Origin of the sequence: Streptomyces sp. WMMB303 (assembly GCF_029351045.1) — a bacterium.
In the GTDB taxonomy this organism is placed as follows: Bacteria; Actinomycetota; Actinomycetes; order Streptomycetales; family Streptomycetaceae; genus Streptomyces.
Genome location: NZ_JARKIN010000001.1, coordinates 3,442,293 through 3,499,963 on the forward strand (window position 1 = coordinate 3,442,293; position 57,671 = coordinate 3,499,963).

Annotated in this window: 42 protein-coding genes and 2 tRNA genes (2 of these 44 cut by a window edge); 18 read left to right on the plus strand and 26 right to left on the minus strand. The window is 72.5% G+C overall.

What is annotated here, in order from left to right; translation table 11 throughout:
* From sigM to trxA, 4 genes are all read left to right on the plus strand, one after another.
* On the plus strand, positions 1-727 hold the 3' portion of the coding sequence (sigM, locus tag P2424_RS15325) for an RNA polymerase sigma factor SigM (protein ID WP_276476290.1). It extends 92 nt beyond the left edge of the window; only the last 727 of its 819 coding nucleotides appear in the window; its start codon lies beyond the left edge, outside the window; it ends in the stop codon at positions 725-727.
* Positions 724-1,908, plus strand: coding sequence for a hypothetical protein (locus tag P2424_RS15330; RefSeq protein WP_276476291.1), 1,185 nt, complete (start codon positions 724-726; stop codon positions 1,906-1,908). Before sigM ends, P2424_RS15330 begins: the two co-directional genes overlap by 4 nt.
* A 105-nt stretch (positions 1,909-2,013) precedes the next feature.
* Positions 2,014-3,000 carry a thioredoxin-disulfide reductase gene (trxB, locus tag P2424_RS15335; protein ID WP_276476292.1) on the plus strand — a complete coding sequence of 329 codons (987 nt, stop codon included), beginning with the start codon at positions 2,014-2,016 and terminating at the stop codon, positions 2,998-3,000.
* An 81-nt stretch (positions 3,001-3,081) separates the two neighbouring features.
* Positions 3,082-3,411, plus strand: coding sequence for a thioredoxin (trxA, locus tag P2424_RS15340; RefSeq protein ID WP_074999065.1), 330 nt, complete (start codon positions 3,082-3,084; stop codon positions 3,409-3,411).
* A gap of 158 nt (positions 3,412-3,569) precedes the next feature.
* Here the strand turns inward: trxA and P2424_RS15345 are convergent, their stop codons facing one another.
* The 9 genes from P2424_RS15345 to rpmH all read right to left on the minus strand — a co-directional run bounded on the left by P2424_RS15345 (position 3,570) and on the right by rpmH (position 10,325).
* Positions 3,570-4,190: a GNAT family N-acetyltransferase gene (locus P2424_RS15345; protein WP_276476293.1), complete on the minus strand. Its 621-nt coding sequence runs from the start codon at positions 4,188-4,190 to the stop codon at positions 3,570-3,572.
* Positions 4,191-4,404: 214 nt separating this feature from the next.
* Complete coding sequence (locus P2424_RS15350) at positions 4,405-5,565, minus strand: ParB/RepB/Spo0J family partition protein (RefSeq protein ID WP_276476294.1); 1,161 nt, start codon at positions 5,563-5,565, stop codon at positions 4,405-4,407.
* The gene (locus tag P2424_RS15355; RefSeq protein WP_276476295.1) at positions 5,562-6,671 is read right to left on the minus strand and encodes a ParA family protein; all 1,110 of its coding nucleotides are present in this window, start codon (positions 6,669-6,671) and stop codon (positions 5,562-5,564) included. The genes P2424_RS15350 and P2424_RS15355 overlap by 4 nt, the downstream gene beginning before the upstream one ends.
* Before the next feature lie 306 nt (positions 6,672-6,977).
* Positions 6,978-7,742, minus strand: coding sequence for a 16S rRNA (guanine(527)-N(7))-methyltransferase RsmG (rsmG, locus tag P2424_RS15360; protein WP_276476296.1), 765 nt, complete (start codon positions 7,740-7,742; stop codon positions 6,978-6,980).
* Positions 7,739-8,251 carry a R3H domain-containing nucleic acid-binding protein gene (locus P2424_RS15365; protein WP_074999061.1) on the minus strand — a complete coding sequence of 171 codons (513 nt, stop codon included), beginning with the start codon at positions 8,249-8,251 and terminating at the stop codon, positions 7,739-7,741. The genes rsmG and P2424_RS15365 overlap by 4 nt, the downstream gene beginning before the upstream one ends.
* A 20-nt stretch (positions 8,252-8,271) precedes the next feature.
* On the minus strand, positions 8,272-9,441 hold the full coding sequence (gene yidC, locus P2424_RS15370; protein WP_276476297.1) for a membrane protein insertase YidC: 1,170 nt from the start codon (positions 9,439-9,441) through the stop codon (positions 8,272-8,274).
* A 3-nt stretch (positions 9,442-9,444) separates the two neighbouring features.
* Positions 9,445-9,735, minus strand: a complete 291-nt coding sequence (yidD, locus tag P2424_RS15375) for a membrane protein insertion efficiency factor YidD (protein ID WP_019356751.1) — start codon at positions 9,733-9,735, stop codon at positions 9,445-9,447.
* Positions 9,732-10,163, minus strand: coding sequence for a ribonuclease P protein component (gene rnpA / locus P2424_RS15380; RefSeq protein WP_276476298.1), 432 nt, complete (start codon positions 10,161-10,163; stop codon positions 9,732-9,734). The genes yidD and rnpA overlap by 4 nt, the downstream gene beginning before the upstream one ends.
* Before the next feature lie 24 nt (positions 10,164-10,187).
* Positions 10,188-10,325, minus strand: coding sequence for a 50S ribosomal protein L34 (gene rpmH / locus P2424_RS15385; protein WP_016906158.1), 138 nt, complete (start codon positions 10,323-10,325; stop codon positions 10,188-10,190).
* Between the two features lie 464 nt (positions 10,326-10,789).
* Here rpmH and dnaA point away from each other — a divergent pair, with 464 nt between their 5' ends.
* From dnaA to P2424_RS15450, 13 genes are all read left to right on the plus strand, one after another.
* Complete coding sequence (gene dnaA / locus P2424_RS15390) at positions 10,790-12,838, plus strand: chromosomal replication initiator protein DnaA (RefSeq protein WP_276476299.1); 2,049 nt, start codon at positions 10,790-10,792, stop codon at positions 12,836-12,838.
* A gap of 1,093 nt (positions 12,839-13,931) precedes the next feature.
* Entirely contained in the window at positions 13,932-15,062 is a 1,131-nt protein-coding gene (gene dnaN / locus P2424_RS15395) for a DNA polymerase III subunit beta (RefSeq protein WP_019356754.1), read from the plus strand.
* A gap of 167 nt (positions 15,063-15,229) precedes the next feature.
* Positions 15,230-16,168: a phosphogluconate dehydrogenase (NAD(+)-dependent, decarboxylating) gene (gene gnd, locus P2424_RS15400; protein WP_276476300.1), complete on the plus strand. Its 939-nt coding sequence runs from the start codon at positions 15,230-15,232 to the stop codon at positions 16,166-16,168.
* Between the two features lie 9 nt (positions 16,169-16,177).
* Positions 16,178-17,293, plus strand: coding sequence for a DNA replication/repair protein RecF (gene recF / locus P2424_RS15405; RefSeq protein WP_276476301.1), 1,116 nt, complete (start codon positions 16,178-16,180; stop codon positions 17,291-17,293).
* Positions 17,294-17,415: 122 nt separating this feature from the next.
* Positions 17,416-17,904, plus strand: coding sequence for a DciA family protein (locus P2424_RS15410; RefSeq protein WP_276478991.1), 489 nt, complete (start codon positions 17,416-17,418; stop codon positions 17,902-17,904).
* Positions 17,905-18,166: 262 nt separating this feature from the next.
* Positions 18,167-20,275, plus strand: a complete 2,109-nt coding sequence (gene gyrB, locus P2424_RS15415) for a DNA topoisomerase (ATP-hydrolyzing) subunit B (RefSeq protein WP_276476302.1) — start codon at positions 18,167-18,169, stop codon at positions 20,273-20,275.
* Positions 20,276-20,342: 67 nt separating this feature from the next.
* A complete protein-coding gene (gyrA, locus tag P2424_RS15420; protein WP_276476303.1) occupies positions 20,343-22,955 on the plus strand; it encodes a DNA gyrase subunit A in 2,613 nt (870 codons plus the stop codon).
* 18 nt (positions 22,956-22,973) lie between these two features.
* The gene (locus tag P2424_RS15425; RefSeq protein WP_276476304.1) at positions 22,974-23,561 is read left to right on the plus strand and encodes a DUF3566 domain-containing protein; all 588 of its coding nucleotides are present in this window, start codon (positions 22,974-22,976) and stop codon (positions 23,559-23,561) included.
* Positions 23,562-23,642: 81 nt separating this feature from the next.
* Positions 23,643-23,716: transfer RNA gene (locus P2424_RS15430), tRNA-Ile, on the plus strand.
* Positions 23,717-23,970: 254 nt separating this feature from the next.
* Complete coding sequence (locus P2424_RS15435; RefSeq protein ID WP_276476305.1) at positions 23,971-25,005, plus strand: YihY/virulence factor BrkB family protein; 1,035 nt, start codon at positions 23,971-23,973, stop codon at positions 25,003-25,005.
* Positions 25,006-25,109: 104 nt separating this feature from the next.
* The gene (locus tag P2424_RS15440; protein WP_019356762.1) at positions 25,110-25,244 is read left to right on the plus strand and encodes a DLW-39 family protein; all 135 of its coding nucleotides are present in this window, start codon (positions 25,110-25,112) and stop codon (positions 25,242-25,244) included.
* 278 nt (positions 25,245-25,522) lie between these two features.
* On the plus strand, positions 25,523-27,496 hold the full coding sequence (locus P2424_RS15445; RefSeq protein ID WP_276476306.1) for a VWA domain-containing protein: 1,974 nt from the start codon (positions 25,523-25,525) through the stop codon (positions 27,494-27,496).
* A 167-nt stretch (positions 27,497-27,663) separates the two neighbouring features.
* Entirely contained in the window at positions 27,664-29,043 is a 1,380-nt protein-coding gene (locus P2424_RS15450) for a hypothetical protein (RefSeq protein ID WP_276476307.1), read from the plus strand.
* A 61-nt stretch (positions 29,044-29,104) separates the two neighbouring features.
* Here the strand turns inward: P2424_RS15450 and P2424_RS15455 are convergent, their stop codons facing one another.
* On the minus strand, positions 29,105-30,508 hold the full coding sequence (locus P2424_RS15455; RefSeq protein ID WP_276476308.1) for a serine/threonine-protein kinase: 1,404 nt from the start codon (positions 30,506-30,508) through the stop codon (positions 29,105-29,107).
* 79 nt (positions 30,509-30,587) lie between these two features.
* Positions 30,588-31,139 carry a helix-turn-helix transcriptional regulator gene (locus P2424_RS15460; protein WP_276476309.1) on the minus strand — a complete coding sequence of 184 codons (552 nt, stop codon included), beginning with the start codon at positions 31,137-31,139 and terminating at the stop codon, positions 30,588-30,590.
* Positions 31,140-31,269: 130 nt separating this feature from the next.
* Here P2424_RS15460 and P2424_RS15465 point away from each other — a divergent pair.
* A tRNA-Ala gene (locus P2424_RS15465) sits at positions 31,270-31,342 on the plus strand.
* 222 nt (positions 31,343-31,564) lie between these two features.
* Here the strand turns inward: P2424_RS15465 and P2424_RS15470 are convergent.
* The 15 genes from P2424_RS15470 to P2424_RS15540 all read right to left on the minus strand — a co-directional run.
* Positions 31,565-39,163, minus strand: coding sequence for a MupA/Atu3671 family FMN-dependent luciferase-like monooxygenase (locus P2424_RS15470; protein WP_276476310.1), 7,599 nt, complete (start codon positions 39,161-39,163; stop codon positions 31,565-31,567).
* Positions 39,160-42,129, minus strand: a complete 2,970-nt coding sequence (locus P2424_RS15475; RefSeq protein WP_276476311.1) for a beta-ketoacyl synthase N-terminal-like domain-containing protein — start codon at positions 42,127-42,129, stop codon at positions 39,160-39,162. Before P2424_RS15475 ends, P2424_RS15470 begins: the two co-directional genes overlap by 4 nt.
* Complete coding sequence (locus P2424_RS15480; RefSeq protein WP_276476312.1) at positions 42,095-43,723, minus strand: MFS transporter; 1,629 nt, start codon at positions 43,721-43,723, stop codon at positions 42,095-42,097. The genes P2424_RS15475 and P2424_RS15480 overlap by 35 nt, the downstream gene beginning before the upstream one ends.
* Positions 43,720-45,048, minus strand: a complete 1,329-nt coding sequence (locus tag P2424_RS15485; protein WP_276476313.1) for a hypothetical protein — start codon at positions 45,046-45,048, stop codon at positions 43,720-43,722. Before P2424_RS15485 ends, P2424_RS15480 begins: the two co-directional genes overlap by 4 nt.
* Before the next feature lie 211 nt (positions 45,049-45,259).
* Positions 45,260-46,645 carry an MFS transporter gene (locus tag P2424_RS15490; protein ID WP_276476314.1) on the minus strand — a complete coding sequence of 462 codons (1,386 nt, stop codon included), beginning with the start codon at positions 46,643-46,645 and terminating at the stop codon, positions 45,260-45,262.
* Entirely contained in the window at positions 46,642-47,958 is a 1,317-nt protein-coding gene (locus P2424_RS15495; RefSeq protein ID WP_276476315.1) for a hypothetical protein, read from the minus strand. The genes P2424_RS15490 and P2424_RS15495 overlap by 4 nt, the downstream gene beginning before the upstream one ends.
* A complete protein-coding gene (locus P2424_RS15500) occupies positions 47,955-49,235 on the minus strand; it encodes an ATP-grasp domain-containing protein (RefSeq protein ID WP_276476316.1) in 1,281 nt (426 codons plus the stop codon). Before P2424_RS15500 ends, P2424_RS15495 begins: the two co-directional genes overlap by 4 nt.
* Before the next feature lie 102 nt (positions 49,236-49,337).
* Positions 49,338-50,192: an aldo/keto reductase gene (locus P2424_RS15505; RefSeq protein ID WP_276476317.1), complete on the minus strand. Its 855-nt coding sequence runs from the start codon at positions 50,190-50,192 to the stop codon at positions 49,338-49,340.
* A 57-nt stretch (positions 50,193-50,249) separates the two neighbouring features.
* Positions 50,250-51,272 carry a quinone oxidoreductase gene (locus P2424_RS15510; protein ID WP_276476318.1) on the minus strand — a complete coding sequence of 341 codons (1,023 nt, stop codon included), beginning with the start codon at positions 51,270-51,272 and terminating at the stop codon, positions 50,250-50,252.
* The gene (locus tag P2424_RS15515) at positions 51,269-52,309 is read right to left on the minus strand and encodes an aminotransferase class IV (RefSeq protein WP_276476319.1); all 1,041 of its coding nucleotides are present in this window, start codon (positions 52,307-52,309) and stop codon (positions 51,269-51,271) included. The genes P2424_RS15510 and P2424_RS15515 overlap by 4 nt, the downstream gene beginning before the upstream one ends.
* Positions 52,306-53,073: an HAD-IA family hydrolase gene (locus tag P2424_RS15520; protein ID WP_276476320.1), complete on the minus strand. Its 768-nt coding sequence runs from the start codon at positions 53,071-53,073 to the stop codon at positions 52,306-52,308. Before P2424_RS15520 ends, P2424_RS15515 begins: the two co-directional genes overlap by 4 nt.
* Entirely contained in the window at positions 53,070-54,467 is a 1,398-nt protein-coding gene (locus P2424_RS15525; protein WP_276478992.1) for a D-arabinono-1,4-lactone oxidase, read from the minus strand. The genes P2424_RS15520 and P2424_RS15525 overlap by 4 nt, the downstream gene beginning before the upstream one ends.
* A gap of 2 nt (positions 54,468-54,469) precedes the next feature.
* On the minus strand, positions 54,470-55,399 hold the full coding sequence (gene rfbD, locus P2424_RS15530) for a dTDP-4-dehydrorhamnose reductase (RefSeq protein WP_276476321.1): 930 nt from the start codon (positions 55,397-55,399) through the stop codon (positions 54,470-54,472).
* Positions 55,399-56,073 carry an RraA family protein gene (locus P2424_RS15535; RefSeq protein WP_276476322.1) on the minus strand — a complete coding sequence of 225 codons (675 nt, stop codon included), beginning with the start codon at positions 56,071-56,073 and terminating at the stop codon, positions 55,399-55,401. Before P2424_RS15535 ends, rfbD begins: the two co-directional genes overlap by 1 nt.
* A 61-nt stretch (positions 56,074-56,134) precedes the next feature.
* Positions 56,135-57,671 carry the 3' portion of a transketolase C-terminal domain-containing protein gene (locus tag P2424_RS15540; RefSeq protein ID WP_276476323.1) on the minus strand. It continues 380 nt past the right edge of the window, so 1,537 of the gene's 1,917 nt are visible here — the last part of the coding sequence; its start codon lies off the right edge, out of view; it ends in the stop codon at positions 56,135-56,137.

Sequence of the window (57,671 nt, forward strand, 5' to 3'; positions counted from 1 at the left end):
CGAGCTCGTCCGGCGGCACCGGGACCGCCTGTGGGCCGTGGCGCTGCGCACGCTCGGAGACCGCGAGGAGGCAGCCGACGCCGTGCAGGACGCGCTCATCTCCGCCTATCGCGCCGCGCACAACTTCCGGGGACAGTCCGCCGTGACCACCTGGCTGCACCGCATCACGGTCAACGCCTGCCTGGACCGCGTCCGGAAGGCAGCCTCCCGCCGGGCCACGCTCACCGACGACACGGAACGGATGGATCAGCTCCTGGAGCCCCAGGAGTCCGCCGCCGCGCCGGTGGAACGCCGCGAGACGCATCGCCAGATCGTCTCCGCGCTGTCCGAGCTTCCGGTGGACCAGCGGGCGGCACTGGTACTGGTGGACATGCAGGGATACCCCGTCGCCGAAGCCGCAGAGGTGCTGGATGTGGCGGTGGGCACCGTCAAGAGCCGGTGCGCCCGCGGCCGGGCCCGGCTGCTCCCCCTCGTCTCGCATCTGCGCAGGGACGGCAGCGACGGAGACAGGGGCGGCGGCAGCAACGGAGACAGTGACGGCGGTTCCCAGGACGAAGCCGGTACCGGACGGAACCCCCCGCCGGGAGCATCCGTCCCAGCACCGAGAGCGGCGCCGCGCAAGGCCCCGCGGAAGGCGACTCAGCAGCCGCCACCGCGGAAGGCTCCGCACACCACCCAGCAGGACACCACAGGCTCCGGGGCCGGGAAAGGAGGGGGACAGGCATGACATCCACTCCTTCTCCGCGCGACGAGCACCCGGAGATCGACGAGATCTCCGCGCTCAGCGAGGACATCGTGCCGGAGGCACGCCGGGCGGAACTCCGCGCGCACCTGATCACCTGCGAGCTCTGCAGGGAGGTGTCCGCCTCGCTGGAGGAGATCCGGGAAACGCTCGGCACTCTGCCGGGCCCCGAGCGGATGCCCGAGGATGTGGCAAGCCGGATCGACCGGGCACTGGCGGCGGAGGCCGCCCCGGCGGCCTCCGCCCGGGCCTCGGGGGCGGCGATCTTCCTCACGGAAACGGATGCCACCGACAGCGACAGCGACAGCGACAGCGGTGACGATGACGGTGCGGCGCATGAGCGCTCGGTTTCACGTGAAACGGCTGCGGAGTCTCACGGGTCCGCTTCAGGAGCGGATGAGCGCTCGGTTTCACGTGAAACTCAGTCCGGCCGTCGCTCCGGGTGTGCGGCGGCAGGTCGGCCGCCAGGGCGTGCCACGGCTTCCACCGGCCCCGGAGGAGCGGACCGCGGGGCCAGCACCCCCGGACCGGGCAGGCGGAACGGCGTCCGAAGCACCCGGCATCGGCGGCGCACGATCGTGCTGGTCGCGGTGGCGTCCATGGTCGTGCTCACATTGGGCGGCATCACCCTCCGCGCGCTCTCCGACTCGGCTCCCACCGAGGTGGCCTCGAATACGGCGAAGTCGACCACGGGTAAACGGGCACCCCAGGCTCCGTCCAGCCCGACGGCCTCCGTCGACACCGATGCCGGAGGCAGCAGTGACGATCAGCAGCTGCGCAAGCGCGTCCAGGGGCTGCTCTCCGACAAGAGCTCGCCTCCGCCGTCCCGAGGGGTGCCGGACAGCCCCAGCACGCCCAGCGACACGCCAACGGTCGACGTCGAGCGGAGCCCCAGCAGCGAGGGGAACACACTCCGCGACGACGCGCTCGGCGACGGGCCGACGGTGCCCTCCTGCATCCGCGACGGTCTCCACCGCGCGGAGAGCCCGCTGGCCGTCGATTCCGCGGCCACCTTCCAGCACCATTCCGGGTATCTGGTCGTCCTGCCCCACCAGGGCGGCGATCCGAAGCTGGTCGATGCCTACGTCGTCGACCCTTCCTGTGTGAACGCCGACCCGTCCCGTCCGGGCAAGATCCTGTTCAAGGGCACCTACCCGCGCGGGTGACACGCGGACGAGAGCAGGGGAATGTCTGCCCCGTAGGATCCGTTGGACGGGGTGCAAGCCTCGGCAGAAGTACCCGGAAGCAGTCGGCAGACAAGGAAGACTCCCGTGAGCGACGTCCGCAACGTCATCATCATCGGCTCGGGCCCGGCCGGATACACGGCAGCGCTCTACACCGCCCGCGCGTCGCTGAAGCCGTTGGTGTTCGAGGGTTCCGTCACCGCAGGCGGAGCGCTGATGAACACCACCGATGTCGAGAACTTCCCCGGGTTCCAGGAAGGCATCATGGGCCCGGAACTGATGGACAACATGCGCGCCCAGGCCGAGCGCTTCGGGGCAGAACTGGTGCCGGACGATATCTCCGCGGTCGACCTCTCCGGCCCGGTGAAGAGCGTCACAGACTCCAACGGCACCGTGCACCGCGGCCGGACCGTGATCGTGGCCACCGGCTCGCAGCACCGCACGCTGGGCCTGCCGCTGGAGGAAGAGCTCTCCGGCCGCGGCGTCTCCTACTGCGCCACCTGCGACGGCTTCTTCTTCCGCGAGCAGCACATCGCCGTGGTGGGCGGCGGGGACACCGCCATGGAGGAGGCCACGTTCCTCTCCCGTTTCGCGGCCTCGGTCACCGTGGTGCACCGTCGGGACACACTGCGCGCCTCCAAGGCCATGCAGGAGCGGGCCTTCGCCGACCCGAAGATCTCCTTCGCCTGGGACAGCGAGGTCGCCGAGATCCACAGCAAGGACGGCAAGCTGTCCGGCCTCACCCTGCGCGACACCCAGAACGGCGAGACCCGCGAGCTGGACGCGACCGGGCTGTTCGTCGCCATCGGCCACGACCCGCGGGTGGAGCTGTTCAAGGACAGCCTCACCCTGGACGAGGACGGCTACCTTCAGGTGGACGCTCCCTCGACCCGCACCAATGTCCCCGGGGTCTTTGCAGCCGGCGACGTGGTGGACCACACCTACCGCCAGGCGATCACCGCGGCGGGCACCGGCTGCTCAGCGGCGCTGGACGCCGAGCGCTACCTGGCGGCGCTCACGGACGTGGACGCCGAGGAAACCCCCGAGCCGGAGAAGACCGCGGCAACCGTCTGACCCAGCCAGCCCGCAGGGGACCGCTACCGGTCCCCGCTCAGCTCCCCACCCCCGCAGTCAATGAGAAAGAGGAGAAGCACCATGGCCGGTGCCACCGTGACCGCGACCGACGCCGACTTCGAGGACGTCGTCCTGAAGAGCGACAAGCCTGTGCTGGTCGACTTCTGGGCGGCGTGGTGCGGGCCGTGCCGTCAGATCGCTCCTTCGCTGGAGGCCATCGCCTCCGAGAACGCCGACAAGCTGACGGTCGTGAAGCTCAACATCGATGAGAACCCGGGCGTCGCCGCCAAGTACGGCATCATGTCGATCCCGACCATGAACGTCTACCAGGGCGGCGAGGTCGTGAAGACGATCGTCGGCGCCAAGCCGAAGGGCGCCATCGAGAAGGACCTCGCCGAGTTCATCGGCTGAGCATCCGTACCTAGCTGAGGGCGCCGTTTCACGTGAAACGGCGCCCTCAGCGCTGTCAGGCCCAGTTGTCCCGTGCCGCACCTCTGTGTCGCATCCCGTTGGCACGATCTCGACATGCCCCACAGCGTCGCCGGGACAGCGACCTCCGTCTCGGCGTCTCAGAGCGGCCGCAGGGCCGGCTCCTTGCTGTGCACCTTCCCCAGCAGCTGGTCCAGAGCCCGCTCCATGTCGTGTCGCCAGGAGACGGTGGAGCGCAGCTCCAGCCGCAGTCGGGGATAGCGGGGATGTGGGCGGACAGTCTTGAAGCCGACCGAGAGCAGATGCTCTGCCGGAAACATGCAGGCCGGTTCCCTCCACTGCGCGTCTCCGAACGCCTCTATCGCCTTGAAGCCCCGCCGCAGCAGATCCTTCGCCACCGTCTGCACGATCACCCGTCCGATGCCCTGCCCCCGGAACTCCGGCAGCAGGGAGGCGGTCATCAACTGCACCGCGTCCGGGGCGACGGGGCTGGTGGGGAAGGCAAAGGAGCGCGGTACGTACGCGGGCGGCGCATAGAGCACATAGCCCACAGCGGCCTCGTCCACATAGACAACCCGACCGCAGGAGCCCCATTCCAGCAGGACCGAGGAGATCCAGGCTTCCTTCTCCAGATCGGGCCGCCCCGACCTCTGTGCCTCCTCGCCGCTGACCGGATCCAACTCCCAGAAGACGCAGCCGCGGCAGCGGTTGGGGAGATCCGGGAGGTTGTCCAGCGTGAGGGGAACGAGCTGTCGTCCCATGGCACCCATCGTATCCGGAGGGCAGCGAGACGGCTGCCGGATTCCGCCCCCTCCCCGCCGCACCGCTGAGCCAGCACCACAACGGCGCTACGACGGTGCTCCTACGCCGCTGGGGTTCGATACACGACGACGGTATGACGGCAGTGGGAAGGCCCGAGCGACAGCGCCCGGGCCTTCCCACTGCGAGGTAGGTGAGTGCGAGGTAGGTGAATGCCTACGAAGAGACTGCGTCCTCGTCGCTGTCGTCCTCGGCGAGCTTCTGTTCCAGCACCCGGCCCTCGCCCGGAGCGAGCTGGCCCAGAATCCGCTCCAGGTCGTCCATGGAGGCGAACTCGACGACGATCTTGCCCTTCTTCTGCCCCAGGTCGACCTTCACCCGGGTCTCGAAGCGGTCCGAGAGCCGCCCGGCCAGATGGTCAAGCGCGGGGGAGACCCGGGCGCCGGCCCGGGGCCCCTTGGGCTTGGCGCTCTTGGGCTTGCCACCCATCAGCGTGACGATCTCCTCCACCGCACGCACCGAGAGCCCCTCGGCCACGATCCGGTGAGCGAGCTTGTCCTGCTCTTCTCCGTCCTCCACCGACAGCAGCGCCCGTGCATGCCCGGCGGACAGCACCCCGGCTGCCACCCGGCGCTGTACTCCGGGAGAGAGCCGCAGCAGCCGCAGTGTGTTGGACACCTGCGGTCGGGAACGGCCGATCCGGTCGGCCAGTTCGTCATGCGTGCAGTTGAAGTCCCGCAGAAGCTGGTCGTAGGCGGCTGCCTCTTCCAGCGGATTGAGCTGTGCCCGGTGCAGGTTCTCCAGCAGCGCGTCGAGGAGGAGCTTCTCGTCCTCGGTGGCGCGGACGATGGCCGGGATCCGCTCCAGCCCCGCCTCGCGGCAGGCCCGCCAGCGGCGCTCACCCATGATGAGCTCGAAGCTGCCAGGTGTGATCTCCCGGACGACGACCGGCTGGAGGAGCCCGACTTCCTTGATGGAGGTGACGAGTTCGGACAGTGCGTCCTCGTCGAAGACCTCACGAGGCTGGCGCGGGTTCGGGGTGATGGCGTCGAGCGGCACCTCCGCGAAGAACGCGCCTCCCGCCTCCTCGGAGCCGGCGCCCTGAGCGGGGACGGCCGAGGCCGTTTCACGTGAAACGGCGTCTTCCGCCCCCGCTTCCTCCTGGTCCCGCTGCGAGAGTTCCGCGACCTTGGCCGCCGCCACGCCCCGCACCCCCTGCTCCGGAGCCAGCACGGGAACGGCGGTGGGGGAGGTGGAACCTCCACTCACATTCGGCCGCTGCTGCTCACCTTCTGCGTCAGCAGCGTCCGGACCGGTCGGAGCCGCCGGGATCAGTGCACCGAGCCCCCGCCCCAGACCCCTACGTCGCTCGCTCACTGAGTCCCCTCCGCCATGCTGCCGTGCTGCTGCGCCTGTAGTTGCTGTGCTTGAAGCTGCTGTGCCTGCTGTGCCTGCTCAACATGCGGGTCCCGCAGCGCGATTTCCCGCGCCGCCTCCAGGTAGGAGAGCGACCCGCTGGAACCCGGATCGTATGTCAGAACCGTCTGCCCATAGCTGGGGGCCTCCGAAATGCGCACCGACCGCGGGATGTTGGTCCGCAGGACCTCCTTGCCGAAGTGACCGCGCACCTCCTCCGCCACCTGGGACGCCAGCCGGGTCCGGCCGTCGTACATGGTGAGGATGATGGTCGACACGTGGAGCTTCGGGTTCAGATGACCCTTCACCAGTTCGACATTGCGCAGCAGCTGGCCGAGACCCTCCAGCGCGTAGTACTCGCACTGAATGGGGATCAGCACCTCGGCACCGGCCACGAGCGCGTTCACCGTCAGCAGTCCGAGGGAGGGCGGGCAGTCGATGAGGACGTAGTCCAACGGCTGCTCGTACGCCTCGATGGCGCGCTGAAGGCGACTCTCCCGCGCCACCAGCGACACGAGCTCGATCTCCGCACCGGCGAGATCGATGGTCGCTGGCGCGCAGAAGAGTCCCTCCACGTCCGGCACCGGCTGGACGACTTCCGAGAGTGGCTTGCTCTCCACCAGTACGTCGTAGATCGACGGCACCTCGGCATGGTGGTCGACCCCCAGCGCCGTCGAGGCGTTGCCCTGCGGGTCGAGGTCGACCACGAGGACGCGGCCCCCGTGCAGGGCCAGCGAGGCTGCAAGGTTCACGGTCGTGGTGGTTTTGCCGACGCCGCCCTTCTGGTTGGCGACGACCATGATCCGGGTCTGAGCGGGGCGGGGCAGGCCCTCTCCGGCGCGGTTCATCGCCTCGACTGCCTGCTGTGCCGCGCGGCCGATCGGGGTGTCGTCCATGGGCGGTGGCGTCTCGCGTGCCGCATCACCGCGGGGTGCGACCGCGCTGGTATCCCCTGGCTCTGTACGGGGACCGGGGACCGGATCGGCCATCGGTCCCGCGATGTTGGCGTCGGACCGCAACGGTTCACTCTCCTCAACATCAGGCTCGCTATGAGCAGAGCCTCCCATGCTTTCGGGCCCGTGAACCAGCGAGCCCCACTCAGTTGTGGATGAATCCACTTCCGAGCGGGGCTCAGGGGCGGTCTGGCCACGCCCGCCGGCGGCGGCGCGGCCTCGGTTGATGATTCCGTGCAACAGAGAGCGGCGTTTCACGTGAAACACGATGCACAGGCACCGCGCGGTGTCCGCCGCGACACTCCGCTCCGCGGGGTCTTAAGCGTTTTTATGGAGTAACCGAATCAGCGTTTCAGCACCGACCGGACGACCAGCCGGCCCGACCAACAGATCAGCGGGACCGGCCTGCCCCCGCCCGGATCAGCGTCGCCGCCGGCCGCCTCGGGCGGAGCGGCCGTTCGCCCGGGCCGCCTTCTCGGCCTTGACCCGCCGTGCGGCGAAGCGCACCCCGCCGGGGCTCTCCCCGACTCTGGCGCGTACCACCGTCGAGGGCGGATCGATCAGCCCTTCGCCGATGTGCTCCACGGTCGTCTCCACGACACCCAGCTTGTGCAGCGCGTCCCGGGCGGTCCGCACCTCGTCCTCGGCGGTGTCGCCCTTGAGCGCCACCATCTCGCCGTACGGCCGCAGCAGCGGAACGCCCCATCCGGCCAGCCGGTCCAGCGGTGCCACCGCGCGGGCCGTCACCACATGCACCGGCGTCAGCGTGCCCAGCATCTCCTCGGCCCGCCCGCGCAGCACCGTCACATGATCGAGTCCGAGCAGCTCGACGACCTCCTGGAGGAACGTCGTGCGGCGCAGCAGCGGCTCCAGCAGCGTGATCTCCAGATCCGGCCGCACCAACGCCAGCGGAATGCCGGGCAGCCCGGCACCCGAGCCGACATCGCACACCGTGACGCCCTCGGGCACCACCTCGGAGAGCACCACGCAGTTCAGCAGGTGCCGCTCCCACAGCCGGGGCACCTCGCGCGGGCCGAGCAGCCCGCGCCTCACTCCGGCATCCGCCAGCAGTTCCGCGTACCGCTCCACCGTGCGGAGGCTGTCGCCGAACGCCCTGCGCGCCGCCTCGGGAGCGGGTGGCAGGCCCGGCTCCTCCTCCGGGGACTCCCCCGACCGTTGTGTCACGGGAGTACGACCACGCAGCGCTGCGGCTCCTCGCCCTCGGACTCGCTGCGCAGTCCGGCCGCCTTCACCGCGTCGTGCACGACCTTGCGCTCGAACGGCGTCATCGGGCGGAGCTTCACGGCCTCACCGCTGCTCTGTGCCTCCTGCGCCGCCTTCGCGCCCAGCTCCGCGAGCTCCTCGCGCTTCTGGGCCCGGAATCCGGCGATGTCCAGCATGAGCCGGCTGCGGTCGCCGGTCTCCCGGTGCACGGCGAGCCGGGTCAGCTCCTGGAGGGCCTCCAGGACCTCACCGTCCCGGCCCACCAGCTTCTGCAGGTCGCGGGCCGAGCCCTCACTGATCACCGACACCGCGGCACGGTCGGCCTCGACGTCCATGTCGATGTCGCCGTCCAGGTCGGCGATGTCGAGCAGCCCCTCGAGGTAGTCGGCTGCGATCTCACCCTCCTGTTCCAGCCGGGTCAGGGTGTCGCTGTCGGCCTCGGTGCCTTCTGGCGCAGTCGTATCCGTCACGGCGGGGACTCCTTCGGTGCTCACTTCTTGGAGGGGTGCTTGGGACGCTGCGGGCCCTTGCGCTGGCCGGACTTCTTCTGGCCCGACTTCTGCTGGCCTGCCGCCTTCGACCCGCCGCCCTGCTTCTGGCCGGACTTCTGCTGCTGACCGGACTGCTTCTGGCCGGACTGGCCGGACTGCTTCTCGTTCGTCTTCGGTCCGGTCTTCTGCATGGACGTGGCGGCCGGGGTGGGCTCGTCCTTCGTGGTGCTCGTGGCGCCCCCGCCCTGACGCTGCGACTTGCTCTGCCGCCTGGGCTGCTGCCGCCGGACCCGGGCGGCCTCGGCGGCCTCGCGCGCCTCGACCTCCTTGGGGTCCTCCTTGAGCTTGCCCTGGGCGCGCAGCTTCTCCTGGCGCTCGTTGAAGGCGCGGGAGCCGGGGGTCGGGTTGCGCTTGATCACGAACATCTGCTGGCCCATCGTCCACACGTTGGTGGTCAGCCAGTAGATGAGGACACCGACGGGGAAGTTGATACCGAAGACGGCGAACATGATGGGGAAGACGTACATCAGCATCTTCTGCTGCTGCATGAACGGCGTCTTCACCGTCAGGTCGACGTTCTTGGTCATCAGCTGGCGCTGCGTGTAGAACTGCGACGCCGACATCAGGACGATCATGATGACCGTGACCACGCGGACGTCGGTGAGGCTGGCGCCGAGCTGGCCCACCTTCTCGGCGCTGTCCATGAACTTGGCCGCGATCGGCGCGCCGAAGATCTGCGCGTCCTTGGCGCTGTCCACCTGGGCGGCGTTGAGGACGCCCACCGGCTTGTTGTCCGCGATGTGCTGGAGCACCCGGAAGAGGGCGATGAAGAACGGCGACTGCGCGAGGATCGGCAGGCAGCTGGAGAGCGGGTTGGTGCCCGTCTCCTTGTAGAGCTTCATCATCTCTTCGCTCTGGCGCTGCTTGTCGCTCTTGTAGCGCTCCTGGATCGCCTTCATCTTCGGCTGGAGCGCCTGCATGTTCCGCGTCGACTTGATCTGCTTGACGAAGAGCGGGATCAGGCAGATCCGGATCAGCACCACCAGGAAGAAGATGGACAGACCCCAGGCCCAGCCGCCGTCCGGGTCGAAGACCAGGCTGAACAGCGAATGGAACTGGACGATGATCCAGGAGACGGCTTTGTAGAGAGGACTCAGGATCGTGTCCACGAATCAGGCTCCTTGGGCATTGGACTGGGTCCGGTGCTGCTGCCAGCGGGAGCGGATCCGCTGGTGCCATACCGGGTGCTTCCGGGCGGGGACATGGTCGACGCCACCGGGCGACCACGGATTGCAGCGCAGGATGCGCCAAGCCGTCAGGCCCGTTCCCTTCACGGCGCCATGACGGGCGATGGCCGTGTACCCGTAGTGGGAGCACGACGGGTAGTACCGGCACACCGGACCGAGCATCGGACTGATGGTCCACTGGTACAGCTTGATCAACCACAGCAGCGGGTACTTCACTGAGCTCTCCCTCCCGGTTCGCTTCCGGGATTCCGGGGGCTGTCCCCCGAGGCGGCAGAGCGGTGAGGGGGCCCGTTGAGCAGCTTCCGCAGCGCGGCATCCAGATCGCGGGCCAGTTCCACGTGGTCCGCGTCCGCCGCACCGGGTTGCGCCCGTACGACAACCAGGCTACCGGGGGGCAGCAGGGAGAGCCGGTCCCGCAGCAGATGCCGCAGCCGCCGCTTCACACGGTTACGGACCACCGCGTTGCCGACGGCCTTGCTCACGACGAAACCCGCACGCGGCGGGGGGACCTCTCCCCCCGGCACGTGCGGGTCCGTTCGACTGCGTAGATGGACGACGAGAAGCGGGCGACCGGTCCGGCGTCCTCGGCGTACCGCGGCCGCGAAGTCCTCGCGCCGCCTCAGCCGGTTCTCGGTAGGCAGCACGTCATGGACCTGTGGTCAGGCTGCTCAGGCCGACAGGCGGGCGCGACCCTTGCTGCGGCGGTTCGCGACGATCGCGCGGCCGGCGCGGGTCCGCATGCGCAGCCGGAAGCCGTGGGTCTTCGCGCGGCGACGGTTGTTCGGCTGGAAGGTGCGCTTGCTCACTCGGGGGCTCCAGAGATGCTTGGTGTCCCGCGCTCGCCGCAGGACTGGGTGCGGGGAGTCGACCGGCTGTCACCGTGCGCCCACGAGTAGCTCGCAACGCCCGAGTGTGCACCGCTTCATGATCGACCGGGAATCCCGTTTGATCTTGCCCATCGGAGGCAGGCGGCAGCAGCCGTCGACACTCGACCTGGTTACGGTACGCGTGCCCGCACCACCCGGTCAAACCGGGCCCGACGGGGCCCGGCCACCCACCGACGACCACCCCGGTGGCGACTCGACTACTGCACTCGTGCACAGCCTGTGGACAACGACTTGAACGGGGCAGGTCCGCGTGACTACCGTGGCCGAACTTCCTTTCCTTCCCGACCGTCCCGAGAAACATGCATTCGTGGGACCGGGTCGGTCACCGGACGACCGTCACCCTCCGAGTGGCCCGTCACCCAGCGAGTGAGAGAGCGTGCCCCGTGGCTGACCTACCTGCCGATCTTGCCGCAGTGTGGCCACAGGTGCTGGAGCAGCTCCTGCGCGAGGGGCAGGGCGTCGAGGCGAAGGACCAGCGCTGGCTGCAGGACTGCCAGCCGCTCGTCCTGGTCTCCGGGACGGCACTGCTCGGCGTGCCGAACGAATATGCGAAAGGGGTGCTGGAGGGCCGGCTCGCCCCGCTGATCACCGAGGCTCTCGGCCGAGAGTGCCGGCAGCCCATCCGGCTGGCGATCACCGTGACGGGCCCGGCGCCCGAGGCCGCCCCGCCCGCTCCCGCCATCCCTTCGCCGACACCGCCCCCGGAGCAGCAGAACCCGCCGCAGGGGCAGCCCCCGCAGCACCAGCAGCAGGCGTCCCAGCAGCAGGGACCAACACAGCCGCAGGGACAGGGACAGCCCCACGCCCAGCAGGAGCGGTACGGCCAGGAGCGCTATCCCGACGAGCGGTACCCCGACGACCAGTACGACCAGTACGACGGCCGGGAAGTCCCCGGCACCCGCTCCGCATACCCCTCGGACTACGCGCGCAGTGCTCTCCCCTCCAGCGGCCCGGGCTCGCCCGCCGCCGCACCCGCGTCCTGGCAGCAGCCGCGCGAGCCGTACCCGCCGCAGCAGCACCGGCCCTACGACCCGCAGCAGGGTTATGAACACCAGCAGCACTCCTACGACCAGCAGTCGTACGAGCAGCAGGGCGCCGGCTACGACTCCGCGCAGGCCTACGAGCGAGGCGGCGGCCAGGGCTACGAGCGCGGCGGCCAGGGCTACGACAGCGGCCCTGGCTACCAGGGCGGCCGGGCCGGGCAACGGAACCAGGGCTACGACCAGCAGTCGTTCGAGGCGTACGAGCCGCAGCACCAGCAGCGCCCCCGTCCCCAGGTGCCGCCTCAGGGCCGGCCGCCCGCGCCGCACTACGACAGCCCCGCTCAGCTGCCGGCGCCCAGCGGAGCGCCCGGGCCGCTGGCCGCGCAGCCCGCGCCCGCCACCGGGCCGGGGGAGCCGACGGCGCGGCTGAACCCGAAGTACCTCTTCGACACCTTCGTGATCGGCGCCTCGAACCGGTTCGCGCACGCGGCGGCCGTGGCCGTGGCCGAGGCACCGGCCAAGGCGTACAACCCGCTGTTCATCTACGGCGAGTCCGGGCTCGGCAAGACGCACCTGCTGCACGCGATCGGCCACTACGCGCGCAGCCTCTACCCGGGTACGCGGGTGCGCTACGTCAGCTCGGAGGAGTTCACCAACGAGTTCATCAACTCCATCCGGGACGGCAAGGCGGACGCCTTCCGCAAGCGCTACCGCGACATGGACATCCTGCTCGTCGACGACGTCCAGTTTCTGGCGGACAAGGAGTCGACGCAGGAGGAGTTCTTCCACACCTTCAACACCCTGCACAACGCCAACAAGCAGATCGTGCTCTCCAGCGACCGGCCGCCCAAGGCGCTGGAGACGCTCGAGGACCGGCTGCGCAACCGCTTCGAGTGGGGCCTGATCACCGACGTCCAGCCCCCCGAGCTGGAGACGCGGATCGCGATCCTGCGCAAGAAGGCGGTACAGGAGCAGCTGAACGCGCCGCCCGAGGTGCTGGAGTTCATCGCGTCACGCATCTCGCGCAACATCCGGGAACTGGAGGGCGCCCTGATCCGGGTGACGGCCTTCGCCAGCCTCAACCGGCAGCCGGTCGACCTCGGGCTGACCGAGATCGTGCTGAAGGACCTGATCCCCGGTGGCGAGGACGCGACCCCCGAGATCACCGCGCCCGCCATCATGGCCGCGACGGCGGACTACTTCGGGCTGACGGTGGACGACCTGTGCGGCTCTTCGCGCAGCCGGGTACTGGTCACGGCACGGCAGATCGCGATGTACCTGTGCCGGGAGCTGACCGATCTGTCGCTGCCGAAGATCGGCGGGCAGTTCGGCGGCCGCGACCACACCACGGTGATGCACGCCGATCGCAAGATCCGCGCGCTGATGGCCGAGCGGCGCTCCATCTACAACCAGGTCACGGAGCTGACCAACCGCATCAAGAACGGCTGACAGGGGACTGACAGGGCCGCACCGCCGGGCGGTGCGGCTTTGCCCGCTGCCCGCCCGGCGTGCCGACAGCGGCACTCCTGGGGGGCGCCCCGCGCTCTCCGGCGCCAGAACTCGCCCGGGTGTGCCGCGCGCCCCGCAGAGGGTGCCGACGGCCCGCCACGACCGCCACCAGCCGCCTCGCCCGGCCCCGGCCCCGGCCCCGGCCGGCTCGCCCCTGCTCCCCGCGCGCGCCCCGAAGCCGGGCACCGTACGGCTCACGCCCCATGGACGGCTGATGGTCCCCCGCGGACGGCTCCGGAATCGGCTCCGCGGCCCCTTCCAGGGCCGGCCCACCGCTGGGGACAACTCTCCGAAGGCTGCGTGCTGTTCGAATCGTGGCGTGCGAGGTACTGGAATCCACAGCAAGGAGCGGTTTACCGCTTCCACACCCTGGGGACTCTCCTCGTTGTCCCAAGGGCGTCCACAACCACCCTGTCGTGGAGCTGGTTTGCCGAGGTCACTCGGCTGTGGACTTGTGGGCGCGCGTTGTCCACATGGTGTGGAGGGGGCGGCGGCCAGGAGCGGGGCCCGCGGGTTGTCCACCGGCTGCCCACAGGATGCGGCCTCTTATCCCCAGTGATCGGCCTCTTCTCCACAGAACTGTCCACTGTTCGGCAACTCAACGCGCCCGCTCACCGGTCCGAGTGAAAGCCGTCACATCCGGGGCGAGGTTTGGGCTGTGGGAAAGCCGGGGAAAGCTGTGGGCGGAGCTGTGGGGAAACCGCCCCTCCCTGTGGGCGGGATGTGCAGAACTTTTCGTCGTCCACAGCGAGCCCCGCTTCCTCCACCGGTCCGCCCACAGGCGCGGTGGACAAAATTTCCCGGCTGAGCTGCGGAAACGTGCTTTTCCACCGTTTCCACAAGCCCTACTACTACGACCACACAGAGAGAGCCCGGGATTCGCTTCGAAGTGGGGGCTGTGCACAACTCGGCGCCGCGCGCTCCGGACCGCACCGCACCGACTTGACCCGCACCCGCGCCCGCTGTCAGTCGGGTGCGTCAGACTGGTGCCCGGCAAAGCACGAGCAGAGGCAGCAGCAGGAGGCGGCTGAACGTGAAGATCCGGGTTGAACGCGATGTGCTCGCGGAGGCGGTGGCCTGGACGGCCAAGAGCCTCCCCGCCCGCCCGCCGGTGCCCGTGCTCGCGGGCCTGCTGTTGAAGGCGGACGACGGCACGCTGAGCCTCTCCGGCTTCGACTACGAGGTCTCGGCGCGGGTCTCGGTCGAGGCGGAGGTCGAGGAGGACGGCACGGTGCTGGTCTCCGGCCGGCTGCTGGCCGACATCTGCCGGGCCCTCCCCAACCGACCGGTGGAGATCTCCACAGACGGTGTACGGGCGACCGTCGTCTGCGGCTCGTCGCGGTTCACGCTGCACACACTCCCTGTGGAGGAGTACCCGGCGCTGCCCGAGATGCCGTCCGCGACCGGCACCGTCCCCGGCGAGGTCTTCGCCGCGGCGGCCCAGCAGGTCGCCATCGCGGCCGGGCGGGACGACACCCTGCCGGTGCTGACCGGTGTGCGCATCGAGATCGAGGGCGACACCGTCACGCTGGCCTCCACCGACCGGTACCGCTTCGCGGTGCGCGAGTTCCTGTGGAAGCCCGAGACACCGGACGCCTCGGCAGTGGCCCTGGTGCCCGCAAAGACGCTGCTGGACACGGCGAAGTCGCTGAACGGGGGCGACAGCGTCACGCTGGCGCTCTCCGGATCCGGCTCCGGTGAGGGTCTGATCGGTTTCGAGGGCGCCGGGCGGCGGACGACGACCCGGTTGCTGGAGGGGGACCTGCCCAAGTACCGCACGCTCTTCCCGACGGAGTTCAACTCCGTCGCCGTGATCGAGACGGCACCGTTCGTGGAGGCCGTCAAGCGTGTGGCGCTCGTCGCCGAGCGGAACACCCCGGTGCGGCTGAGCTTCGAGCAGGGCGTGCTCACCCTGGAGGCCGGTTCCAGCGACGATGCACAGGCTGTGGAGAGGGTCGACGCGGACCTGGACGGCGACGACATCTCGATCGCCTTCAACCCCGGCTTCCTGCTGGAGGGGCTGAGCGCCATCGACTCGCCGGTGGCGCAGCTGTCGTTCACCACCTCGACCAAGCCCGCGCTGCTGAGCGGCCGACCGGCCAAGGACGCCGAGGCGGACGAGGCGTACAAGTATCTGATCATGCCGGTCCGCCTCTCCGGCTGAGCAGACACCGCCCGAGGCCGCGCCCCGGCGGCCGGAAGCGGCCCGGGGCCGGGTTGGCCCGGGCTCGGCCGGGCGCCCGAGCGCCGTACCGCGGCGCCGAACAGGGGTGCGGCAAGGCGTAGGGTCGAATGCGTACGAAACTGCGGAAACTCAGCTAAGGGGCAGTGATGGAGCTCGGTCTGGTCGGTCTCGGGAAGATGGGCGGGAACATGCGCGAGCGCATCCGCCGCGGGGGCCACACGGTCATCGGGTACGACCGGAATCCGGACATCTCCGATGTGGACAGCATCGAGGAGCTGGTGGGCTCGCTCAGCGCACCCCGGGTCGTGTGGGTGATGGTGCCGGCGGGCGCGGCGACCCAGTCGACCGTCGACCGGCTCGGCGAGCTGCTCTCGCCCGGTGACCTGGTGGTGGACGGCGGCAACTCGCGCTGGACCGACGACGAGAAGCACGCCGAGGAACTGCGGGCCCGGCAGATCGGGTTCGTCGACTGCGGCGTCTCCGGTGGCGTGTGGGGCCTGGAGAACGGCTACGCGCTGATGTACGGCGGCTCCGAGGAGGACGTGGCGAAGGTGCAGCCGGTCTTCGACGCGCTCAAGCCCGCGGGTGAGTTCGGCTCGGTGCACGCGGGGAAGGTCGGCGCCGGCCACTTCGCGAAGATGGTCCACAACGGCATCGAGTACGCGATGATGCAGTCCTTCGCGGAGGGCTGGGAGCTGCTGGAGGCCGCGGACTCGGTCACCGACGTGCGCGAGGTCTTCCGCTCCTGGCAGGAGGGCACCGTCATCCGCTCCTGGCTGCTGGACCTGGCCGTCAAGGCGCTGGACAGCGACGAGCACCTGGAGGCGCTGCGTGGCTACGCGGCGGACTCCGGCGAGGGCCGCTGGACGGTGGAGGCCGCGATCGACAAGGCGGTGCCGCTGCCCGCGATCACCGCGTCGCTGTTCGCGCGGTTCTCCTCCCGGCAGGAGGACTCCCCGCAGATGAAGATGATCGCCGCGCTGCGCAACCAGTTCGGCGGACACGCGGTCACGGCCGCGGACAAGGCCGGTGAGAAGGGCGCGGACGCACCGGGTGCCGACGTCACGCCGCCCGCGGGAGGCTGACGCCGGCCGATGCACGTCACGCATCTCTCGCTCGCCGACTTCCGCTCCTACACCCGGGCCGAGGTGCCGCTGGCACCGGGTGTGACGGCGTTCCTCGGGCCGAACGGCCAGGGGAAGACGAACCTGGTGGAGGCCGTCGGCTATCTCGCCACGCTGGGCAGCCACCGGGTCTCGGCGGACGCGCCGTTGGTGCGGCAGGGTGCCGAGCGCGCCGTGATCCGTGCCGTGGTGCGGCAGGACGAACGCGAGCAGCGGATCGAACTGGAGCTGAATCCGGGCCGGGCCAACCGGGCGCGGATCAACCGCTCGTCGCAGGTGCGGCCCCGGGATGTGCTGGGCATCCTGCGCACGGTGCTGTTCGCGCCGGAGGACCTGACGCTGGTCAAGGGCGATCCGGGCGAGCGCCGCCGCTTCGTGGACGAGTTGGTGACGGCCCGGGCGCCCCGGATGGCAGGGGTGCGGTCGGACTACGAGCGGGTGCTCAAGCAGCGCAACAGCCTGCTGAAGTCGGCTGCCATGGCCCGGCGGCACGGTGGACGCGGGGTGGATCTGTCCACGCTGGAGGTGTGGGACCAGCATCTGGCGCGGGTCGGTGCGGAGTTGCTGGCGCAGCGGCTGGATCTGCTGGCGGTGCTGGGGCCGCTGGCCGACAAGGCGTACGAGCGGCTGGCGCCGGGCGGCGGCCCGGTGGCGCTGGCCTACCGGGGGCCGGTGACGGGCGCGTCCCGGGAGGAGCTGTACGCGGGGCTGGTGGCGGCGCTGGGCGAGGCGCGCAAGCAGGAGATCGAGCGCGGGGTGACGCTGGTCGGCCCGCACCGTGACGATGTGCTGCTGCGGCTGGGCGAGTTGCCCGCGAAGGGGTACGCCAGTCACGGGGAGTCCTGGTCGTATGCGCTGGCGCTGCGGCTGGCCGCCTACGAGCTGCTCAAGAGCGAGGGGCATGAGCCGGTGCTGGTGCTGGACGACGTCTTCGCCGAGCTGGACAGCAGGCGTCGGGCCCGGCTGGCGGAGCTGGTGGCCCCGGCCGAGCAGGTGCTGGTGACCGCTGCCGTGCCGGAGGATGTGCCTCAGGTGCTGTCGGGTACCCGGTTCGCGGTGGCCGACGGGGAGGTGGAGCCGCTGTGAGCGAGCAGCCGGATGCGGCGGGCCGGTCTCCCGAGGCGGGCGGTACGGATGCGCCGGGCGGCTCGGGCGGTACGGATGAACGGGGTGAGCCGGGGGGTGGCACGCCGCCCGCGGCGAGTGGGGTGGATCTGGCGCGGGTCGCGCTGCGTGCGGCCAAGGAGCAGGCGCGGGCGCGGGGTGCCGAGGCGCAGCAGCGCCGGCAGGCCCGCCGCGGCGGCGGGCTGCGTTCGGGGGCGGGGCGCGACGGGCGCGATCCGCTGCCGCTGGGTGCCGCCGTCAGCAGGCTGCTCGCGGAGCGCGGTTGGGAGACCCCGGCGGCGGTCGGCGGGGTGATGGGGCGCTGGCCGCAACTGGTGGGGCAGGAGGTGGCGCAGCACTGCGAGCCGCAGCGGTACGACGAGGAGGAGCGCGCGCTGCTGGTGCGCTGCGACTCGACGGCCTGGGCGACGCAGCTGCGGCTGCTGGCGCCGCGGCTGGTGGCCCGGCTGAACGAGGACCTCGGCCAGGGCACCGTGCGGATGCTCAAGGTGCGGGGTCCGGAGGCTCCGCGCAAGGGGTACGGACCGCTGCGGGCGCCCGGCAGCAGGGGTCCGGGCGACACGTACGGGTGAGGTCGTGAGCGGCCCGGTCGCGGTGTGTGTACGGACTGGAACAGCCGGATACGGATCGAAGCGCTCAGTGCCACTGTGAGGCCTCTGGCCCCCCGGTCCGAATATGGGGAGTCGATGGACGCCAGTTCAGGGCGCCACATGTGGACTCAGGCACCGGCAAACCCCCATTCACGTTGCGGCCACCGGTACACTGGGGGACTACCGCACCGTTGCGGAACATGTCGAACGACGCAGCCGCTCCGCCTTGCCTTGGAGACGGCCTGTGCTGTGCCAGAAAGGGCGCTTCGTGGCCGATTCCGGCGATCTCAACGAGAACGACAACACGACTCCGCCGCAGTCCGCGGAGGAACCCCCGAACCACGGCGAGGGCGCCGGTCCGGACCCCGCGGGCGGCGGCGCTGCTGCGGCGGCGACGTCCGGCACCGAGGGGTCGTCGTACGACGCGAGCGCGATCACCGTCCTGGAGGGGCTGGACGCGGTCCGCAAGCGCCCCGGTATGTACATCGGGTCGACCGGTGAGCGTGGCCTTCATCACCTGGTGTACGAGGTGGTCGACAACTCGGTCGACGAGGCCCTCGCCGGGCACGCGGACACCATCGACGTGGCGCTGCTCGCCGACGGCGGGGTGCGGGTGACCGACAACGGGCGCGGTATCCCGGTGGGCATCATCCCCTCCGAGGGGAAGCCGGCCGTCGAGGTCGTGCTGACGGTGCTGCACGCGGGCGGCAAGTTCGGCGGCGGCGGCTACGCGGTCTCCGGCGGTCTGCACGGCGTGGGCGTCTCCGTGGTGAACGCGCTCTCCAGCAGGGTCGCCGTGGAGGTCAGGACCGACGGCCACCGCTGGACGCAGGACTACAAGCTGGGCGCGCCGACGGCTCCGCTGTCGCAGAACGAGGCCACGGACGAGACCGGCACCGTGGTCACCTTCTGGGCCGACGGGGACATCTTCGAGACGACGGACTACTCCTTCGAGACGCTCTCGCGGCGGTTCCAGGAGATGGCGTTCCTCAACAAGGGGCTGACCATCTCGCTGATCGACGAGCGCGAGGGCCACGTCGACGAGGAGGGCCGGCCCAACGCGGTCCGGTACCACTACGAGGGCGGGATCGCGGACTTCGTCCGCTACCTCAACTCGCGCAAGGGCGAACTGGTCCACGACACGGTGATCGACTTCGAGGCCGAGGACACCGAGCGGATGCTCTCGGTCGAGATCGCGATGCAGTGGAACAGCCAGTACAGCGAGGGCGTGTACTCCTTCGCGAACACCATCCACACCCACGAGGGCGGCACCCACGAGGAGGGCTTCCGGGCCGCGCTGACCGGGTTGATCAACCGCTATGCGCGGGACCGCAGGCTGCTGCGCGAGAAGGACGACAACCTCACCGGCGAGGACATCCGCGAGGGCCTGACCGCGATCATCTCGGTCAAGCTGGGCGAGCCGCAGTTCGAGGGCCAGACGAAGACGAAGCTGGGCAACACCGAGGCGAAGACCTTCGTCCAGAAGATCGTCCACGAGTATCTGACCGACTGGCTGGACCGGAACCCGAACGAGGCCGCAGACATCATCCGCAAGGGCATCCAGGCGGCCACGGCGCGGGTCGCCGCGCGCAAGGCGCGGGACCTGACCCGGCGCAAGGGGCTGCTGGAGACGGCGTCGCTGCCCGGTAAGCTCTCGGACTGCCAGTCCAACGACCCGGTCAAGTGCGAGATCTTCATCGTGGAGGGCGACTCGGCGGGCGGTTCGGCCAAATCGGGCCGCGACCCGGAGTACCAGGCCATCCTGCCGATCCGCGGCAAGATCCTGAACGTGGAGAAGGCGCGGATCGACAAGGTCCTGCAGAACGCCGAGGTGCAGGCGCTGATCTCGGCGTTCGGCACGGGTGTGCACGAGGACTTCGACATCGAGAAGCTCCGCTATCACAAGATCATCTTGATGGCGGACGCCGACGTCGACGGCCAGCACATCAACACGCTGCTGCTGACCCTGCTCTTCCGCTTCATGCGGCCGCTGGTGGAGGCAGGACACGTCTTCCTGTCCCAGCCGCCGCTCTACAAGATCAAGTGGAGCCGGGACGAGTACCAGTACGCGTACTCCGACCCGGAGCGCGACAGCCTCATCCAGCTCGGCCGCGAGCAGGGCAAGCGCATCAAGGACGACTCGGTGCAGCGCTTCAAGGGCCTGGGTGAGATGAACGCGGACGAGCTGCGCACCACCACGATGGACATCGAGCACCGCGTCCTGCGCCAGGTGACGCTGGACGACGCGGCCGCGGCCGACGACCTGTTCTCCATCCTCATGGGGGAGGACGTCGAGGCCCGCCGCTCGTTCATCCAGCGCAACGCCAAGGACGTCCGCTTCCTCGACATCTGACGTCGGCCCCTGGCCACCGCGCCGGGACCCGAAGCGCCGCACACAGACAAGGACTTGATCTTTCACCATGGCCGACGAGACCCCCACCACACCCGAGCCGACGCCCGAGAACGCCCCCGCGCCCGACAGCGCGCTGGTGGACACCGAGGCGGGTGCCCGCGTCGAGCCCGTCAGCCTCGAGACGGAGATGCAGCGCTCCTACCTCGACTACGCGATGAGCGTGATCGTGAGCCGCGCGCTGCCCGACATCCGGGACGGCCTCAAGCCGGTGCACCGGCGGGTGCTGTACGCGATGTACGACGGCGGGTACCGCCCCGAGAAGGGCTACTACAAGTGCGCCCGTGTCGTCGGCGACGTCATGGGCACCTACCACCCGCACGGTGACACCTCGATCTACGACGCGCTGGTGCGGCTGGCGCAGCCCTGGTCGATGCGGATGCCGCTGGTCGACTCCAACGGCAACTTCGGCTCTCCGGGCAACGACCCGGCCGCCGCCATGCGGTACACCGAGTGCAAGATGGCCCCGCTGGCCATGGAGATGCTCCGGGACATCGACGAGGAGACCGTCGACTTCCAGGACAACTACGACGGCCGCAACCAGGAGCCGACGGTCCTGCCGGCGCGCTTCCCCAACCTGTTGATCAACGGCTCCGCCGGGATCGCCGTCGGGATGGCGACCAACATCCCGCCGCACAACCTGCGGGAGGTGGCCGCGGGCGCCCAGTGGTACCTCGACCACCCCGAGGCGTCCAACGAGGAGCTGCTGGAAGCCCTCATCGAGCGGATCAAGGGCCCGGACTTCCCCAGCGGCGCCCTGGTGGTGGGCCGCAAGGGGATCGAGGAGGCGTACCGCACCGGGCGCGGCTCGATCACCATGCGGGCCGTGGTGGAGGTCGAGGAGATCCAGGGCCGCCAGTGCCTGGTCGTCACGGAGCTGCCCTACCAGGTCAACCCGGACAACCTGGCGCTGAAGATCGCCGACCTGGTCAAGGACGGCCGGATCGGCGGGATCGCCGACGTCCGCGACGAGACCTCGTCGCGGACCGGGCAGCGCCTGGTCATCGTCCTGAAGCGGGACGCGGTCGCCAAGGTCGTCCTCAACAACCTCTACAAGCACACCGATCTGCAGACCAACTTCGGCGCGAACATGCTCGCGCTGGTCGAGGGCGTGCCGCGCACCCTGTCGCTGGACGCCTTCATCCGGCACTGGGTCGCGCACCAGATCGACGTCATCGTGCGGCGCACCCGCTTCCGGCTGCGCAAGGCCGAGGAGCGCGCCCACATCCTGCGCGGTCTGCTCAAGGCACTGGACGCGATCGACGAGGTCATCGCCCTGATCCGGCGCAGCCAGACCGTCGAGGAGGCCCGCGGGGGCCTGATGGGCCTGCTGACCATTGACGAGATCCAGGCCAACGCGATCCTGGAGATGCAGCTCCGCCGGCTGGCCGCGCTGGAGCGGCAGAAGATCACCGCCGAGCACGACGAACTCCAGCTCAAGATCGACGAATACAACGCGATCCTCGCCTCGCCCGAGCGGCAGCGGCAGATCATCGGCCAGGAGATGGGCCAGATCGTCGAGAAGTACGGCGACGACCGGCGCACCAAGTTGATCCCCTTCGAGGGCGACATGTCCATCGAGGACCTGATCGCCGAGGAGGACATCGTCGTCACGATCACCCGTGGCGGCTACGTCAAGCGCACCAAGACCGACGACTACCGGGCCCAGAAGCGCGGCGGGAAGGGGGTGCGCGGGACGAAGCTGAAGGAGGACGACATCGTCGACCACTTCTTCGTCTCGACCACCCACCACTGGGTGCTGTTCTTCACCAACAAGGGCCGCGTCTACCGGGCCAAGGCCTACGAGCTGCCGGACGCCGGCCGGGAGGCGCGCGGCCAGCACGTGGCCAATCTGCTGGCCTTCCAGCCCGACGAGCAGATCGCCGAGATCCTCGCCATCCGGGACTACGAGGCCACTCCCTATCTGGTGCTCGCCACCAAATCGGGTCTGGTCAAGAAGACGCCGCTCAAGGACTACGACTCGCCCCGCTCCGGCGGCGTCATCGCGATCAACCTCCGCGAGATGGAGGACGGCCGCGACGACGAGCTGATCGGCGCCGAACTGGTCTCGTCCGACGACGACCTGCTGCTGGTGAGCAGGAAGGCGCAGTCGATCCGCTTCACCGCGACCGACGAGGCGCTGCGCCCGATGGGCCGGGCCACCTCCGGTGTCAAGGGGATGAGTTTCCGCGAGGACGACGAACTCCTCTCGATGAATGTCGTGCGGGCGGGTACGTTCGTCTTCACGGCGACCGACGGCGGGTACGCGAAGCGGACGAATGTGGACGACTACCGGGTCCAGGGCCGCGGCGGGCTCGGCATCAAGGCCGCCAAGATCGTGGAGGACCGGGGATCGCTGGTCGGCGCGCTGGTGGTCGAGGAGACGGACGAGATCCTCGCCATCACGCTCGGTGGCGGGGTGATCCGCACGCGGGTCAACGAGGTGAGGGAGACCGGCCGTGACACCATGGGCGTTCAACTGATCAACCTGGGCAAGAAGGACGCGGTGGTCGGCGTCGCACGCAACGCCGAGGCCGGTCGCGAGGCCGAGGAAGTGGAGGCCGCGGCGGGTACCCCCGACGAGGGGGAGCAGCAGGACGCGCCCGACCCGGATGACGACTAGGACAACTAGGAGCAGGGCGTGAGTGGTGCTCAGCCGCAGCCGAAGGCGCAGCCGCAGGCAAAGCCCCCGTCCCCGGCCCAGCCGCAGACCGAGCAGCAGCCGCACCGGCCGCCGCAGGCGTATCCGTCTCCGGACCCGGGCCGGGCCGGACCGTCGGACCGGCCGGAGCACTCCGGCCGGTCCGGGGGCTCCGACACGGTGCGCAAGCCCCGCACCGGGGCGCGCACGGTGCCGCGGACGCGCAAGGCCCGGCTGCGGGTGGCCAAGGCCGACCCGTGGTCGGTGATGAAGGTGAGCTTCCTGCTGGCGGTGGCGCTGGGGGTCTGCACGATCGTGGCGATCGCGGTGCTGTGGATGGTGATGGACGCGATGGGCGTCTTCTCCAGCATCGGCGGCACCGTCAGCGAGGCCACCAGCGCCGAGGGCAGCAGCGGCTTCGACCTGGAGACGTTCCTCTCGCTGCCCCGCGTCCTGCTCTTCACCTCCCTGATCGCCGTGATCAACGTCGTGCTGGCCACCGCGCTGGCCACGCTGGCGGCGTTCGTCTACAACCTCTCGGCCGGCTTCGTCGGCGGTGTCGAGCTGACCCTGGCGGAGGACGAGTAGGCCCCGCCGTGGTCCCGCTCCGGTTGCCCCGGAACCGATTTGGGACCACGGCTGAAGTGCGCTAACCTTTCTGTGCAGCGCGCGGCTATAGCTCAGACGGTTAGAGCGCTTCCCTGATAAGGAAGAGGCCCCAGGTTCAAGTCCTGGTAGCCGCACAGCGACGGAAAGCCCGGTCCCTCGGAGGAGGGGCCGGGCCTTCCGCATTTCCGGTGCGTTCTCCGCACCTCGACCCCCGGCCCGGCACGCCCCGGTCCCACTCCCCCGTTCGCCGGCTCCCGCCGGGATCGCGTGGACGGCGCGTGAGCAGGAGCGCACGCTGCGGACGTTTGGTGCCGTTCCCGTTCTGGTACCGGTAGCCCCGTCCTGCTGTCGGCGCCCCCGGGCGCCTCCCGGCGAGCGGAGCGCTGCGATGACCGGATCCGACCCGGAACCCGACCCGGAACCCGACCCGGAGACCGAAGGCCCCGAGCCCGAGGTGGAGGCCGCGGCCGGGAGGCTGCCCACCGGGCCGCCGCACCCGCGCAGCGGGACGCTCGGCCAGACGCTCAAGCGCACTGCGGCCGAGTTCAAGGAGGACGGCCTCGCCGATGTGGCCGCCGCGCTGACCTACTACGCGGTGCTGTCGGTCTTCCCCGCGCTCATCGCGCTGGTCTCGCTGGTCAGTCTGGTGCTGAGCCGCGAGAAGATCGTCGAAACCCTGAACGACCTGGTCGACACGGTCGGCCCGGCGTCCGCCGCCGAGACGTTCGAGGAGCCGATCGCATCCATGGCGTCCGGCTCGGGCGCCCCGTCGGTACTGCTGGTCGTCGGCGTCCTGGGTGCGCTGTGGACCGCGTCGGGGTACGTCGGCGCCTTCGTCCGGGCCTCGAACGTCATCTACGAGGTGGAGGAGGGCCGTCCCTTCCGCACGCTGCGCCCGGTGCAGCTCCTGGTGACCGCTGCCGCCGTGCTGCTCCTGGCGGTGGTGCTGGTCGGGTTGGTGGTCAGCGGCCCGGTGGCGGAGTCGGCCGGGGAGGCGCTGGGCGTCGGGCACACGGCGGTGACCGCCTGGGAGTGGGCCAAGTGGCCGGTGCTGGTGCCGGCCGTCGTGGCGATCATCGCCGGGCTGTACTACGCCGCGCCGAACGTGCGGCTGCCCGGCCTGTCCTCGGTGCTGCCGGGGGCCGTGCTGGCGCTGGGGGTCTGGATGGTCGCCTCCGCCGGTTTCGCCTTCTACGTGGCGAACTTCGGGTCGTACAACGAGACGTACGGGACGCTCGGCGGGGTCGTGGTCTTCCTGGTGTGGCTGTGTCTGACCAATCTCGCTGTCGTGCTGGGCGCCGAGTTCAACGCCGAGCGGGAGCGCGGCCGGCAACTGGCGGCCGGGGTGCCGGGTGCCGAGCGGCGGATCCGGTTGGCGGAGCGCTCCGCCGCCTCGCGGAGGAAGCGCGCGCGGACTGCCTGAGGGCGCGTCCGGGCGGGGCGGGCCGACCCGGCTGTCGGAAGAGGTGGTTGGGTATCATCGGCCGCCTAAGAGGTCCCAATGTCTAAGAAGGACGAGGTAGCGCGGTGAAGAAGCTTTTCCTGGTCGCACTGGCCGCCATCGGCGGTCTCCTCGTGTACCGCCAGATCCAGGCGGATCGCGCCGAGCAGGATCTGTGGACGGAGGCGACCGACTCCGTGCCCGCAGGTTCCGGCGTGTAGCCCAAGCGAACAGCAACGAGAGGCCCTGGCCGCCGATTGCGGCCGGGGCCTCCGTCATGTGCGGACGCTCCGCGGGGTCGGCTGCCGGCCGGTTGCCTCGGCGATGAGTGCCTGTGGCATGTGTCTTGGGGGCGAGCCGGGCCGAGGTGCGCGGGGCAGGACGGAGCCTCCGCTGTTGCTGTACCGTGACAGCCTTTCTCTTGTCGCTTGCTTGTGCAAAGCAATAACGTGCTTGAGCAAAGCTACCGGGTCCGTACGGGCCGAGGGGGGAGACGAACATGCGTACTGCGCGGGGGCGCCGGGCCGGAGGACTGCCGCGAGGCGTGTCGGGAGGGGTGCTGCTCGCCCTGCTCGCCGGGCCGGCGGTGGCACCCGCCGCCGCCGTCCCGGCCGCTCCGGACGCCCGGGACGCCACGGAGAGCGGCACCCACGCGCTGGAGATCGTGCTGGACTCCTCGGGCTCCATGGCCCGGGCGACCGGTTCCGGCGGGACCCGGATGGAGTCGGCCCGGGACGCGGTGGGCACCCTCGTCGACAGCCTCCCCGACGGCTACCCCACCGGACTGCGGGTCTACGGCGCCGACCGGGCCGCGAGCTGCACCGACACCCGGCTCGTCGAACCGGTCGGGGCGCTGGACCGGGCGGGAATCAAGAAGGCCGTCTCCGCGGTGCGGCCCAAGGGGGAGACCCCGATCGGCCCGGCGCTCCGGAAGGCCGCCGACGACCTGCCCGACCCGCCGCGGAACACGCTGGGTCGCCGCACGATCGTGCTGGTCTCCGACGGCGAGGACACCTGCGGGGACCCGGAGCCGTGCGAGGTCGCCGAGGAGCTCTCCCGGGACGGCCTGGACCTGCGGATCGACACCATCGGCTTCCAGGTGCGCGGCGAGGCGCGCAAACAGCTGGAGTGCATCGCCGAGGCCGGGCACGGGGAGTACTACGACGCGCCGGAAGCCGAGGACCTGGCCCGCGAACTGGAGCGCGCCGGGCGCCAGTCGGCAGCCGGCTACCGGTTCGAGGGCAGGCGGGTCGCCGGAGCGCGCTCCTCGGCCGACGCCCCCGCGCTGCGTGCCCCCGGCCAGTACCTGGACACCATCGGGCCCGGGGAGACCCGCTGGTACAGCACCGAACTCGGCGCCGGCTCCACCGCGCGGGCCGTGGACCTCGCCGCCACCGGAGTGCCCCGGCCCGGCGCCCGGGTCGGCAGCACGGACGGTCTGGAGCTGACGATGCGCAGCCCCGACGGCAGCCGGTGCGGCAACGACCGGTCCTGGTTCGCACAGGACGAGGGCGGTGTCCCGCTCACCGCGGCCGTCAGTCGGATCCCCGACGGGGACGGCGCCCGCTCCTGCGACCGGCCCGGACGCTTCACCTTCGAGCTGACCCGCGCCACCGCCGACGGCTCGGACCGGGCGCGCTGGCCCGTGGAGCTGCGGCTCGGCACCGAGCGGGCGCTGCCCGGCGGGGTGGCCCCGGCCCGCGCCGAGACCGGCTACGGGCCGGGAGGCGAGGACGCGGCCCTGCCGACCGGCGCGCCCCGGGACATCGAGGGCGGCACCGGATTCAACGACGCGAAGAAGCTGCGCGCCGGCGTGTGGCGGGACACCCTGGTTCCGGCGCAGACCCGCTGGTACCGGGTTCCGGTGGGCTGGAACCAGCAACTGCGCTACGACGTCGAGTTCGCCAACGAGCCCGCGCGTCCGCGGAGCGGCGGCGTCCCCTCCTCGTCCGTGTGGACGGAGCTGTACGCGCCCGGTCGGCTCCCGGTCCCCGGCGGTGCGGAGTTCACCACCCGCCGCCCCTACCGGGGCGAGCCGGTGAAGGTGTCGCACGGTACCGTGCCGGTCTCGTGGCGGAACCGCACGGAGCCCGCCGGTTCGGTGCGCCCGGTGCGGCGTGACGGCGACTACTACGTCGCGGTCACACTGGGCGCCGGGGCCGACCGCATCGCCGCGCACGCCGCGGTCCGGGTGGTGCTGCGCGTCGACGTCAAGGGCCGCCGGAAGCGGGGCCCCGAGCACGACGCCCCGTATGCCGGTGCCGGTGGAGCGGCGGACGGGCGCAGCGGCGGCAGGTCCGCCGGGAGTGGGACGTCGGGCAGCGTGCAGCGCGCGGCGGGAGGAGTGCATCCGGCGGTGGCGGCCGCGGGCGGCGCCGCGGCCGTGCTGCTGGCGGCGGGCGGAGCGGGGTACGCGCTGCGGCGCCGTGCCAGGGTTCGGAGCGCTACGGCGACGAGGGGTGGAACGTGGTGACGGGGCACGACGGGAGTGACGGGCGCGGCCGGGTCGGGTACGCCGCGGGAGCCGGTGACGGCCGCCGGCGCGGAAGAGGACCCACCGACCGGCGCCGAAGCGGGCTCGGGTTCGGGCCCGGGAGCGAACGCGGACACGGGCGCCGGCGTGCGGCCCGCGCCGCCGCCGTGTCGACCGCGGTACTGTGCCTGGCCGCCGGGGTCCTGGGCGGCCAGGCAGCCCCGCGCGCGTGGGCGGCGGCCACCCCGCGCGGCTATCAACCGGCCGCCGAAGCACGGCAGATCACCGGCGCCGCGAGCAGCGCGGACGCGCCCGAGGTGGCGACCGGCCTGTTCACCGACCGGATCCGGCTGGGCCAGGAGAAGTACTACGCGCTCGACCTGGACGCGAAGGCGGACGTCCATGTGACCGCGACCGCCGTACCGGAGCCGGGGTCCAGAGTCACCTTCCAGGACGGCCTCAAGGTGACGCTGCAGAACACCGAAGGGGACTCCTGCTCCGAGGGCTCGGCCGACGGGAACGGCGACACCGCCTTTCCGCTGGCCGCCACCGCTTCCCGGCTGATGGGCGACCCCGCGGACGAGAACTGCCGCAGCGCGGGCCCCTATCTGGTCCATGTCGTCCGCGAGGAGGGCGACAACTCCGACCCGAGCTCCTGGCCGCTGGAGCTGTCGGTCATGGTGGAGCCCGGTCTCAAGGGCGGTATCCCCGCGCCCCGGCCGGGCGCCGAGGAGGAGACCGACGCCCACAACACCCGCCCCGCACCGCCCTCGGGTCCGGCGGAGACCCGCACCGGCGGTACCGGCTTCAACGACGCCCGCGCGCTCGGGGACGGGGTGTGGAAGGACCGTGTCCGCGCCGGGGAGACCCGCTGGTACCGGGTGCCCGTGGACTGGGGGCAGCGGCTGTACGTACGTACGGAGCTGCCCAACTCCGCGCGGCAGTCCGGGACCGGGAGCCGGTATGTGCCGCACGGCTTCCGGATGAACGTCTACAACCCGGCCCGTACCCCGCTCTACGACGAGGACTTCCAGGGCTACGACGGCGACGGAGCCGATTTCGACCGTTACAGCAACCCGGTCCGCTACGAGAACCGCTTCCTCGACGCCGCCTCCGGGACCCGCTTCGCGGGCTGGTACTACGTGGCCGTCACCGTCGGCCCGGACATGGCCACGCCCTTCCCGGACGGCACCCCGGTCACCCTGCGGATCGACGTCAGAGGCCGGGCGCAGCAGGGCCCGGAGTACGACGGGGACGCCGCCGCGGCCGGGTTCGGGGTCTCCGGGCGGGACCGGGAGATGGCCGAGAAGGGGCTGACCGAGGCCCAGGCCGAGCGCAGCGCGACGCTGCGCACGGTGGGCTGGGCCGGTGTCGGTGCGGGCGGGGCGCTCCTTCTCGTCCTCGCCCTCTGGCTGCTGCTGGCCCGCCGCCGGGCCCGCACGGCCGGGCACCCGGCGCCGGACCCTTACGCTCCGGTCCCGCCGGACGGCCTGCTCCCGCACCACCCTCTCCACGGTCCCCCGTACGGAGGCCCTCCGCAGAGCTAGTGCCCGCCCCGCGGACCCGGTGGGCCGCGGGGCGGGGGCGGCGGTACCGACAGGCCGCGGGCTACGCCGCCGTGGAGAGCGCCCAGACGCCGGTGGCCAGGCAGAGGAGCGCGACGAGCAGCATCGGCACCGCCACCTTGAGCGGCGGGCCGGGCCTCCGTGCGGGGGCCGGCACGTGCGCGGGCGGCGGCGTCGCGGTCGGCGCCGCTCCGACGGGCGGTCCCGCCGGGTATCCGTATCCGTGCGCCGGGTAGACCCGGGTGCCCTGGTCCGCCGCGGTGGGGTACCGACCCGGCCCCGGTGGCGGCGCCGGTGGCGTACTCGGCTGCTGCGGTACCGGCTGCGCGGCGGTGGCCGCTGCGGCGGGTACCGCCGCGGGCGGCTGCAGCGGGAAGCTCCCGGTGTCGGACGGCCGCGGAGCGGGCGCGGCCCCCGGCGCCGGGGCGACGGCTGCGGCCTCATCGGCGGCCGCCCCGGCGGCAGTCTCCTCGGTGGCCGCCCCGACGGTGCCGCTCCCGGCCGGCGTCCCGCTGCCGTTCCCGGCGGCACTACCGGCGGCGGTGTCCGGGCTCGGGGAGGCCGCGCGCAGCGGCCCCTCGGCGCCGAACCCGTCCGGCAGCGGGCCGATGTGGTCGAAGACCTCGACGGCCTCCTGCTCCACCGTCGCGTCCCGGTCCAGCAGCTCGGCGGCTGCGGCCAGGGCCTTGCGGGCACCTGTCGCGGTGCGGAAGCGCACGGCCGGATCGGGCTGCAGCAACTGGCCCAATACCTGCCACAGCGGCTCGGCCACCCCTTCGGGCGCCGCGGGCATCCCGTCTTCGTACTCCTCGAACAGCGCCTGGGCGTCGGGCTTCCGGCCGGTGAGCAGGTAGAGCCCCACCAGTCCCACCGCGTACAGGTCCGAGGCGAAGTCCGCCTCCGCCTCCAGCAACTGCTCGGGTGCGAAGTAGCCCGGCGTACCGACGACGTAGTTGGTCTCGGTCAGGCGGGGCTCGCCCTTGCGCATGGAGATGCCGAAGTCGGACAGCCGCAGGTGCGGACGTCCCGTGCCGGTGCAGTCCAGCAGGATGTTCGCCGGTTTGATGTCCCGGTGCACCACGTCCTCGGCGTGCACGGCGGCCAGGCCGGAGAGGAGCTGATCGAGCAGGGTGCACACGAACGTGGGAGGCAGTGCGCCGAAGTCGCCGACGAGATGGGCCAGCGATCCGCCTCTGACCAGATCCATCGTGAACAGGACCTGCTCGTCGTCGGCCGCCCAGCTCGCCGGGGCCAGCACGTGCGGGTGGTCGATGCGCAGGGACTGTTCGCGGACGAAGCGCAGCAGGGTGTGGGCGTCGGACTGCTGCAGCACCTTGGCGGCCACATACCGCCTGCGCCGATGGTCCCAGGCGCGCCAGACCATCCCGGCGCCGCCGCGTCCGATCGGATCGACCAGCTCGTACCTGCCGGCGAAGATCTCACCCATGGTGCTCGCGCCCGCCCCTTGCTTCCGCGCTCTCCCGCCGTACCGCGGTGCCGCGGTGCCGCGGTACGGCTCGTGGTGATCAGCTCTGGTGCGCCTCGTAGTGCTTGACCGCGTCGGAGGTGCGGCCCGCGCCGTAGACCCGGAGGAACTCTGCCAGTTCCGGGTGGGAGGGGGCGAGCGCGTTGGACGCCTCGATGATGTCGGCGGCGTCCGACACCGAGCGCAGCAGGGCCTGGATCTCCCGTACGACTCGCTTGACCGGGGTCTGCGAGGCGCCGGAGGAGGAGGTCTGCGTGGTGTTGTTGAGCACACTGCCGCCCGCGGTCCGGCGGATCTCGTCCATCCGATTGGTCGCGTCGGCGGCGCTGATGTCGCCGCGCGCCACCTCGGCGGCCAGCTCCTGGAGGGCCTGGACGCGCTGCACGACGGCCGGGTTGCCGATCTTTGCCCGCTGCCCGCTCATGAGCTGCGAAAGCATAGGTGCGGACAGTCCGAGCACCGTCGCGAGGCGGGCCTGGTTGAGTCCCAGGTCCTCGATCAGCCGGCGGAAGAGGGTTCCCAACGGCTCGCCGTACCACTGACTCTGGAGCTCGCGCGCCTTCGCCGTCGGGTCCTGTGCTGCTGCGTCCATGGCGTCTCCCCTGGCCTGCCCTGTGGTGCTTCGCTCGCGCGAACTTGCCGTGCATCCTACGGACGGCGGCGGGGGCGGGGCGATACCCGGTCGGAATTCGTCCCCCGGAGCCGGTACCCTGGTGCGCGACGGGGCCATAGCTCAGTTGGTAGAGCGCTGTCTTTGCATGGCAGATGTCAGGGGTTCGACTCCCCTTGGCTCCACCGTGAAGACCTCTCTGACCTGCGGAAGCGCAGATCAGAGGGGTCTTTTTCGGGTCGGCTTCCGGGCCCGGAGGGAACGGCGGTCCTCCTCGCGGAGCCGCCACCTCAGGGCGTGAAGGGCGGCCCGCCGCCGCACGCTCCCGGCTCCCTGGCCCCCCCCGACGCCCGGCCGCCCCCTGGGGGTTCGCCGGGGGCCCGGCAGGGGCGTGGCCGTCGGGTACGTCATGGCCTGCTCCCGGCGTCCGCCGTTCCCTCTGCGGCGGTACCTCCCGGCCCGGTGGGCCGGGCGCGGAGGAGCGAGTCCAGGGGAGCGGTGGGGCGGGCGCAGGCTTCCTCCAGGGCGTCGGCGTAGGAGGCCAGCAGCGCGCGGGCGGTGTCCGGGTCCCACCGGTCGGTGGCGTACTCGAGGAAGGCCCAGTAGCCGGACCCGCCGGGCTGCTCGTCCGGGGGTGCCGGGGCCGGGGTCAGCCCGAAGGTGAGGTCGCAGCGGGCGGCCGGCGCGGCCACGTCGTCGACCTGGGTCTCCAGACCGGGCAGCGACACACCGGTGTCCAGGGAGTTGTTGAAGGCGAAACCGATCGGGAGGCGTTCGGGTACGTCGGGGACGCCTGACGCGCGGATGTGGTCCAGCACCTCGAACATCGGGCGCAGCATGCCGATGGCCTCGTGGGTGCGGGCGCTGCTGTGGCGTACCAGGTCCTCGAACGTGGCCGCCTCGTCGAGCCGGATCCGTACCGAGGCCGCCATCGCCGTACAGGTGACCATCGACTCGTGTGCGGCGCACTCCCGGTGTGCGTAGGGGATGTTGAGCAGGATGTCCCGTTCGCCGGACAGCCGGGCCAGCAGTACCGCCAGCGCGGCCGACGCCACGGGGAAGGCGGTGGTGCGCAGGGAGCGGCCCAGGCGTTCGGCGGCCGACCGGGTGTGCTCCGGTATCCGCAGGCGGACTGTGCCGCCGCGGCCGCTCGGCTGTTCCGGGCGGGGCCGGTCGGCGGGCAGTTCCAGCCGGAAGGGGGCGCCGGAGAGGTAGTGGCTCCAGCGTTCCCTCCGGTCGGCCTCCTCGTGGGGGTCGCGGAGCCGGTGCTGGAGGTCGCCGTAGTCGGTGGACTGGGAGCCCGGTGCGGGCAGGCCGGCCGGCACTCCGTGGACGGCCGCGGTGTACAGGGTGGCCAGTTCGTCCAGCAGCAGCGACAGGGACCACGCGTCGACACTGCTGTGGTGCAGCACCAGCATCAGCATCCAGCGGTCGGATCCCAGGCGGAGCAGCCGGGTCACGGGCCGCACCGAGCGGCTGGGGTCGAAGGGCGTCGCGGCCAGTTGCCGGCACAGCTCCTCGGCCCGTGTCTCGCGTTCCGGCCCGGGGAGGCCGCCGAGGTCGCGGACGGGCAGCGCCACCGGGGCGTGCGCCGGTGCCTCGTGCACCTCCTGCCACCAGCGCCCGCCGTCGTCCCGGACGAACCGGCAGCGCAGGGCGTGGTGCCGGGCCAGGAGCCGGCCGACGGCCTGCTCCAGCGCGCCGACGTCCAGCCGGCCGGTCATCGTCAGCCGCGTCGGTACGTTCCACACCTCCGGCCGCGGCGCCGCCGTGTGCGCCCGGAGGATCGACATCTGCTCCATGGTGGCGGGGGCCCGGCGGCGCGGGCGGCGGGTGGCGAGCCGGCCGGCCAGGGCGGCCGGCGTCGGCTCGGCGAAGAACTCGGCCATGGTGCAGGCGGCGCCGAACCGCTCCCGGACGCGGTTGAGCAGCCGGATCGCGCTGATGGAATGGCCGCCCACGGCGAAGAAGCTGTCGTCGTCCGAGAGCTGCTCCGCGGTCTCGTCGTCGACTCCGAGCACCTGCTGCCAGCAGGCACGGAGTGCCGCGAGGGTCTCCGCGTGGTCCTCGGGGGCGTCCTGGTGGCCGCTGTCGGCCGCCGGTCGTGCTCCTGCCGCCTCGCTCGTCCGGCCGCGGTCCCACTTGCCGTTCGGGGTGAGGGGCAGTTCGGCCACGACCGTCCAGCGCTCGGGGACCATCGGGCCCGGCAGCAGCTCGCCGAGGGCGCGGCGCCAGCCGCGGACGGCGCCGGGGGCGGCGGCTTCTGCCGTCTCGGGCACCACATGGCAGTGCAGGAGCTGCCTGCCTCCGTCCGGGGCGTCGGACGGAGCGGCGGTGCCGGGGACGCCGGGAAACTCCGGGAGGACTCTGGCGTCCCGGACGCCGTCCAGGGTGCGGACCGCCGCCTCCACTTCGGCCGGTTCGACCCGGACGCCGTTGATCTGCGTCTGATCGTCCGCCCGCCCCACGTAGTGCGCGCGCCCGTCGGGGCGGCGGCGGGCCAGGTCCCCGGTGCGGTACCAGCGTCTGCCCGTCGGATCGGTGCGGAAGCGCTCCTCGGTCGCCGGAGCGTCCCGCGGATAGCCGCGTGCCACCTGGGGGCCGCCGATGTGCAGCTCACCGACCGCGCCGGCCGGAACCGGGCGCCCGGCCGGGTCGCGCAGCTCCAGCCGCATGCCAGGGGACGGGCGGCCGAGCGAGGGCAGCCCGAAGCGGGTCCGGCCCTCGCAGGTGACCTCGCCCCAGGAGCAGAAGACGGCGGCCTCGGTCGGGCCGTAGATGTTGACTAGGGAGAACGGCAGTCCGGGGCGCGGCCGGCGGCGGAGTTGCTCGCCGCCGGTCACCAGGGAGCGCAACGCGGTGTGCGCCGGCCAGTCCTGTGCCAGCAGTTCCTCGGCGATCGGGGTGGGCACGAACGTGACGGTGATGCGCCGCTCCACCAGCCAGCGGGTCAGTTCGGGCGGGTCGAGGCGGAGCCGTTCCGGTACGACGTGCAGCTGCGCGCCCGTCGCCAGCGCGGGCCACAGTTCGAGGGCGGTGGCGTCGAAGCCGGTTCCGCTGTACCAGGACAGCCGGTCTTCCGGGCCGATGGCGAGTCCGTCGCGGTAGGTGGCCAGGGTCGCGGCCAGATTCCGGTGCTCCAGGACGACTCCCTTGGGGCGGCCGGTGGAGCCGGAGGTGTACAGCAGGAACGCCGGATCGGAGCCCACCGTCGCGGAGCGTTCGGCCCGGGTGCCGACCTCTCCGGCCTCGTCGCGCTTCCCGCCCTCCTCGGCGGCCATCCGCAGCAGTGCCGGATGTCCGTGTACCGCCGGGTGGAGCGGGTCGTCTTCGCGGGTGACGACGGCGGCCGGGGCAGCGTCGTCCAGGACGGCCGTCAGCCGCGCCGCCGGCTGGGAGAGGTCGAGCGGCAGGCAGCAGGCGCCGGCGTCCAGCACACCGAGCGCCGCGGCGGCGAACTGCGGGCCGCGCGGCAGCGCGAGCGCCACCGTGGCGCCGCGGCGCACTCCGGCGTCGCGGAGCCGGCCGGTGAGTGCCGCGGCCGCGGCACTCACCCGGTTCCCGCTCCACGCCCGGTCGTCGGGGCCGTGCCCGCCGCCCGGGTCGGCGGTGCCGTCGGCGGCGTACACGAGCGGCGCGTCGGTCGCGGGCGGGCGCGGCGCGGTCAGGGCCGGCTCATGCGGCAGCGCCGGGCCGCCGTCGCACCAGCCGTCCTCCTCCGCCTCGTCCTCGGGCGCCGCGACGGGAAGTTCGGCGACGCACGCCGCCGGCCCCCGCAGGGCCCGCAGCACCGCGCGCAGCCGGCGCAGCATCCGCCGCACGGTGTCGGCCTCGTACAGGTCCGCGTCGTAGCGCACCCGTAACCGCAGCCCGGTAGGGGTCCGTACGGCCATCAGGGCCAGTTCCAGCGGGGCGGACAGCGTGCCCTCGGCGAGCGGCTCGGTCTCCAGCCCGGGCAGGTCGAGGCCGGCGAGGTGGTCGGTGTCCAGGTCGGCGGAGACGGTGGCCAGGGGGCGGGCGGCCGCGGCGGTCGCGGCGCGGGCCGTGCGGAGGGCGGGAAGGTCGTCCAGGTCGGTGAACTGGTGCCGGGCCGCGGCCAGCAGGGTGTCTCGGGTGGCCCGGACGGCGTCGGCCGGGCGCTGGTCGTCCGTCAGCCGGCCGCGCAGCGGCAGCAGCCCGGCATGGAAGCCGACCGTGTCCAGGTCCGCCGGGCGGCGCCGGCCGAAGGTGCAGCCGAGGACGAAGTCGTCCTGCCCGCACAGGCCGCGCAGCACGATCCGCCAGCCCGTCAGCAGCGTCGCGAACAGGGTGACACCCTGTTGCCCGCTCCACTCCTGGAGTCCGGCCAGCTCGTCCGCGTCGACGTGGACGCTCACCGCGTCGCCTCGGCCCACCGTCTGCTGGCGCGGCCGGTCCGTGGGCACCTGCGGGGGCCGCGGATCCTCGCCCAGGTGGGTTCGCCACCACTCCACGTCCCGCGGGGCGCGTGCCGTGCCGGTGTGCTCCAGCGGCGAGCCGGCCGGGCGGCGGAAGAGGGGGGCGCGGCCCTCGTGTGCGGCCCGGTACAGCTCCTGGAGGTCCGCACCGATCAGCCGGGCCGAGTGCCCGTCGGTGACCAGGTGGTGCATGGCCAGTACCAGGACGTGGTCCCGCGCGCCCAGCCGCAGCAGCCGGGGGGTGAACAGCGGGCCGCGCGCGGTGTCGTAGGGCCGCTCGCTCTCCTCGCGCAGCACCCGGCGGATCGCGGCCCCGGCGTCCTCGGCTGCGGCGTCCGAGACGTGGAGCGCGACGGGAACGGCGGTGTCGGCCGGCAGGACTGTCTGCCACAGGGTGCCGGTGCCGCCGGTGCCCGCACCGCCGTCCGGGTCGCTCGGGTCCGGGCCGGGCGGTTCGCCGGTGCGCGCGTCAGCGGCGGACTCGTCCGGGCAGCCGGGCCCTTCCGGGACGCCGGGCTCTTCCGAGAAGACGGTGCGCAGTGCGGGATGCCGTGCGACCAGGCCGTCCAGCGCCGTACGCAGCGCGCGCTCGTCCAGCGGGCCGCGCAGCCGCACGGCCTGGATCTCGTTGTAGGTGCCGGGCGGAGCCAGGTGAGCCGCTGTCCACAGCCGCCGCTGTTCCGGAGTGGCGGGCCCGCTGACCGGGGCCCCGGCGGGGCGGGCCGCCGGACCGGCGGCGGGTTCGTCGTGGAACCGGGCCCGCAGGCTGTCGAGGACCTCCAGTCCGGCTCGCATCCGGTCGGCGGGCATGCCGAAGTCCACCAGCGAGGCGATCTCGTCCACCCCGGCCCTGCGCAGCTCGTCGACCAGCGGTGCGGTGCTCTCCGGCGAGCCGATCAGGGCCCGTCCGTCGCAGTAGCGGTCGTAGGCTCGGCGGAAGAGCAGATCCAGGTCCTTCTCGTCGGCGTCCGCCACGTCCTGCGGCCGGTGGCCCGCTGCGGTGGCCGCGGCCCGCATGGTCAGCGACGCGCGCAGATAGCGGCACATCGGCTCCAGCGCCTCCGCCCGTGCCGTGGCGTGGTCGTCCGCGAGATAGGTGTGCAGCAGTACGGTGACCCGGCCGGTGTCCGGGTCGAGCCCGCAGGCGGCGCGTGTGGTGCGGTAGTGCCGGATGTTCTCGGCGAGTTGGCCGACGTCCTGGTGCATCAGGTTGGTGAGGAGGCCCAGGCCGTGCCGGGCGGCCTGCTCGTAGCTCTCGCGGCGTCCGGTGGTGGCCAGCGAGAGCGGCGGCAGCTTCTGCACGGGGCGTGGCTGGACGCGCACCTCGACGGGTGCGCCCTCGCCGGTGGGGCGCCGCACGGTGCCGCCCTGCCACAGGCGCCGGAGGTCCGCCAGGTGCTCGAAGGTGACATCGCGGCGGCCCGGGAACCGGTCCGGGGCCAGGACGAAGTCCTGGGCGTGCCAGCCGACGGCGCAGCCGAGTCCGACCCGTCCGCCGGAGAGGTTGTCCACCACGGACCACTCCTCGGCCACCCGCAGCGGATCGTGCAGCGGCAGGACGACCGATCCGGCGTTCAGCCGGATTCGGCTGGTCTCCCGGCTCAGCGCGGCCGCGAGTACGGACGGGTTGGGGAAGATGCCGCCGAAGGTGTGGAAGTGGCGCTCGGGCAGCCACACGCCGTGGAAGCCGTGCCGGTCGGCGAAGCGGGCGGTGTCGAGGACGAGGGCGTACGGTCCGTCCCCGGTGCCGGGCGCGCCCCCGGTCGCCTCGTCGCCCGTGCCCGTGCCCGCGGACCCGGACCCTTTCGACGGGGATGTGCGGGGCTGTTCCGGATAGTCGCCGAAGAAGGAGATGCTGAAGTCCGGCGCCGGCCGTTCCCCGGGAGGCATCGGCGCCTGCGCCGGAGACTCGGGTGCGGAGCGAGGCCGAGCCCGGGCAGGGGTACGGGTACGCGGATACCAGCCGGCGTCCCGCAGTTCGCGCAGCGCGTCGCTCACCGCCTCCTGCGCCTGGTGCAGGTCCTCCTCGGTGTGCGCGGTGGACAGGTAGCAGCTGCGCCACTCCCAGATGTAGATGCCGCGCAGCAGCAGATGCGGGTACAGCAGATCCATGTCGGCGCGCTGCCGGAAGCGGAACATCGACCCGAAGTTGACCGCCTGGAGGGGGAACTCGTCACGTTCGAGCGTGGCGTTGAGGCCCAGCGTGAACCGGTCGGTGCGCTGGTTCAGCTCCTCCTGCAGCCCGGGGCCGGCTTCCTTGAGATGGCCGAGCACGGCGTGGGCGGCCACCATCGACAGCGGGTGCTGCATGTACGTTCCGCCGAAGAAGGTGGTCTCGCGCTGCGGCCGGCTGTCGTCCCCGTACTGCCAGAAACCGCCGTCGACCCCGTCCATGATGTCGGCCCGGCCGGCTATCGCGCCGATCGGGAAGCCGGAGCCGAGAGCCTTTCCGTAGGTGGCCAGATCGGGTTCGACACCGAAGTGGTGCTGCGCGCCGCGCGGGTGCGGGCGCAGCCCGGTGAGCATCTCGTCGAACAGGAGCACGATCCCGTGTCTGCGGGTGATCTCGCGCAGCGTGCGCAGGAACGCCGTCGGACGCAACCCGGGGTTGCGGCACTGCACGGGCTCGACGAGCACGGCCGCGAGGCTGTCGCCGAGCTGGTCGATGGTCTCCAGCGCCTGCCGGCTGCCGTACTCCAGCACCGTCAGCTCCTGGACGGCGCTGTCCGGAATCCCCTTGGAGACGGGAACGGCGGCGCCCTCGGGGCCTCCCGGACGGCCGAGCACGCTGTCGACGTGGCCGTGGTACGAGCCTCGGAACATGACAACGCGGCTGCGTCCCGTCGCGGCACGTGCGAGCCGGACCGCTGCCGAATTGGCCTCGGTGCCGGTGGTGGCGAACGCCACCCGCTCCGCCCCCGTCAGCTCGGCGAGCAGCTCGGCGACCTCGCCGGTGAGGGCCTCCCGCGGGCCCAGCCGCAGCCCGTGCGCGAGGTGCCGCCGTACGGCCTCCCGAACCGGCTCCGGTTCGTGGCCGAGCAACAGGGCACCGAAACCCATGGTCAGATCGATGTACGGGTTGCCGTCGACATCCACCATCCGGGAGCCACGCGCCTCGCGGGCGGCCAGCGGATACAGCAGGTCCTTCGTGGCGCTGCGGAATCCGACGACCGCACGGCTGTCGGCCAGCACCCGGCGGTGCCGCTGGGCCAACGCCCTGGAGCCGGGCGTGCGCGCGTTCAGCCTGCGCACCAGGTCACGGGTGTGCGCGCGCTGTCGCTCGTCCGCCGCCGCGCCACTCATTCCGGAGCCGGCGTCGATGCGGACGTGCGGACCGTGCTGCGCGGCGCCCGGGGCCGGGCTGCGGGCGCCGGCGGGTTCGCCGCGGTCCTCAGCGGGCACATCGGCGCGGCGGGCGCGGTGCGCGGCGGCCAGCCGCTCGCTCAGCTCGGCCGAGAGCTTCGCCACCCGGTCCACCGCGCCGGCCGGCTCTCCGGTCTCCCCGGCTCCCCCGGACTTCCCGGCCTCCCCGGTCTCCTCCCGGCCTGCCCGGGTGCCGATGGCGCTCATCGGGTGACCGCCCCGCGCCCGTCGGTGAGCAGCGCCACCGCGTCGGCGAGCTGGGTCAGCATCCGCTGCTGCGTCTCGGCCAGCACTCCGACCTGCCGGGCGAGTTCGTCCAGCTCCGCGCGGGTGACCGGTTCCTGCCGGTCCGGGCCCGGACCCGGGCGCGGTTCCTGGCGCGGTTCCTGGCACGGTTCCTGGTGGGGTTCCTGGTGGGGCGTGCCGCCGGACTCCCGGCGGGGCTCCCGGGCGAGTTCCGGCCCGGGTCTCGCGAGCGAGCGCTCTGCGATCATCTCCGCGGCGAGGCGCGGGGTCCCCGCGTCGTCCAGCAGCTCCGTCAGGTCGAGCTCGACGCCGAACTCCCCCTCCAACTGCCGCACCAGACCGATCAGCTGGAGCGAGTCGGCGCCCAGCGCCACGAAGCCGCGGTCCGGGTCGAGTTGTTCCGGAGAGTGGTCCAGGTGGTCCGCGGTCAGCTTGGTGACGCGGTCGAGTATGGCGTGGTCCGTCAACGTATCCTCCGTGCGGTTGTGGGGACGTGCTGCTGACGTGCCGGTGCGGGGTCTCGCTTCCGTACGGGGCAGGGGCGGCGGCCCCTTCCAGTGGCGGGTGCGCTGGAAGGGGTAGCCGGGCAGCGGAACGCGGCCGCCCTGGTGGCCGTCCAGCAGCGCGTCCCAGTCGAGTTCCGCCCCCGCCAGGTAGAGCGTGCCGACGGCATGCCAGAAGCCCGCCGGCGCCTCGCCCGGCCCCGGAGCGCGATCGGCGGGCCCGGCCGCGCGGCAGGGGTCGGCAGGCTCGGCGGACGGTGCCGGGCCCAGCACGACGACAGCGTCGGCCCCCGGGACGCTCCGGGGAGCCGGCGCCGCCATGCCGGACTCCGGCAGCGGCATCGCGGGACGGTCCCGGCCCTCCATGAGCATCCGCAGCGCTTCCCGGGGCGCCCGCGCGCCCGACGTACAGGACGCCGCCCAGCGTCCGGCGCCGTGCCCGGTCACCCGGCACGGCCGGATGCCGACCCGCTCCCAGAGGGCGTGCTGCGCGGTCTGCAGGACGAACAGGGCGGGTTCGGCGAGGGCGCGGCGGCGGTCCGCGGGCGCTTCGGCGGCCAGCAGCAGGGCGGCGAGGCCCGGGTACGGGCGGGTGAGCGCGTCCACGGTCTCCCGCACCACGGGGAAGCGTTCATACAGGCCGCGGGCCACGCCGGCCGGGAGCCCGGCGTGCTCGTCGGCGCGCGCACCGGCGCGTCCTCGGTCGAACACGAACGCGGTGCGGAATCCGGGCCCTTCGGTCGGCCGCGCGCGGGCCCGCCGGTCCTCGCGGTGCCCGTGGTGCTCGTGGGCGAGCCAGTCGTCGAGCTGCGCCACCAGCGCCGCCGGGGACGGCGGTGCTCCGGGCCCGGCGGTGAGGATGAGGCGGTGTGCGAAGTGCCGGCGGCCCAGCGCGAGCGTGGTGACCAGGTCCTCCCACGGTGGCGCGTGCCCGGCGGACAGCCGGTCGCGCAGCGCCCGTGCCGCATCCGCCAGGGCGGGCCCGGTCCGCGCGGACAGCGGCAGCAGCGGGACGGCGGCGGGGTCGCCGCTTGCGGGGAGGCCGCTCGCGGGGACGCTGCGTGTGTGGGCGTCGCTCGTCGGGGTGTGGCCGCCCCGCCCGCGGGACGCGTGGGTGCGTCTTCGCGGCGGCGGCTCCTGGAGGATCAGATGCGCGTTGGTGCCTCCCATGCCGATGGAGTGCACGCCTGCCCGCCGGGGGCCGTCGTCCACGGGCCAGGGCAGGGGGGAGCGGGGCAGCAGGAACGGGCTGTCGGCCAGTGCACCGAGGGCGGGGTTGGGGCGCTGGTGGTTGACGAGCGGCGGGACCGTGCCGTGCCGCAGCGCCAGGGTGGCCCGGACCAGCCCGGCCAGTCCGGCACAGCTGTCGAGATGGCCGACAGCCGGTTTCGCGGAGCCGAGCGCGCAGTGGCCGCGGGCCCGGGAGTGGGCACGGAACGCCTCGCTGAGCGCGGCGAACTCCAGGGGGTCCCCCTTGAGCGTGCCGGTCCCGTGCGACTCCAGGTAGCCGATCGTCTCCGGGCGCACTCCGGCGCGCTCCAGCGCCAGCAGAACCGCGTCGCGCTGACCGGAGACGCTGGGGGCGGCGAAGCTGCGTTTGTCGGCGCCGTCGTTGGTGACGGCGGAGCCCAGGATCACGGTGTGCACGGTGTCGCCGTCGGCCAGCGCGCGCTCCAGCGGCTTCAGCAGCACCGCCACGGTGCCGCTGCCGCCGATGGTGCCGTCCGCGTCGGCGTCGAACGGCCGCACGGCGCCGGTCGGCGAGAGGGTGGAACCGCGCATGTGCCGGTGCCCGGTGGCCTGCGGCAGATGGAGCGCGGCCGAGCCGGCGAGCATCATTCCCGCCTCCCCCGCACGCAGTGCCTGGCAGGCGAGATGCACGGAGACGAGCGAGCCCGAGCAGGCCGTCGCCAGCCCCGCGGTGGGACCGGTCAGCCCGAGCCGGAAGGCCACCCGGGCCGCTGCGAAGTCCGGGTAGTTGCCCACCTGCAGGCTCTTGAGGGCCACCCAGTCCGCGCCCTCCCGCTCCGCGGCCAGATTGTGGTCCAGGTAGGAGTGCAGGGAGTGGAGGCGGTATCCGGTGGTGGCGTAGACGCCGATACGTTCCGCCGTGCGTGCGGGGTCGCCGTAGCCCGCGTCCTCCAGAGCGTGGTGGCAGCACTCCAGCAGCAGCCGCTGCTGCGGGTCGGTGACGGCGGCCTCCTTCGCGCTCATGCCGAAGAACGCGGCGTCGAAGTCCTCGATGCCGGTCAGCGGCGCCCCCGCGGCGACGAAGTCCGCCGCCGCCCGCACCCGTTCGGGCAGGCCGGCGGCGCTCAGCTCCGTGTCGGTGAACCGCCGCACGTGGCTGACGCCCTCGTACATGTCGCGCCACAGCTGTGCTCCGCCGTCAGCTCCGGGGAGCCGGAACGCCGCCCCGATCACCGCTATCGGCGTCCGGTCCGCCGGGGTCCTCGCCGCGGTTGGCGCCGCCTGTGCCGGCTGTGCCGTTCGTGCCGTCCATGCTGTCCGGGGTGTGGCTGCCACTTCTCGTTCCCTTCTCCGCCTGATCCCGGCGGGTCGTCGAGGAATCGGTGGAACGGGAACCGCGTGGGGAACCGGAAGCCTGGGAAGGTGAGGAGCGCCCAAGGCGCGGCCCGAGAGCGAGCAGGGTGAGGAAGACACCGGCGACGGCCACGGCGGCCCCGTGCGACCAGGCGACCACGGTCAGCGGCGCGAACGCCTCCAGCAGCGCCGACACCCCGACCATGCCCACCCCGAACCCGAAGTTCTCCGCTGCCGCCGACAGGCCGAAGACCGGGGTCCGGACGTCGGCGGGGAGCGTCTGGAGATGCGAGACGTAGGACACTTCCGTCAGGCCGTCCGCGGCTCCGGCCACCAGTGCGATCGGCACCACGGCGGCGAGCGGAAAGCCGGCGAAGGCGAGGATGAAGGAGACCGACATCACGACCGTGCCGACGCCGAAACCCCGCGCTCCGGCCTGCTTGCCGGTGCGACGCCCATACCACCGGATGAGCTGCTGCATCAGCACGTTGCCGACCCCCCAGCAGAGCCAGAAGCGGCTGACGAAGGCCGCCGGGTCGGCGGGGTCGGCGGCGGTGGAGTAGACGGGCAGGGCCACGTTGTGCGAGGAGGAGCCCAGCGCGTCGACGCTGCGCAGGCCGACCATCAGCAGCAGCACTGGCGTGCCGGTGAGCGCCGCCACCGACGCGGCGCTCCGCATCCGCCCCCGCGTCCGGCCCCGCAGCCTGTGCTGGCCCTCGGAAACGGTGTCCTGTCCGCCTCCGTCCGTCCCCTCCCCGTCGTCCGCCCCCTTCCCGCCGTCCGGGTCGGCCTTCCCGCCGTCCGCCTCCGGCAGCGCGGCCGGAGCGGAGGGCAGCAGGGCGATGGTGGCGGCGCAGCACAGAAAGGTGGCCATGTCGATGAGGAAGGCGGCGGTGTAGCCGAGCAGCGGTACCACCACACCGGCGGAGGCGAAGCCGACGACCATGGCGCCGGAGCGCGCGGTCGCCATCCAGGAGTTGGCCCAGGCCCGCCGCCGCCGGCCCACCAGTTCGGGAACGGCACCGCGCAGCGCGACGAGGAAGTGCGTGCCCCCGGCTCCCACGACGGCGGCGGACACGAACAGGGCCACGGCGCGGATCCCGTCCGGCGCCAGCACGAGGGCCAGCAGCGCAGCGGCCTGCAGCAAGTTGGCCCACAGCATCACCGAGCGGGCCCCGAACCGGGCGGCGGCCGGGCCGCACGCCGGTCCTGCCAGGAAGCCGGAGATCAGCCGCACCGCCATGAACAGCCCGGTGGACAGCGCGCTGCCCGTCGTCGTGTAGACGAACAGGTTCAGCGCGACCATGTTCAGGAAGCTGCCGTACTGCGAGACGGCGAAGCCCGCGATGACCAGTCGGAAGCGGGCATCCGACACGGCACCGGCGGCTGCCGCACCGGATGGCTGGTCGCTCGTACCGGCGCCCGGCACGTCCGTCCCGCCGTCCGCGTCGTCGTCGGTCCCGCCGTGCGTCATCGCGCCACGAGGAACGGACCGGAGGTCCGGCAGTCGGGGCTGGCACCCATGCCGACCACCGCTCCGGCGCCATGGGGCAGGGCGCGGATATGGGAGCCGGCGTAGCCGTCGGGGGTGAGGAAGACGTCCCAGACGGCCATCCAGTCCTCCGTCCGGCCGCTCTCCGGGTCCAGCACCGGTTCGGCGCGGGGGGCTATCCGTTCCTGGACGACGAACCCGGCGTCCGCGCAGTCCGCCAGGACGCGCGCCCACTCCCGGTCGGCGAGCTGCCAGCCGACGTGGATTCCGGCGCCCGCGAAGTCCGCCCGTGGTTTGACGATCAGCCGTTCCCGGTGCTCGCGGCAGTGGGGAACCAGGTCCCGGGTGAGTTCCCGGGTCCAGGGCAGTACCCGGTCGACCAGTTCTCTCTCCTGCCGGGAAAAGGTCTGCCGGCCGCGTGCCCCGGACAGTAGCGCCAGGCAGCCCTTGTTGGCGTACAGGGAGCTCTGGAAGGTGGTGAACAGCACCACTCTGCCCTCCTCGTGGGCGCGCAGCACCGGCTCGACGGCTTCCGCACCGCCGGGCGCGCGGGCGATCTGCGCGGTGGAGAAGTAGCGCAGCACCACGTCCACCGGGGTGCCGTCGAGCACCAGCCTGCCGTCCTTCTCCTTCAGCTCGCCCACCTCGCAGATCCGCAGGTCGACGCCGAGGTGGCGCATCATCTCCTGGAAGGAGCGCACCAGATGGAGATAGGTGCCCAGTGCGCCGTCCGCCTCGGTGAACGCGACGACGGGCTCGGCGCCGCCGGTCAGCGGTTCGGCGGCGGTGCGCAGCGTGGCGGCGATGCGTTCCCCGGTGTGCACGTAGCTGAGCCGGTGCTCCCGTGCGAACTCTTCGAACGCGGGGACCCCCAGCAGACAGCGCTGGATCTCCGCCCGGTCGGCACCCCCGAGTTCGCTGCCGACGTTGAACTCCAGCAGCCGGAAGGAGGTGCCGTCGTGGTAGAGGTCCGCCCGCCCGTACGGGGTGGGGTCGCCGTGGGCGAAGCGCCGCATCAGCCGTGCCTGTGGGCCCGGGATGCCGAGTGCCTCGCAGTAGGCGCCCAGGTCGCCGCCGAAGAGCCGGTCGGGCAGACTGACCAGCAGTTGGAAGAACGCGTGGACGTCGGCGGCGAAGCCGCGCATCTCCTGCTCGTCGATGAAGAACGCCCGCGGCAGCAGGCGGTGTCCGCACGAGGCGTCGAACAGCGGCGGGAAATCCGCCCGCGCCTGGTCCATGCTGTGCAGCAGCGCGGTGTCGCCGGCGCGGCAGGCGGCGTTGTAGCTGCGGGTCACGGAGTCGGTCATGGCTCTCCCTGAACGGTGGGGTTCCGGACACGCCGGTCGGCGTGTCCGGCGCACACTGCGTGCCCCGCCCCGGGGCTGCGTCCGGAACGGGAGGCGGGAACTGCGCGACGGGCAGGCACCCTCGCGGCACCCGCTGCGCGGCACCGGGCGGCCCCTCCTCCGTCCGGCAGGTGGCCCGCGCGGGGCGCAAACGGAGGCAGCGGCCGCGCCCTCACTGGTCGGGCAGCGTCCTCATCGTGCGCAGCGGCGAGAGGAAGACCGGCAGCCATGCCCCGGCGAGCCCGACGGCGCCGACCCACAGGGCCGCCCGCGGCGAGGCGTACTCACCGACCACCGCGGCGATGCCGCCGCCGACGGCCAGCGCGCCGGTGAACAGGAAGCGGATGGTGGCGTTCATCCGCCCGAGCAGCGGCCCGGGCGTCACCCGCTGCCGGAAGCTGACGAGCAGCACGTTGTCCACACCCATCCGGAAGGTGACCAGCAGCCAGGCCCCGGCCGCGGCCCCCAGCAGCCAGCCGCGGTCCACCAGCGGCACGGTCAGCGCGAACGGCACGGTGCACATGCCGAGGATCCACGGGGCGCGTCCGGGGCCCAGCCGGTCTCCGACCCGCCGTGCGGTCAGTGCGCCGGCGAAGACCCCGATCCCGCCGATGGACAGGAACAGACCGACGGCCCACAGGGGCAGGTCCAGTTCGTCCCGGAAGACGACGGGGACCATCGTGGTGATGGTGAAGACGGACAGATTGGTGCAGGAGCCGGCCAGTGCCACCGGGCGCAGCACCGTGTGCCCGGCGACGAAGCGCACTCCTTCGCCCACCTCCGCCCACAGGGTCTTGCGGCGGTCCCGTTCCGGGGGGATCTCCTGCTTGCTGATCCTGCCGAGCAGCAGCGCGGAGGAGACGAAGCCGAGCGCGTTGGCCAGCACCGCGACCGGTGCGGTGAGGGCCTGCACCAGGAATCCGCCGCCGCCCCGGCCGCCGGCCTGGAGGGCGGCGTCCCAGCTGTTGAGCTGCGCGTTGGCGGCCACCAGCCGGTCCCGTCCGACGAGGCCGGGCAGGCAGCTCTGCGCCGCGACGTCGAAGAACACGGTCGCGCACCCGTTCAGCAGCACCACGGCGTACAGCTGGGTGATGGTCAGGGCGTCGAACAGCGCGGCGAGCGGTACGGAGCCGAGCAGTACGGCACGGACGACATCGGCGGTGATCATGGTGCGCCGGTAGTGCATCCGGTCCACCCAGGCCCCCGCGGGCAGCCCGATGAGCAGGAAGGCGACGGTGCTGAGCATGCCGAGCACGCCCACCTGTCCGGCCGAGGCGTCCAGCGTCTCGATGGCCACCAGCGGCAGCGCGATGTAGCCGATATGGGTACCGACCTTGCTGACCACGGCTGCCGAGAACAGCATCCGGAAGTCGTGGTCCCGCATCAGCCCCGACTTCTGCTCCGCGCTGCCGGGCCCGGTGGGTTTGCCGTCGGCGGCGGGCGCCGGAGCACCCGGCCGGTCCGGGGGCGGACCGGCCGGCGGGACGACGGCCGGCTGCGTGGCGGCCGGTGCGCCGGGGGCCGGGGAGCGCTCGGTGCTCTCGTGTGCGTCGTTCACCTGGCCACCGCCTCGCTGCCGGAGGCCGGCCGTGCGGTCGCGGCCGTCCGGATGCGCATGGTGTGCTCGACCTCGTCGCAGCGGGCGCGGGCCGCGGCCGCGTCGGGCGCGGTGGTGATCACATAGCCCATGGCGCGGTCCCAGCCCGCCCGGATCGGCGGCACGGTACCGCCCCGGCCCATGGCCAGCATGACGCCGGTGGCCGCCTCGGACAGTTCGGTGAGGCCCGGCACGCCGGGTAACGTCACCCCGTCCGGGGCCCGCAGCACGGTCACGCCGGACGCCTCCAGCGCCTCGATGCCGTCGAAGCCGGTGATCGTCCCGGGTTGCGGCGCGAAGAACCGTACGGTGGCGGCGGCGACCGGGTCCGGCGCCTGCTCGGGAAGCGGTTCGAGGCCGAGTGGCACCGAGAGGAACATCCTGGAGAAGTCCAGACCGCAGGCGCGCCGGACGGCGGCGGGTGCCCCGCCGCCGCCCATCCGGGCGTGCGATTCGAGCATCCTGGGCCCGTCCGGGGTGAGCAGGAACTCGGTGTGGGTGGGGCCCTCCAGCAGTCCGATCTCCGTGAGCAGCGCCACGGTCTGCTCGTGCAGCTGCTCGGTCCACTCGGCTCCGTAGGTTCCGGGAACGGTGTGCTCCATCTCCACCAGGTGCTCGTCCAGTACGGAGGTCATCAGGGCGACGGGCAGATGCCGGCCGGCGGCGGAGAAGGACTCGACGCTGATGATCGGCCCCGCCAGGAACTCCTCGGCGAGGCCGCGCCGGTGGCCGGCGGCAGTGTACTGCTGCCAACCGCGCCGTGCGCCGTGCTCGTCGTCGGCGAAATGGACGTCCGCGCTGGCGGTGCCGTCCACCGGCTTGAGGACGATCCGGCCCCCGATCTCCCGCTGGAAGGCGGCGAGCGCGTCCGCGTCCTGGACCACCCGGTGCCGGACGGCGGGCATACCGGCCCGCTCCAGCGCGGCCCGGGTGCGGGCCTTGTCCTGCAGGATGCCGACGGCCTCGGGGCTGTTGCCGGGCAGTCCGAGTCTGCGGGTCACCTCGGCGGTGGGTACGGCACCGACCTCGCTGGTGGTCAGCACCCGTGCGAACGGCCGCTGCGCGTGCAGCGGGGCGAGCACGTCGAACAGCGCGTCGGCGTCGGACAGGTCCGCGTGCTCGATCCGCTCGCAGCAGGCGTGCAGCTTCTCCTCGTACATACCGGGGGCGTGGACGAGCACGACGTCCAGGTCCAGCTCGGGCGCTGCCATCACCGAGTGGGACTGTCCGCCGACGACCGCGACCCGTCGCCGTGCCGTGCCGGGCGCTGTCATTCGGTCTCCAGACGCAGGGTGCCGGTCAGTTCGCGGAAGGCGGGGTCGAGCAGCTCCGTCCGCTCGACGGTGTAGATGAGGTGGCCGTGGCCCTGGAAGGTGCGCGGCGGTACCAGCAGGTCCTCGCCCGGCTTGCGGTAGATCTCCACCTCGTCCACGCGGGGATCGGCGCGGACCTCCTCCAGGCCGGTGGCGCCGGTGAAGGTGCCCGCCCGCCGGGGGAAGATGTTCCAGAAGCCGACGGGGACCGGTTCCGGCCGCGGCTCGATGTGCGGGGCCCGGCCGCAGGCCAGGTCCAGTACCGCGGCCACCATGTCGACGCCGGTGGAGAGCTGGACCGAGCGGTATATCGGCCCGCCGCCCATCCGGGCCGCGGCCTCCAGCACCACGGGCTGCGGAGGGTCGGCCGGATCGTTCTCGGCGCCGCGCAGCCGGAACTCCACATGGGTGGCGCCGGTGCGGATGTCCAGCGCCCGGTGCACCGCCGCGGTGGCCTCCTCGACGGCCTTGACCGTCGCGGCGGGCAGCCTGGTGGGGGTGCAGGCGTAGACCTCCTCGAAGGTGGGGCCGGTCGGCAGCGGCTTGTCGTGAATCGCCAGGACCGTGCCCGCGCCCTCGTGCACCACCGACTCGACGCAGATCTCCGTGCCCGGCACGAACTCCTCCAGCAGCAGACCGCCCCCGTACTCGCGCTGCGCGGACTCGTGCAGCGGGTCGTAGGTGAACCCGTCCCAGGCCCCGGCACGGAAGGTGTCGAAGTACTCGGCCAGTTCGTCCTCGTCGGCGACGCTGCGCACGAACATGCTGCCGGTGCCCAGCACGGGCTTCATGACGAGCGGGAAGCCGGTGTGCCGAGCCACCTCGCGGGCCTCCTGGCGGGAGCGCGCCAGGCCGTGCCGCGGCTGCGGCACCCCGCCCTCGGTGAACGCCCGGCGCATCTGCCACTTGTCCCGGGCCAGGCGGGCCGTGCGTTCCGGCACCCCGGGCAGGCCGAACTCGGCGGCGACGCGGGCGACGGCGGGCACCGGCGCCTCGGCGAAGGTGACCACCGCCGTGAACGGTTCGCTCTCCTCGGCGGCCAGCCGGCGGGCCGCGGTGAGGGTCTCCTCGATGCTGCTGGTGTCGGCGATCTCCACCCGGTCGACGTAGTCCGCCTCCCAGTCCGGATCCTTCATCACCAGCAGCAGCCGCTCGCCGTGCTGCCGGGCGTACTCGCGGGCACGGGCGAGATGGCGTCTGCGGCTGAGGTTCTTCTTGTGCAGCACAAGGATGCTCATGGCGGTGGACACTGCCTTCCGTTCGCGGACTGAGACAGGTGGAGGGGCCTGAGACGGATGCGGGGCGGATGCGCGGGCGCGGCCGGGGTGGCGGGCCGCGGGTCAGCCGAGCGCGGTCAGCGTCGCGTACTGCTCGTCGCTGAGGGAGAGCTCTGCGACGCTCACGTTCTCCTCCAGATGCCCCAGTGACGAAGTGCCGGGGATGGGGATCACGACCGGTGAGCGGTGCAGCAGCCACGCCAGGGACACCTGGGCGGCGGTCGCCCCCAGTTCGGCGGCGACGGCTGCCAGGGAACCGCCGGACGCGGCCAGTTGCCCGCTGGCGATCGGCAGCCACGGGATGAAGGCGATGTTCTCCCGGGTGCAGTACTCCAGCACGTCGTCGTGCCTGCGCTCGGTGAGGTTGTAGAGGTTCTGCACGCTGGCCACCTCGATGCTGCTCCGGGCCCGCTCCAACTGCTCGACGGAGACCTCGGACAGACCGATGTGCCGGATCTTGCCCTCCTGCCGCAGCTGTGCGAGGACGCCGAACTGCTCCTCCTCGGGCACCTGCGGGTCGATCCGGTGCAGCTGGAAGAGGTCGATCCGGTCGAGCCGGAGCCGACGCAGGCTCAGCTCGCACTGCTGGCGCAGGTACTCCGGCCGCCCCAGCGGCTTCCACTCGCGCGCCGAGGGCCTGCTCTGGCCGGCCTTGGTGCCGATCACCAGCCCCTCCGGGTACGGGTGCAGGGCCTCGGCCAGCTGCTCCTCGTTGGTGCCCGGGCCGTAGGCGTCGGCCGTGTCGATGAAGGTGACGCCCAGTTCGACCGCGCGCTGTGCCACCTTCAGCGCGCCGGCCGGGTCCGCGGGCAGCCCCCAGTCGCCCGGCCCGGTCAGCCGCATGGCGCCGAACCCGAGTCGGCCGACGGTCAGCTCGCCGCCGATGGCGAAGGTGCGGGGATTGCGGGTGGTGGTCATGGAGTTTCTCCGTTCCTGTACCGATGCGACATACGTGTGGGGCGGCCTGCCGGGGGGCTACGTGCCGGCTGGATCCGGCGGCTCGGTGGTGAGCAGCAGCTTCCCGGTGGTGCTCCGGCTCTCCAGGGCGCGGTGCGCCTCGGCGGCGCGCTCCAGCGGATGGCTGCCGCCGGCATGGACCGGGCAGCGCCCGTCGGCGACGTACCGGAACAGCGCCTCGGCCCGGGCAGTGAGCTGTTGCGTCGTGCGGATGTGGTGGTCGAGGTTGGGACGGGTGAGAAAGACGGACCCGGCAGTGTTCAGGCGCTGCGGGTCCACCGGCGGTACCGCTCCTCCGGCCTGGCCGAACAGGGCGAGCGTGCCGCAGGGCCGCAGCACGGAGAGACTGGTGTCGAACGTGGGTGCGCCGACTCCGTCGTAGACCGCTGCCACCCCCTCCCCATCGGTCAACTCCCTGACCGTCGCGGCGAGATCCCCGTCCACCCCGGCATCCCCGGCGCTCCCCCCGTCGCGCCGCAGCACCTGCCAGGCGCCCGCCGCCCGGGCCGCCTGTTCCTTCTCGGTGGACGACACCGTACCGATGACTCGTCCGCCGCGCAGGTGAACGAAACGGGTCAAGAGCAACCCCATGCCGCCGGCCGCCGCATGGACCAGCACCGTGTCACCGGGCCGCACCGGGTAGGTCTCGTGCGTCAGATAGTGCGCCGTCATCCCCTGCAACAGCACCGCCGCCGCATCCCGCGAGGTCAGAGCTTCGGGCACGCGCACCACGCGGTGCGCGGGCACCACCGCCCGCTCCGCGTAGCCGCCCGGCTGGTTCGCCCACGCCACGCGCTCTCCCGGCCGGGGACCGTCCTCGGCGCCCTCGCCCGCGGCCAGCACCGTGCCCGCGGCCTCGACACCCGGCACGAACGGCAGCACGCCGGGATAGACCCCCGAACGCCGGTAGATGTCGATGAAGTTGACGCCCGCGGCCTCCACCGCGATCAGCAGCTCCCCCGGTCCCGGAAGCGGATCGGGTACGTCGGCCACCCGCAGCACCCGCGGGCCGCCGTGCTCCCGCACGAGCACCGCCCTCACGCCGGCTTCACCTCCGTCAGCCATGGCGAGGCGCCCGCCATCCCGCGCACCAGCTGCCGGTAGGTCTCCAGCAGCCGCCGGGCCACGGGCCCGGGGGCCGCTTCCCCGGCCGGGCGGGCGCCGGTCCCGCCGACCGGCATCCCGTCGATCGCGGCCACCGGGAGGATCTCCCAGGCCGTTCCCATGAAGAAGATCTCGTCGGCCAGGTACAGCTCGCTGCGGTCCACCTCCCGCTCCTCCACCGGGATGCCGAGGTCCCTGGCGAGGCTCAGCACCGTGTCCCGGGTGATGCCGGGCAGCACCCCGCTGCTGAGCGAGGGGGTCAGCAGCGTGCCGTCCCGGACGAGGGCCACGCAGGCGCTGGCACCCTCGGCGACCTGGCCGCGCTCGTTGAGCATGATCGGCCAGTCGTGGCCGTTCTCCCGCACCTCCATCAGCGCCATGCGGCCGTTGTGGTAGTTGGAGAACGCCTTCGCCCGCGGTGGCATCGCGGCCTCGCCGATCCGCCGCCAGGAGCTGACGGCGGCGCGGCAGCCCCGCACCGACTCCAGCGAGCTGTCGAACGTCCAGGAGTCCACGGCCACCTCGCAGCGGGCGTCCGCGGGAACCATCGCCTCGCGCACGATGCCCTCCGGGAACGCCCAGGGGCGCAGATACACGTCCTGCCGGAAACCGTTGGCCACCAGCAGCTCCAACACCGCATCCCGCAGCCGGCCGGTGTCGTACGGAAGGGTGAGCCGGCACAGCCGGGCCGACTCGGCGAACCTCCGCAGATGGTCGTCGAGCCGGAAGACGAGCAGCCGCTCCCCGTCGGCGGCGAGGTAGCCCTTGATGCCCTCGAAGACGGCGGCCACCGAGGCGTGGCCGACCGCGTTGACATGCACCCGGGCCTCGTCCCAGGGCACCAGGGCACCCGAGCGCCACAGCCACGCGGGGTGCGCGGCACCGGAGCCGGCGAGCGCACCCATCTGCCGCGGCTCGCCCCCGTGCCCACGGTCCATGTCCGTCACGCTGGTCACACCGGTCATGCTGTTCATACGGCGAACCCTTCGCTGGTCTCGTGTCCGACGCCGCCGAACGGGGCCGTCAGCCGGTAGTCGGCAAGGCTGTCCAACACGACGTCGGCCTCGGAGAGATCCGCGGGACCGCCCGCGGCGTTGTCCACCGCCACGCACCACACGCCGGCCGCCCGCGCCGCCCGCACCCCCACCGTCGAGTCCTCGAACGCCACGGCCTCGGCGGCCCGGCACCCCAGCCTGCGCAGCGCCAGCAGATACGGCTCGGGATGGGGCTTGGGCCGCCGCACCTGGTCACCGGTGACCAACAGTGCGAACAGCTCCCGCACGGCGAGCCGTTCCAGATGCCCGAAGACCCAGGCGGCCGGACCGCTGGAGACCACGGCGGCCGGTACGCCGGTCCGCGCGGCCTCCTGAAGCAGTTCCCGGGCGCCGGGCCGCAGCGGCTCCCGGGTGCACAGTTCGCGTTTGCGCCACCGCCGGCGCGCCAGCAGTTCGGCGGCCCGGGCGGTAGTGCCGCCACCGGCGTATGCGGCGTCGTCGGCCTGGTCGGGCTCCCCGGCCAGCAGGCGGCGGAGGGCCAGGAGTTCGCCGTCCTCCCGGCCGACCATCTCCCGCCAGGTGCGGTCCGGGAACGTGCGCCCGTGTTCGGCGTACAGTTCGCACCACGCCCGGTGGCCGGCCGCCTCCGTGTCGCAGAGCAGCCCGTCGAAGTCGAACAGCACGACGCCGGGGAGCCGTTCGCCTTCCCGTGGCCGTCCCGGTGCTCCCGGTACGGCGCTCATCTCGCTCCCCTCCCCGCGGCCACGGCCGGCTCGGCGACCGGGGCCGGGGCCGGGCCCAGCAGCGTGTCCGTGTACGGGCCGGCGAACATCCCCGACGGGTCGAGCCGGGAGCGCACCCGCTGGAACTCCGCCCAGCCCGGGTACCGCCCCGCCAACACCTCGGCGGTCGCGGTGTGCGCCTTGCCCCAGTGCGGCCGGGCCCCGTGGTCGCGCAGCACCGGCTCGACGGCCCGCAGGATCTCCACCTGCCCGGCGGCGCGCGGCACCGTGAGATTGACGTACCCGGTCGGCCGCCCGTACGCCGGGGAGAGTGGGACATCGTCGGCGGCACCGACCCGAACCAGCACCGAGTAGGGCGAATAGATGCCCAGTTGGCGCAGTACGGTCCGCAGCGCGCGCAACGCGTCGGGGGTGCGCTCCAGCGGCAGCGCGTGCTCCATCGCCAGGAACCGCACGGGCTGCGCGAAGGTGAAGACGCGGTGGCTGGCGTCCACATACGGGCCGTCCGGCCACAGCCCGCCCAGCCGGGCGGTGAGCCGGGGCACGGCCTCCGCACCGGCGAGCCGCGCCGCCTGCCCGGTCACTCCGCACCGAACCTCGTCAAGCGTCGCCGCCAGCCGCCGGAATCCCGCTCCCGGCGTGACCGGCTCGTCGGTCCGGTCGACGGAGCGCACGGTCACCTGGTCCGACCAGGGAAGCCAACCGAGGCTGGGGTGCTCACTGCCCGCCGCCCAGTCCTCGAACCGCTCCAGCAGGGCGTCCAGCCGCTCGGTCGCCGACTCCGACCGCAGCCGGAACTGCGGTACGCAGCGCAGCGTGACCGTACTGAGGACGCCGAGGGTGCCCAGCCCGCAGCGCACGGCGCCCCACAGTTCCGCCTCGTCCCCGGGCCCTACGCCGCGTACCCTGCCGTCGGCCGTCACCAACCGCACCCGGGTGACGTCGCCGGAGAGTGCCCGATGCCGCAGCCCGGTGCCGTGGTTGCCGGTCGACAGCGCGCCGCCGACGGTCTGCTCGGCCAGGGTGCCGATGTTGGGCAGCGCCATGCCGCGGCGGTGCAGCCCTGCGCACAGCTCGGTGAACCGGGTGCCCGCGCGGACCGTCACCTCGCCCGCCGCGGTGTCCAGCGCGACGATGCCGGTGTACCCGGTCAGGTCGATCAGGGCCCCGGAGGTGGGCACCAGCCGGTTGAACGAGTGCCCCGTGCCGGCGGCCCGCACGGACAGTCCGTCGCGTGCCGCCTTCCGTACCGCCCGGACCAGCTCTTCCTCACCGGTGGGCCGCACCGTCCGGGCGGGCGCGCACTCCACCGTGCCGGCCCAGGTGCGCCATCGGGAGTCGCGCAGCACTCCCCGGCCCGCGGCCGGCTGCCGCGCCGTCGTCACGCTCGTCATCGTCACCGCCGCCCTTCCGGCCGGCCGCCGAGTGCCGCGGACCCGGCCGCCTCCAGCGTCCGGCAGTACCGTTCCAGTGCGTCCCGCCAGTGGGGCAGCCGCATCCCCAGCCCGGCGAGCCGGTCCGTCGACAGCGTGGAGTCGCGCGGACGCTCGCCGGCGAAACCCGCCTCGGCGGTGCTCAGCGGCTTGGGCTCCGGCATCCGCGGGTACAGCTCGCGCAAAGCCAACGCGACCTCGTACCAGCTGGCCGTGCCCTCGTTGGCGATGTGCAGGGTGCCACTGACCGGCTCCGGTGCCGCCAGCAGCCGCACCAGCGCCTCGGCCAGGTCGGCGGTGGAGGTGGGTCGGCTGTACTGGTCGGCGATATGTCCGGCCGGCTCTCCGCGCCGTGCCCTGACCAGCGCCGCCAGCACGTTGTCGACCCGCGGGTTGTCGCCGCCGAACAGCCACGAGGTGCGCACGCTCAGCCCGGCGGTGCCGAGCAGGGCGCACTGCCGTTCACCGGCGAGCTTCGTCAGCCCGTACACGTTCAGCGGGCAGGGCACGTCCTCCTCGCGGTAGCCGCCCGGCGGCACCTCGGCGCCGTCGAAGACGTAGTCGCTGGAGAGGTGGATGAGCCGGGCTCCGGTGCGGCGGCAGGCCGCCACGACGTTGCGCACTCCGGCGACGTTGACCCGCAGCGCCAGCGCGGGGTCGTGCTCGCAGTCGTCGACGACGGCGTGCGCGGCCGAGTGCACCACCACGTGGGGGCGGAAGCCGGCCGTGGCACCGTGTACCGCGGCGGCGTCCGCGATGTCGAAGTCGTCCTTCGACACCCCGTGCACCTGCCACCGGTCGCCGTCCCGGGCGAGCACGTCCCGCAGCGCGGTGCCCAGCAGCCCGTCCGCGCCGGTCAGCAGGATCCGCGTCGGCCCCGATGCCGTCGCCATCACAGGTGGCCGAACTCTTCGAGCAGCGCGGTCACCGTGGCGCCCGAGGCGATCTTCTCGCGGATGGTGCGCTCCTTGCCGATGCCGAGCCGGGTGCCCGCCAGGACGTCGTCGGTCTCGGCCTGCGGGACGACGGCGATCCCGTTCTCGTCCGCGACCAGCAGATCGCCCGGCCGGATGACCTGGCCTCCCACCACGACCGGCACGTTCACCTGGACCGGTTCGGTGCGGTCGTGCACCGCCGTCGGGGAGGGGCGGGGGACGGTGGAGCGGTACCAGAGCGGGAAGTCCAGGTCGCGGATCTCGTCCACGTCCCGCACCGCGCCGTCGACCACACCGGCCGTGATACCCGCCTTGAGGGAAAGGGTCGACATCAGCCCGCCCCACATCGCGGTCAGCGGCGTACCGTGGCAGGCGACGACGACGATGTCACCGGGTTCCGCCCTGGCCAGTACCGGCATGCAGTCGACGAGGTCGTCGACGGACAGGTTGACGGTCAGCGCGGGCCCGACGACCTTGTGCTCGGGCCGCACGGTGTGGAAGCCGCCGATGGCGCCGACGCGCTTGCGCGCGTCGGTGACCAGGCAGCTCGGGCTGTACTCCTTCAGCACCTCGCGGAACGCCTCGACGGTCTCGCGGGGCGGGCGGACGAGGTCGTTGTAGACGGTCTGCACAGCGGTCTGCCTCTCCTCGGTTCGGACGTGCGGGTCGGTTCGGGTGCGGCGGGTCCGGGACTCAGGGGCGCAGCGCCGCCGCCAGCGAGGCCGCGTCCAGCGCGTGCGCGGCGAGGGTCTCCGCCTCGGTGCCGCAGTCGGGCAGCCGGGTCAGGCCGAGGCCGCGGAAGGCCGGCGGGGCGGTGAGGCCCAGCTCCAGCAGAGCGCGGGCGACGGTGTCGGCCTGGCCGCCGTGGGTGTAGTGGTGCTCGACGACGGTCAGCGCCTGCGCACCGCGGGCCAACCCGGCCAGCCAGTCCGGGTCCACCCGGTTGAGCCAGGGCAGGTCCACCACCGTCAGCTCGACGCCGTCGGCGGCCAGCAGTTGGGCCGCGCCCATGAGGTGTTCGAGGACGACCGGCCCGGCGCCGACTGCGACCAGCGGCCCGCCCCGCCGTACTGTCGTCCCCCGGCCGGTCAACGGCTCCTCGCCCAAGGGCAGCGCGTCGACCACCGCCCGTACGGGTGCGCTGGAGAGCCGGAGGTAGACCGACTCCCGGGCCGCGGCCGCGAACCGCACCAGAGCGCGGGTCTGTGCCGCGTTCGCCGGTTCGGCCACCACCAGCCCCGGTACGGCCCCGAGCGCGCTGACGTCCCGTACCGCCTGGTGCGAGTGGCCGGGTGCCGCCGGTACCAGCCCGGCCAGTGAGCCCGCGTAGACGATCCGGCGGCCTTCGGTCGCGTTGTTGTAGATCTGCTCGTTGGGGCGGGAGTGCAGAAAGCAGGAGAACGAGTGCACGAACGGCAGCCGCCCGCCCGCGGCGAGCCCGCCCGCGGCCGAGACCATGTCCTGTTCGGCGATGCCGAACTCGAAGAAGCGGTCGGGGAACTGCTCCCGGAAGGGGATCAGCCCGGTGTCCAGCACCAGATCCGCGTCGAGGGCGACCACCCGCGGATCCCGGTGCGCCAGCTCGATCAGCGCCTCGCCGTAGACCGGCGTCAGCCGGTAGGGCTCGTACGCGCTCTCGCGCGCCCCCCGGGTACCGCCGTCCGCCACCGGCGCGGGCCGGGGCCGCACCGGGGCCACGCCATGCCGGGCCAGCAGCTGCCCCGCCGTCTCCCACAGCTCCGCGTACGCGGCTGCACAGTCCTCGGGAGAGGGCGCCCCGCTGTGGTAGCGGTACCGCCACTCCTCCTCGCACATCGAGGTCGCGGCGAACGTGCCGCAGCCGGCGCCCTTGACCGTGTCGGCGACGAGCACCGCGGGGCCGTCGGGGAACGCGGCGGCGCGCTTGGCGAAGGCGGCCTCCAGCGCCTGCGGATCGTTGCCGTCGCAGCGGACGACACCCCACCCGAAGGAGCGGAACTTCGCCTCCAGATCCCCCAGATCGCTGACGTCGGCCACCCAGGTGTCGGACTGGATCTTGTTGTGGTCCACGACCACGGTCAGCTCCCGCATCCCGTGCCGTACCGCGCCCGCGAGCGCTTCCCAGTTCTGGCCCTCCTGAAGCTCGCCGTCGCCGGTCAGCACATAGACCCTGCGGTCGCGGCCCGCCAACCGGTCGGCCAGGACCAGCCCCTTGGCCTTGGAGATGCCCATGCCGAGCGAGCCGGTGTTG

Excerpts from the sequence above, each read along its gene's own strand:
- P2424_RS15330 (WP_276476291.1), top strand. The coding sequence starts at position 724 with ATGACATCCACTCCTTCTCCGCGCGACGAGCACCCGGAGATCGACGAG.
- trxA (WP_074999065.1), top strand. The coding sequence starts at position 3,082 with ATGGCCGGTGCCACCGTGACCGCGACCGACGCCGACTTCGAGGACGTC.
- P2424_RS15345 (WP_276476293.1), bottom strand. The coding sequence starts at position 4,190 with ATGGGACGACAGCTCGTTCCCCTCACGCTGGACAACCTCCCGGATCTC.
- P2424_RS15355 (WP_276476295.1), bottom strand. The coding sequence starts at position 6,671 with ATGGGAGGCTCTGCTCATAGCGAGCCTGATGTTGAGGAGAGTGAACCG.
- gnd (WP_276476300.1), top strand. The coding sequence starts at position 15,230 with ATGGAGCTCGGTCTGGTCGGTCTCGGGAAGATGGGCGGGAACATGCGC.
- recF (WP_276476301.1), top strand. The coding sequence starts at position 16,178 with ATGCACGTCACGCATCTCTCGCTCGCCGACTTCCGCTCCTACACCCGG.
- gyrA (WP_276476303.1), top strand. The coding sequence starts at position 20,343 with ATGGCCGACGAGACCCCCACCACACCCGAGCCGACGCCCGAGAACGCC.
- P2424_RS15435 (WP_276476305.1), top strand. The coding sequence starts at position 23,971 with ATGACCGGATCCGACCCGGAACCCGACCCGGAACCCGACCCGGAGACC.
- P2424_RS15445 (WP_276476306.1), top strand. The coding sequence starts at position 25,523 with ATGCGTACTGCGCGGGGGCGCCGGGCCGGAGGACTGCCGCGAGGCGTG.
- P2424_RS15455 (WP_276476308.1), bottom strand. The coding sequence starts at position 30,508 with ATGGGTGAGATCTTCGCCGGCAGGTACGAGCTGGTCGATCCGATCGGA.
- P2424_RS15460 (WP_276476309.1), bottom strand. The coding sequence starts at position 31,139 with ATGGACGCAGCAGCACAGGACCCGACGGCGAAGGCGCGCGAGCTCCAG.
- P2424_RS15470 (WP_276476310.1), bottom strand. The coding sequence starts at position 39,163 with ATGAGCGCCATCGGCACCCGGGCAGGCCGGGAGGAGACCGGGGAGGCC.
- P2424_RS15480 (WP_276476312.1), bottom strand. The coding sequence starts at position 43,723 with ATGACGCACGGCGGGACCGACGACGACGCGGACGGCGGGACGGACGTG.
- P2424_RS15485 (WP_276476313.1), bottom strand. The coding sequence starts at position 45,048 with ATGACCGACTCCGTGACCCGCAGCTACAACGCCGCCTGCCGCGCCGGC.
- P2424_RS15495 (WP_276476315.1), bottom strand. The coding sequence starts at position 47,958 with ATGACAGCGCCCGGCACGGCACGGCGACGGGTCGCGGTCGTCGGCGGA.
- P2424_RS15500 (WP_276476316.1), bottom strand. The coding sequence starts at position 49,235 with ATGAGCATCCTTGTGCTGCACAAGAAGAACCTCAGCCGCAGACGCCAT.
- P2424_RS15505 (WP_276476317.1), bottom strand. The coding sequence starts at position 50,192 with ATGACCACCACCCGCAATCCCCGCACCTTCGCCATCGGCGGCGAGCTG.
- P2424_RS15515 (WP_276476319.1), bottom strand. The coding sequence starts at position 52,309 with ATGAACAGCATGACCGGTGTGACCAGCGTGACGGACATGGACCGTGGG.
- P2424_RS15520 (WP_276476320.1), bottom strand. The coding sequence starts at position 53,073 with ATGAGCGCCGTACCGGGAGCACCGGGACGGCCACGGGAAGGCGAACGG.
- P2424_RS15525 (WP_276478992.1), bottom strand. The coding sequence starts at position 54,467 with ATGACGAGCGTGACGACGGCGCGGCAGCCGGCCGCGGGCCGGGGAGTG.
- rfbD (WP_276476321.1), bottom strand. The coding sequence starts at position 55,399 with ATGGCGACGGCATCGGGGCCGACGCGGATCCTGCTGACCGGCGCGGAC.